Source organism: Pseudonocardia sp. P1 (assembly GCF_000178675.2).
Taxonomy (GTDB): Bacteria; Actinomycetota; Actinomycetes; order Mycobacteriales; family Pseudonocardiaceae; genus Pseudonocardia.
Map to the genome: position 1 here is coordinate 2465230 of NZ_ADUJ02000001.1, position 56091 is coordinate 2521320.

A 56091-nucleotide genomic window follows, 5' to 3' on the forward strand; every position below is an offset into this window, starting at 1 on the left:
TCGGCGCCGCCGCGTCGCTGTCGGGGGTGCTGGACATCGGCGCGCTGATCCAGGGCCCGCCGCGGGAGGAGGACCCGCGGATCTGGGACCGGATCTTCGGCGGGGACCCGGTGACGGGCACCGGCGACGACCTGTTCACGCTGGTCGACCGTCTGCCCGCGGCCGCTCCCCCGCTGTACGTCTGCGCGGGCACCGAGGACCCGCTGCACCCGCACGCGGAGCGGTTCACCCGGCACGCCCGCGCCGCCGGGATCGACGTGACCGGCCACGACGGGCCCGGCGGGCACGAGTGGTCCTACTGGGACGCCCGGATCCGGGACGTCCTGGACTGGCTGCCGCTCCCGCGGTGACCCGGGCCGCTCCCCGTCAGGGCAGGTCGCGGACCAGGCGGGCGGTGCCGTAGCCGCCGTGCAGGACGAGATCGGTGCCGTCGATCTCGGCGCGGTCGGCCTCGGCGATCCAGCGGGCGACCGGCACGTTCTCGCAGGCGATCATCGTGCTCATCCCGGAGGTGCCGGTGACGGCGCCGCCGGGGCCCACCGCCCAGGTGCCGCTCTGGCCGTTGCAGCCGTCGGACCCCGTCCAGGCGCCGCCGTCGGCGAACTCGGCGAACGCCCGGCCCTGCGCGGTGCCGTCGGCGGGGTACCAGCGGCCGAGCAGGTCGCCCGCGGCCGCGGGGCGGGGGCCGGGGGCGGCGCCGGACGGGCCGGCGGCGGCGTCGGCGCAGCCGGCGAGCACCAGCACGACCAGCAGCGCCGGTCCGAGCAGCATCCGTGCGGTCATGGTTCCTCTCCTCCGTCGGCTCCCACCTCTACCGCGGTTCACCGGCCGGGCGCACCCCCGCGGACCATGCGGGCGAGCTCGGTGCCCGCGCCGTCGCGCAGGACCAGGACGTCACGCTCCACGACGGCCGTCGCCGCGCACTCGAACCACCGCCCGATCGGGACGTTCTCGCAGGCCATCCGGGTGGTGGGCCCGCAGGTCCCGGCGAAGGCGCCGCCGGGACCGGCCGACCAGGTGCCGCGCAGCCGGTTGCAGCCGTCGGAGCCGGTCCAGCCGCCGCCGTCGGCGAGCTCGGCGAACGCCCGGCCCTGCGCGGTGCCGTCGGCCGGGACCCAGCGGCCGGTCAGGTCAGCCGGCGTCGTCGTCACGGTGCGCGGCACCGAGCTCGAAGGCGGGCAGGCAGACGGCGACGTACTCGGCGCCCTCCGGGCCGGGCGAGCTGTAGCGGACCCACTCGCCCGGGGTGGTGTGCACGGCCTGGCCGGCGGCCACGGTGAGCTCGCCGCCCGCGTGCTCGACGCGCAGCTCCCCGCGCAGGACGAGGGTGTACTCGTCGAACTCGGGGGTCTGGCCGGGCTCGGCCCAGCCGGACGGGCTGCGCATGTGCGCCAGCGAGACCCGGTCCGTGCCGGTGTTCACCCGGCCGACGTGCTCGTCGATGGTCTTCGGCGGGGTGCCGGCGGCGGTGACCCGGCTCGCGTTCTCGATCAGGTTCGGCATGGCCCCATCCTCGTCACGTGGTCCGGGTCAGCCGTCACGGGGCGGCCGCGGTGCGGGCAGCGCCGGCCCGGGACGCCGGTCCACCGGCTCCGCCGGGAACGGTCCGCCGTGGACGGACAGGTCGATCCGGACCATCCGCGCCCGCGGGAACACCAGCCCCGTCTGGTCCGGCTCGGGCCGCAGCGGGTGCCGGTAGTGCGTGCGGACCCAGCTGCGGTTCCGCCAGTGCCCCTCGACCCTGACCACGGCCCACCTCCCGGGTGTCACCCGTCAGGAAAGCACGGACCCCCGACGGTCGTCGTCGGTCAGGAGGCGGTGCATCCGGCGGAACAGGCCGTCGGCGGCGGCGAGCTCGGCGTGCGTGCCGGACTGCACCACCCGTCCGCGGTCGAGCACGTGGATGCGGTCCGCGGACTGCAGCGTCGACAGCCGGTGCGCGACGACGATCACGGTGCGACCGGCCGTCAGCCGTTCCAGACCGGCCATGACCAGGGACTCGGACACGGCGTCGAGCCCGGAGGTCGGCTCGTCGAGGATGACGACCGGCGCGTCGCGGGCCAGCGCGCGGGCGATCGCGACGCGCTGGCGCTGCCCGCCCGACAGCGTCGTCCCGCGCTCGGTGAGCACGGTGTCCCAGCCGTCCGGGAGGCGCTCGGCGAACTCGTCGACGTGCGCGGCGCGGCCGGCCTCGATCAGCTGCGCGCGGGTCGCGTACGGGGCGCCGAAGCGGATGTTGTCGAGGATCGTCCCGGAGAGCAGCACCGGGTCCTGCGGGACGACCGCGACCTGGTCCCGCAGGGAGCGGCCGGTGACGGTGCGGACGTCGTGCCCGTCGAGCAGCACGGCACCGGCGTCGACGTCGTGCAGCCGCAGGACCAGGCCGCCGACCGTGGACTTGCCCGCGCCGGTGGGCCCGGCCAGCGCGACGGTCTCGCCCGGCCGGGCGACGATCGACACGTCGTGCAGCACCGGGTGCGCCGGGTCGTAGCCGAACCGGACGCCGCGCAGCTCGACGTGTCCCCGCAGCCGGGGCAGCGGGCGGGCACCGGGTGCGTCGGCGACGTCCGGGACGGTGTCGAGGACCTCGCAGACCCGGTCCGCGGACGCCTGCCCCTTGCTGATCGTCGTCTGCAGCTTCGCGAGCTGCCGGACGGGCTGGTAGAGCCGCTCGTTGTAGGTGAGGAACACCAGCAGGACCCCGAGGTCCATCGACCCGTCGAGCACCCGCAGCGAGCCGGCCAGCAGCACCACCGCGCGTCCGGTGTGGACCAGCACGTCGACGACGGCGGGCAGCCGGGCGGCGTGGTCGACCCGGTGCAGACCGGCCGCCATCCGCTCGCGGCCGTGCCCGCGGAAGCGGGACTCCGAGCGGGCCTCGCCGGCGAACGTCTTCACCAGCCGGATCGCACCGAGCGACTCGACGGCGTGCGCGGCGACCCGGCCCTCCGCCGCGCGGGCGACCGACGCCCAGGACTTGATGATCACCCGGTAGTGCACGAGGACGGCGTAGAGCGCCGGCCCCACGGCCAGGGACAGCAGCGCGAACGCCGGGTCCACCACCAGGGTCACCGCGACGATCCCGACCAGCAGCGTCGCGTTCGGCAACAGCACCGACAGCACCGCCACCAGCAGCGACTGCACCGTCGAGGTGTCGGCGGTGAGCCGGTTGCCGAGGTCGCCGACGCGCTGACCGTCGTGGTAGCGCAGCGGCAGCGCCTGCAGGTGCACGAACAGCCGGTGCCGCAGGTCGGCCAGCAGCCGCTCCCCGACCCCGGCGAGCACGCGTTCCGCCCCGTAGGTCGCGGCGGCCCCCGCGGCCGCGGCCAGGCACAGCGCCAGCGCGCACGCCGCGGCCAGGCCGGCACCGGTCCCGGTCACGGCGGCGACGGGCTCCAGCAGGTCCGGCACCCCCGCCCCGCCGAGCACCGCGTCGACGACGACGGCCAGCGGCCACGGCAGCAGCAGCGCCAGCCCGGCGGCGACGACCGTCAGCACCCCGCCCGCGGCGAGCCGGCGGCGGTGCGGGACCAGCAGGTCCCGGAACCGCCACAGCACCGCGGTCACCGGGTCACCCGCCCCGGCGGGGCGTGCTCGGCCGCCACCCCCGCCACGACGACGCGGTCGCGCTCCCGGGTCAGCCGCCCGGCCGCGTCCCGCAGCGGCACCCAGGCCACGCCGTCGACCTCGGCCGGGTCCGGCCGGCCGGTCGCCCCGGTGAGCGGGGTCATCAGCCAGTACCGGACCTGTTTGGCGCGGCGGTTGCGGTCCCGGTAGCGGACGCCCGTCACCTCGGCTCCGGCCCGGCAGCGCAGGCCGGTCTCCTCCCGCACCTCGCGCAGCGCCGCGTCGACGTCGGCCTCGCCCGGCTCCACCGCCCCCTTCGGCAGCGACCAGTCACCGCGCCGGGTCCGGTGCACGAGCAGCACCTCGGGACCGTCCGGGCCGGACCGCAGGACGACACCGCCCGCGGCGCGCCGGGCCGGGCCGGTCGTGTCGACGGGCAGCAGGTCCCGCAGCGCGGCCAGGTCGGCGAGCGGTCCGGCGAGCCCGGGTGGGCCGGTGGCGAGCAGCGCGTCCCGGGCGGGCCCCGGTGGGAGGTCGGCGGCCGTCACGGCGGTGCCGGCGAACAGGGTCGCGGCGGTGCCGGCCAGCAGCGCCGTGGCGGCCCGGTCCTGCAGGTCGCCGGCGACCGCGGCGACGACGGCGGGCCCGGAGCGGTGCCGGGACCCCGGATCGCCGCCGAGCCCCGCGTCGGACGCCAGCGCGAGCACGATCCGCAGCTCGGCGGCGCGCCGGTGGACCGCGCCGGCGTCGCGGGGGTCGGTGTCGCGGGTGAGCTTGCGGAACCGCCGGTGCAGCAGCGGCGGGAGCAGCACGGTCGCGGGCAGGCCGGGGTCGCCGAGCGGGGCACCGTCGCGGAGCGGGATCCGGCCGGACGCGAGCTCGTCGAGGCACCCGTCGAGGCCGGCCCCGGTCACGACGAGCGGGGAGCGGCGGCGCAGGCGCAGGAGCGCGTCCCGGCGGGCCCGTGCCTCGCCGTCGCCGGCGACGGTGCCGAGCAGGTCGATCCGGACGTCCAGGTCGTGCCGCGCGGCGAGGGCACGGGCGGGTGCGTCGGTCGCGGCCCGGCACCGGACGGCGTGCTCCCGGTCGAGCAGCGGCCGCAGCGAGCGGAGCTCGGTGCGCAGGGTGCCGAGTGCGTCGAGCGCGGCGGCGACCGACGGCGGGTCGGGCTCACCGGAGCGGGCGACGGTCCGCAGCCAGGCGGCCGCCGTCGCCGCGCTGCCGGCGAGCCGGGCCCGGGCCAGCGGTCCGGTGGCGGGCGGGCCGGCGTGGAACGCCCGGACCGGTGGGGTTCCCGCCGGCTCCCCGAGGGCCGCGGAGCCGGGTCGCGCGGCGGGATGCACGGGGGCGGGGTGCGCGGGCGCGGCGGGCGCGGCGGCGGTGGAGGTCGACACGCGAGGAACGGTGCCCGGCGGCCGGGTAACGGCACGCTGTGTGCGGGTTAAGCGTCGCCCGGACGCCGTGGAACACCCCTGGGGGGTATCGGTGTTGCACGCGACCGGCGATCCGGGAGGGTGATGGCGATGACGAGCGGAACGGCGGCCGGCGACCAGCACGGCATCCACGAGGGTCACGGCGGCCACGGCGGTCACGGCGGTCACGGCGGTCACGGCGGCCACGGCGGCCACGCCGCGATGTTCCGGGACCGTTTCGCGCTCACCCTGGTCCTGGCCGTCCCCGTCGTCGCGTTCAGCGAGATGGTCGGGATGCTGTTCGGCTACACCCCGCCGGCATGGTCGGTGTGGGTCCCGCCGGTCCTCGGCTCGGTGATCTTCTTCTGGGGCGGACGGCCGTTCCTCACCGGCGCCGTCACCGAGATCCGGACGCGCCGGCCCGGCATGATGCTGCTGATCGGCCTGGCGATCACCGTCGCCTACGTGGCCAGCCTGCTCAGCTCGCTCGGCATCGGCGGCCTGGACTTCTGGTGGGAGCTGGCGCTCCTCGTCGTGATCATGCTCCTGGGCCACTGGCTGGAGATGCGGGCGCTCGGCCAGGCCACCGGAGCGCTCGACGCCCTCGCCGCGCTGCTCCCCGACACCGCCGAGCGGATCGGGCCCGCCGGCGGCACCGAGTCCGTCTCCCCCGCCGATCTCGCGGTCGGCGACACCGTGCTCGTCCGGGCGGGCGGACGGGTCCCCGCCGACGGCACCGTCGTCGACGGCTCCGCCGAGGTCGACGAGTCGATGATCACCGGCGAGTCCCGGCCGGTCCCGCGGGAACGGGATGACCGGGTCGTCGCCGGGACCGTCGCGACCGACTCGTCACTGCGCGTACGGGTCGACGCGGTCGGCGAGGACACCGCGCTGTCGGGCATCCGCCGGCTGGTCGAGCGGGCGGCGGGGTCCCGGTCCCGCGCGCAGGCGCTCGCCGACCGCGCGGCCGCGCTGCTGTTCTGGTTCGCCGCCGGCGCGGGTGTGCTGACGTTCGCGGTGTGGACGCTGGCCGGCGACCTGCCCGGGGCCGTGACCCGCACGGTGACGGTGCTGGTGATCGCCTGCCCGCACGCGCTCGGCCTGGCGATCCCGCTGGTCGTCGCGATCTCGACGGCCCGCGCCGCGCGCGCCGGGATCCTCGTCACCGACCGGCTCGCGCTGGAGCGCACCCGCACCGTCGACACCGTGCTGTTCGACAAGACCGGCACGCTGACCACCGGCGCCCCGCACGTCGTCGGCGTCGCGGGTGAGGACGGCACCCTCGCGCTGGCCGCGGCCGTCGAGGCCGACAGCGAGCACCCGCTGGCCCGTGCGGTCGTCTCCGCGGCCGGCGGGCTCGTCGTGCCGGAGGCGCACGGGTTCCGCGCGCACACCGGGCGCGGGGTCACCGCGACCGTCGACGGCACGGAGGTCTCCGTCGGCGGCCCGGCCCTGCTGCGCGAACGGGGGATCGAGGTCCCCGCCGGCGTCGCCGCCACGACGGCCCCGTGGAGCCGGGACGGCGCCACCGTGCTGTACGTGGTGCGCGGGGGCGGTGGGGTGACCGGCGCGATCGGGCTCGCCGACACGGTCCGCCCCGAGTCGCGCGCCGCCGTCGGTGCGCTGCACGACCGCGGCGTCCGCGTCGTCATGGTCACCGGGGACGCCCGGCCGGTCGCCGAGGCGGTCGGCGTCGACCTCGGCGTCGACGAGGTGTTCGCCGAGGTCCTCCCGGACGGCAAGGACGACCGGGTCGCCGAGCTCCAGGACCGCGGCGCGGTCGTCGCGATGGTCGGGGACGGCGTCAACGACGCCCCCGCACTGGCCCGGGCCGACGTGGGCATCGCGATCGGCGCGGGCACCGACGTCGCGATCTCCTCCGCCGGCGTCGTCCTGGCCTCGTCGGACCCGCGCGGTGTGCTGTCGGTGATCGAGCTGTCCCGGACCGGGTACCGGAAGATGCTGCAGAACCTGTGGTGGGCGGCCGGCTACAACCTGGTGTCGGTGCCGCTCGCCGCGGGCGTGCTGGCTCCGGTCGGGTTCGTGCTGCCGCCCGCGGTCGGCGCGGTGCTCATGAGCCTCTCGACGATCGTGGTGGCGCTCAACGCCCAGCTCCTCCGCCGGGTCGAGCTACGCCCCGAGCGGCTGGCCGGGTGAGGACCGCGGCGGCGCCGTCGTCCCGCGGACGACGAGCCGGGTGGGCAGCTCGACGCTCTCCGGCTCCGCGCCGCCGAGCGCGGTAAGCAGCGCCCGCGCGGCCAGCTCCCCCTGCCGCCGGACCGGCTGCCCGATGGTCGTCAGGTCGGCGACGGCGGCCATCTCGTGGTCGTCGAACCCGATCACCGAGATCTGGCCGGGCACGTCGACCCCGGCCCGGCGCAGCGTGCGGACCAGGCCGAGCGCCGCCTCGTCGGCCATCGCGAACACCGCCGTCGGCAGCCGGGGCAGCGAGAGCAGCGCCCCGGCCGCCGTGTCGCCGGCCTCGATGTCACCGCCCACCTCCAGCACCGGGCCGCGGGCGCGGCCGGACTCGGCGAGCGCGTCGGCCCAGCCGGCGTGGCGGGCCCGGGTGGTGACCCGGCCGCACGCCTCGTCCGGGTCGAACGAGACCAGCGCGACACCGTCGTGGCCGAGCCCGACCAGGTGCCGGACGGCCGCCCGGGCCCCGGCCCGGTCGTCGATCCCGATCCGCGGCCGGCCCGCCATCGTGTCGCCGACGGCGACGACCGGGACCCCGAGTTCGTCCAGCGCGGCCCGCTCCCCCTCGTCGACGGCGGACGCGACGACGATCAGGCCGTCGACCCGTCCGCGCACCGGGAGCGTCGCGAAGAAGTGCGCCCGCCCCGCGGGATCGCCGACGTTGTGCAGCTGCAGGGCGTGCCCCTCGGCGGACAGCACCGACTCGACCCCGGCGACGGCCTCGGCGAAGAACCAGCGGGTGGGGAACCGGGCGAGCACGGCCACGGTCAGACGGCGGGCCGGTGCCCGGTACCCGAGCGAGACCGCGGCCGACCGCACCCGCTGCCGGGTCTCGTCGGACACCGGGGTGCCCTCGCGCAGCGCGCGCGAGACCGTCGCCGGGGACACCCCGGCCAGCTGGGCCACCCGCCGGACACCCACCCGGCGGACGACCTCGTGCACCGGCTCGTCCGTCACGGGGGTCATCCTCCTCGGACCTCGACAGCGTTGCAACAGCGTGCAACAGTATGAAACATGACCGCCCACGCTCTCGACTGGTGGCGCAACGCCGTCGTCTACCAGGTCTACATCCGCAGCTTCGCCGACGGGAACGGCGACGGCACCGGCGACATCACCGGGCTCCGCGCGAAGCTCGACCATCTCGCGCGGCTCGACGTCGACGCGATCTGGATCAACCCCTGGTACCCGTCGCCGCTGGCCGACGGCGGCTACGACGTCGCGGACTACCGGGCGATCAACCCGATGTTCGGCGACACCGCGCAGGCCGAGGCGCTGATCGCCGAGGCGCACGGGCGCGGAATCCGGGTGCTGCTCGACATCGTCCCCAACCACCACTCCGACCAGCACGCGTGGTTCCGCGCCGCACTCGACGCCGCGCCGGGCTCCCCCGAGCGGGCCCGCTACGTGTTCCGCGACGGCCGCGGGCCCGGCGGCGACGAGCCGCCGAACAACTGGCGGTCGATGTTCGGCGGACCGGCGTGGGAGCGCGTCCCGGACGGGCAGTGGTACCTGCACCTGTTCGACGTCACGCAGCCCGACGTCGACTGGGAGAACCCGGAGGTCCGCGCGGACTTCGAGGAGACGCTGCGGTTCTGGTTCGACCGGGGCGTCGACGGCTTCCGGATCGACGTCGCCAACTCGATGGTCAAGGAGCCGGGCCTGCCGGACCTCGTGGCGGGCGTCAACGACGTCCAGGACGGCGGCCACCCCTACCTCGACCGCGAGGGCGTGCACGAGGTCTACCGGTCGTGGCGCGCGATCGCCGACTCCTACGACCCGCCGAAGGTCTTCGTCGCCGAGGCGTGGGTGCCCGACCCCGAGCGCCTGGCCCGTTACCTGCGCCCGGACGAGCTGCAGACCGCGTTCGGCTTCAACTTCCTGACCGCGGCCTGGCTGGCCGACGACCTGCGCCGCAACATCGACGACGCGATCGCCGAGAACACCGCGGTCGGCGCTCCGGCGACCTGGGTGCTGTCCAACCACGACGTCTGCCGGCACCCGAGCCGGCTGGCCCGCAAGCCCGAGGCGGGCCGGGGCTGGAACCTCGACGACGTGCTCGACCTCCCGGCCGACCCGGAGACCGGGCTGCGGCGGGCGCGGGCCGCGACCCTGCTGATGCTCGCCCTGCCCGGCACCGCGTACCTCTACCAGGGCGAGGAGTTCGGCCTGCCCGAGGTCGAGGACATCCCGGTCGAGAAGCTCGACGACCCCACCTGGGTGCTGTCCGGGCACACCAAGCGGGGTCGTGACGGGTGCCGCGTCCCGCTGCCCTGGGCCGCCGGCGAACCGTGGTTCGGCTTCGGGGGACCCGCCTGGCTCCCCCAGCCCGACGTCTTCGCCCGGCACGCGGCGGACGTCCAGGAGGCCGACCCGGATTCGGTGCTGCACCTGTACCGGGACGCCCTGGCGATCCGCAGGGCGCACCCGGCACTCGGCGGCGGGAGCCTGACCTGGCAGGACTCGCCGGAGGGCACCCTCGCGCTCAGCCGGACCTCCGACGAGGGCGATGGCGGGTTCACCGCACTGGTGAACGTGTCCTCCGCGCCGGTGTCACTGCCCGAGGACGCCGAGGTGATGCTGGCCAGCGGCCCGCTCACCCCGCGCGGCGAGGTCCCGGCCGACACCACCGTCTGGCTGCGCACCGCCTGACTCAGGCCACCACGGGCAGCCCGGAGAACCAGATCTCGCGCAGGGACCGCTCGGTCCAGCGCCAGACCCTGCGGGCGACGACCGGGTCGACGGCGTGGGCGGCCACCCCGCGCCCGGTCACCGGGTCCGCGGGACCGGCCTCGGCGAGGTCGGTGAAGTAGCGGCCGCTGATCCCGCCCACCAGCGGGGACGCGGCGAGCAGGGCGATCGTCGCGGCCCCGGCGTCCGGGTCGGCGCCGGGGTCCACGGCGTTGACCGAGATCCCGTCACCGGACCAGCGCCGGGCCGCCTCGACGGTGTGCAGCACCGCGGCGGTCCGCGACCGGGCGTGGGCCTCCTCCCGGTCGTACCGGGAGGACATGAACTGCGGGTCCTCGAGATCGAACTCCGCGAGCCGGTGCGCGGACGAGGTGACGTGCACGATCCGGGCACCGTCCACCGCGGTGAGGGCCCAGTGCAGGCCCGCGCTCAGCGAGGCGGGGCCGAGGTGGTTGACGGCGAGGTGCAGCTCCCACTCGTCGACGGTCCGGGTGAGCGGTGCACCCGCCACACCGGCGGCGTGCACGAGCATGTGGAGCGGGCCGTCCCAGAGCCGCACGAAGCGGGCGATCGAACGCTGGTCGGCGAGGTCGATCTCGCCGACGAGGACGTGCTCGTTGCCGGTCTCGGCGACGATCGCGGCGCGGGCGGCGGCACCGGCGTCGGCGTCGCGGACGGCCAGGGTGACCTCGGCGCCGGCGGCGGCCAGGGCGCGGGCGGCCGCCAGGCCGACGCCGGACGCGGCGCCGGTCACGACGGCGCGCCGCCCGGTCAGGTCGACGCCGTCGAGCACATCGGCGGCGGTGGGACCGGCGTGGACGACCTCGCCGGCGGTGGGCGGGACGGGGGCGATCGGGGATCGGGTGGTCGTGGACCGGAGGAACATGTGGGTGATCCCTTCTGTTCACCGGGGTACGCGGCGATCGGCGGCACTGCGCGGTGGCGTATCCGGGAGACGAAGAAACGGAGGACTCTCCGTATGACTCGGAACTCTATCCGGAGCGTCCTCCGCTTTGCAAGTCGTATCGTGGGGTCGATCGCGTTCGAGGAGGCACCTCATGGCCACCGGCACCGGCGGCACCGGCACCCGTCCCGCACTGCGGGCCGACGCCGCCCGCAACCGTGAACTGCTGCTCGCCGCAGCGGTCCGGGCGTTCACGGCGGAGAGCACCGGTGGCCCCGCACCCACGCTCGACGGCATCGCGAAGGACGCCGGCGTCGGCATCGGGACCCTCTACCGGCACTTCCCCAACCGGGACGCGCTGGTCGAGGCCGTCTACCGCAACGAGCTGGACCGGCTCTGCACGGCCGCGGGCGAGCTGCGCGCCGAACTGCCCGCCGACGAGGCGCTGCGGATGTGGATGGACCGCTTCGTCGACTACGTGATCACCAAGAAGCACCTGGCGGACTCGCTGCACGCGCTGGTCGCCTGCGGTCACAACCCGTTCGCGCAGAGCCGCGAGCGGATGATCGAGGCGGTGCGGTCGCTGCACGAGGCCGGCATCGCCGACGGCACGCTGCGGTCCGACGTGGACGCGGCGGACGTGCTGGTCGGGACCAGCGGGATCTGCATGGCGATCGCCGACCCGGAGGGCCGGAGCCAGGCCGGACGCCTGCTCGACCTGCTGGTCGACGGCCTCCGCACGCGCTGAGCCCACCACCGGGCGTGATCGTCCGGGCACGTAGGATCGGGACGGTTCCGGACACCGGGTCCGGATCGGCCTCGGAGGGACCATGGGCGAGCCGCTGCGGCGACGTCGCGAGCAGAGACCGGCCGTCACCGCGGCCCCGCCCGCGAGCCTCGTCGCCGCACCCGGGTACGGCGCCCGCCGGATGTACCAGGCGTATCTCGCCGCCTGGAACCGGCACGTCGACGCGGTGCTCACCGGGCCGCAGTTCGCCGTGCTGTCCGCGATCCGCGCGTACCCCGACTCCGACCAGAGCTCGCTCGCCGGCGCCGTCGCACTGGACACCTCCACGATGGCCGACGTCTGCCGCCGGATGGAGCGCCGCGGCCTGATCCTGCGCACCGAGTCGCCGCGCGACGCCCGCCGCAAGCTGCTCTCCCTCACCGACGACGGCGCCGCCGCACTCGGGGAGGCGACCCGCCGCACCCGCCGACTGGACCAGGAACTGCTCGCCGCCGTCCCGGAGGACCGTCGCGGCGAGATCGCCGGCCTGCTCAACACCCTCGGCGCGCACTGGGAGGCGGTCGCGGAACGCGACCCGCTCGACGACCCGGAGTGACCGCCGGACCGGCGTTCGTTAACAGGACGTCACCGCGCGTTGCGGTTCCGGTTCCACCTCGACCAAACTCTTGCGTATCCGGATAGTACGTGCTCGGATGACTTCTCGTGCGGGCTGCGCCACAGACGCCACGCGGCCCACCGGACGCGAGGAGGTACGTCGTGGCACCCAGCCAGTCCCTGGAGATCACGGTCGCCGGAGGCGGCCTGGGCGGGCTCACCGCCGCGCTGGCCCTGCGCCAGCAGGGCTTCCGGGTCACCGTGCTGGAGGCCGCTCCGCAGCTCGGGGAGGTGGGGGCCGGGATCCAGACCGCCCCGAACGCCAGCCGGGTGCTGATCGGTCTCGGCCTGCGGGCCGAGATGGAGCGGATCCACACCGCACCGCAGGACCAGGTCCGCCGGCGCTGGGCCGACGGCAGCGTCATCGCGCAGCTCCCGCTCGGGCGGTCGGTGGTCGACGCCTACGGCGCGCCCTACTGGCACTACCACCGGGCCGACCTGCACCGGATCCTGCTCGACGCCTGCCTCGACCCGGAGGGCCCGGGGCCGATCGTCGACGTGCACACCGACGCGAAGGTCGTCGAACTGGACCGCGGCGACGCCGCCAGGCCGGTCGCCGTCACCGCCCGCGGCGAGCGCTTCGCCGGTGACGTCGTGGTCGGCGCGGACGGCATCCGGTCGTCCGTCCGCGACCTCGCCGGGTTCGACGACTCCCTGGTCTTCTCGGGCGAGATGGCCTACCGGGCGCTGATCCCGGGCGACCTGATCGCCGCCGACCCGGCCACCCGCTTCCTCGTCGACCGCTACCACTCCACCATCTGGTACGGCCCCGACAAGCACCTCGTGCACTACGTGATCCGCCAGGGCGAGTACCTGAACATCGTCGCGATCGTGCCCTGCTCGCCCGAGGTCGAGCGGGACTGGACGGCGCCGGCGTCGGCCGAGGAGATGGTCGAGGCCTTCTCCGACTGGGACGACCGCGTCCCGGCGATGCTGGCCAAGGCCAAGGACGACGTCGCCGCCTTCGCCCTCTACCGCCGCCGCCGGGACCCGGTGTGGGTCGACGGCCGGGTCGCCCTGCTGGGTGACGCCTGCCACGCGATGCTCCCCTACCAGGCCCAGGGCGCCTCCCAGGCGATGGAGGACGCGGCGGTGCTCGCCGAGGAGCTGGGCGCCGCCGGACGGTCCGGTGTGGACGGCGCGCTCACCCGCTACGTGCACCGCCGGGCCAAGCACGCCGGGATGGTGCAGGACGCGTCCCTGCAGAACATGGCCTTCTACCACCTGCCCGACGGCCCCGAGCAGCGTGCGCGGGACGAGAAGCTCGCCCGCTTCGACGGTGAGTCCGACGTCTCCTACGACTGGCTCTGGCGCGGATCGCCGCTGCACGATCCCGACAACGAGGCCATCACCTACCAGTTCGCCCGCTGAGCTGCGTTCCCGCCACACACGACAGGAGTACCGACATGCGTACCGGAGACCAGGTCGTCCAGGACCTGCCCTGGCGGTGGAACGTCCAGGGGAAGATCTTCATCATCGGTGGCCTCGGCTACATGTTCGACGCGTGGGACGTCGCCCTCAACGGCTTCCTCACCCCGCTGCTCGGCACCGAGTTCGACCTCTCCACCGGGCAGCGCGGGCTGGTCGCCACGGCGAACCTGGTCGGCATGGCGGTCGGCGCCGTCGCGTTCGGCACGATCGCCGACCGGATGGGCCGCAAGCGCGCCTTCAGCATCACGCTGCTGATCTTCGCGTTGTTCTCGGTGCTCGGCGCGCTGTCGCCGAACTGGGAGATCTTCCTGGCACTGCGGTTCCTGGCCGGTGTCGGCCTCGGTGGCTGCATCCCGGTCGACTACGCGATCGTCAGCGAGTTCTCACCACGCAAGCAACGCGGCAGGGTGCTCGCCGCGATGGACGGCTGGTGGCCGATCGGCACCACGCTGGCCGGGCTCTCGGCGACCCTGCTGGTCCCGGTCGAGGGCAACTGGCGCTGGATGCTCGCCCTGATGGTGCTGCCCGCGATCCTGCTGTTCTGGATCCGCCGCGGTGTCCCGGAGTCCCCGCTGTACCTGGCCCGCACCGGCCGCGAGGCCGAGGCCCGCGTCGTCATCGACGACCTGGTCCGCCGCACCGGCGCCACCCCGGAGCCCTACGCGATCGCCGCCGTCGCCCCGGAGCCCGTCCGGTCCGGGCGGCGCGGCGTCGGTGCCGTCGCCGAGCAGCTGAAGCTGGTCTGGGCGTTCTCGCCGCGGATCACCGGCGTCGCGTGGTCGCTGTTCATCACGGTCATGGTCGTCTACTACGCCGCGCTGTCCTGGATGCCGTCGATCCTGCGCGCCCAGGGCATGGGCGAGGTCGCCGCGTTCGGCTCCACCACGGTGATGAACGCCGTCGGCATCCTCGGCGTGATCACCTCGGTGCTGCTGGTCGAGACGCTCGGCCGCAAGTGGGTCATCGGTATCGCGGCACCACTGGCCGCGCTGTCGCTGATCGTGTTCTCTCTGGTCATGGAGTCGTCGGCGGCGGCGATCGCGATGATCGCGGTGTTCGGGTTCTTCGCCCTCGTGGTCATCCCGGTCATGTACGCCTACGTCTCCGAGCTCTACCCGACCGAGCTGCGGGCGTCCGGGTTCGGCTGGGCGTCGTCGTCGAGCCGGGCGGTCACCGGGTTCGTCCCGCTGGTCTTCGGCAGCCTGCTGTGGCCGGTGCTGGGCCTCCCGCTGACCTTCACGCTGATGGGCCTGCTCGTCGTCGCCGCGGTGGTGTTCATGGCGCTCGGCGCGCCGGAGACCCGCGGCCGTGAGCTGGACCGGATCACCGGGACCGAGGAGCAGACCGACGCGCAGGTGGTGGAGAAGGCGTGAAACCCGCTCCCTTCACCTACCACCGGGCGTCGTCGGTCACCGGTGCGGTGGCCCTGCTCGGCGAGCTGGCCGAGGAGGAGCCGAAGATCCTGGCCGGCGGGCAGAGCCTGGTCGCGATGATGAACTACCGGATGGCCCGCCCCGGGCACCTGGTCGACATCACCCACGTGCCCGGCCTGGCCGGGATCCGCCGTGACGGCGGGGCCCTGCGGATCGGTGCGCTGACCACCCACCGCGACGTCGAGAAGGCCGATCTCGGGCCGGACTTCGCGGTGCTGTCCCGGACCATGCGGTGGGTCGGCCACCTGCCGATCCGCACCCGGGGCACGGTGGGCGGCAGCATCGCCCACGCCGACGCGACGGCCGAGTGGTGCCTACTCGCCGTCCTGCTGGACGCGGTGATCGTCGTCGAGGGCCCGGCCGGACGGCGCGACGTCGCCGCCGGCGGGTTCTTCCTCGGGCCCTTCACCACGGCACTGGAGCCGGACGAGGTGATCGTCGAGATCGTCTTCCCGCGCCCGGCACCGCGCGCCGCGCTGACCGAGTACGCCGACCGGCGGGGCGACTTCGCCGTCGTCGCGGCGGGGGTGGACCTGGACACGGAGTCGGTCGTGCTGGGCGGGGTCGGTTCCGTGCCGGTCGCCGTCCGCCCGGCCGGCTCCCCCGGCGAGGTCGCGGACGGTCTCGACCTGCGCGACGAGCCGGGCGTCCCGGCGTCGTACCGGCGCGGGCTGGTCCGGACGCTCGTCGCCCGCGCACGGGAGGAGGTGCCCGATGCGTGAGCCCGGGTTCCGGACCGACGGGACGTGGGTCGGCGCGGACGTGCCGCGCCGCGAGGACCCGCGACTGCTCGCCGGCCGCGGCCGGTTCGTCGACGACATCACGCTGCCGCGGATGCTGCACGCCGCGTTCGTCCGCAGCACCGAGGCGCACGCCCTGCTCACCTCGGTCGACCTCTCCGAGGTGCGCGGGGTGCCGGGCGTCGTCGCCGCGTTCGACGCCGCCGGCCTCGGTCTCGCCGACGTCACCGCACTGCTGGACCGGCCCGCCGAGGAGTTCACGCCGACGTCGATGCCGGTGCTGGCCCGCGACAAGGTGCGCTACGTCGGCGAGCCGGTCGCCGTCGTCCTCGCGACCGACCCGTACGCCGCCGAGGACGGCGTCGAGGCCGCCGTCGTCGACTACGAGCCGCTCGACCCGGTCGTGACCGAGACCGCCGCGCTCGCCGCGGCCGGTGCCCCGGTGCACGACGAGGCGCCGGGCAACGTGCTCGTCGACGTCTCGCTGTTCGCCACCGAGGGCATCGACGCCGTCTTCGACGCCGCCCACACGGTGGTGTCCGTCGAGGCCCGCACCGGGCGGCAGAACGCCCTGCCGCTGGAGACCCGCGGCGTCGTCGCCGACTGGGACGACCGCGACGAACAGCTGCTCGTGCGCACCTGCACCCAGGTCCCGCACCAGGTCCGGACCGTCCTCGCCCGCTGTGCCGGGCTCGACGAGAAGCAGGTCCGGGTCACCGTGCCGGACATGGGCGGCGGGTTCGGGCAGAAGTGCGTCGTCGGCCGCGAGGAGATCGCCGCCGCGGCCGCCGCCCGCCGGCTGCGCAGGCCGGTGAAGTGGATCGAGGACCGCCGGGAGGCGCTGACCGCGAGCTTCCTCGCCCGCGAGCAGCACTACACGGCCCGGGCCGCGTTCGACGCCGACGGCGCGATCCTGGCGCTGGAGGCCGACGTCGTCTGCGACATGGGCGCCTACTCGTGCTACCCGTTCACCGCCGGGATCGAGCCCCTGATGGCGTCGGCCGAGATGCCCGGCGTCTACCGGGTCCCGGCCTACCGGGTCCGGGGCCGCGCGGTCACGACCAACAAGGCGCCGACCGCGCCGTACCGCGGGGTGTCCCGCCCGCAGTACGTGATGGTGATGGAGCGCCTGATGGAGCGCGCCGCCCGGTCGCTCGGGCTCGACGCGCTCGACGTCCGCCGCCGCAACCTGATCACCGAGTTCCCCTACCGCGGGATCAACAACATCACCTACGACCCCGGGTCCTACCTCGAGTCCCTCGACCTGTGCGAGCGGGTGCTGCGCGACGAGGGCTGGCACCGCCACACCGAGCCCGGCCGCGTCGTCGGGATCGGGTACTCCTGCTTCTCCGAGCGCACCGGCTACGGCTCGGGCGCCTTCGCGCAGCGGAAGATGCAGGTCGTGCCCGGCTTCGACCTCTCCCAGATCACGATGGACCTCGACGGGACCGTGTCGGTCACCACCGGCACGCTGTCGCACGGCCAGAGCCACGAGACGACGTTCGCCCAGATCGTCGCCGACCGGCTCGGGGTGCCCTACGACAAGGTCAAGATCGTGCAGGGTGACACCGACCGGATCACCTACGGCTGGGGCTCGTTCGCGTCCCGCTCGGTCACCATCGGCGGCTCCGCGGCGTCGGCCGCCGCGGTGAAGCTCGGCGACCAGCTCCGCGCGCTGGCCGCGCACCTGGCCGGGGTCGACGTCGACACCTGCGAGCTCGACGGCCGCGGCGGCGTCCGCGCCGGTGACCGCACGCTGCCCTTCACCGAGCTCGCCGAGGTCGCCTACCTGCGGTCGCACCTGCTGCCCAAGGACGTCGGCCCCGGGCTGACGGCGACGGCGAGCTTCGACGTCGGCGGCGACGGCACGTTCTCCAACGCCACCCACGGCTGCGTGGTCGCGCTCGACCCCGGCACCGGCGGCGTCGAGATCCTCCGCTACGTGTGCGTGGAGGACTGCGGCGTCGCGATCCACCCGCGGGTCGTGGAGGGCCAGGCCCGCGGCGGCATCGCCCAGGGCATCGCCGGTGCGCTGTTCGAGGAGGTCCTCTACGACGAGGCCGGCCAGCCGCTGGCGCCGAGCTTCATGGAGTACAAGGTGCCGACCGCCGCCGAGATCCCGGACGTGCGGATCGAGCACCTCGAGACGCCGTGCGCGTTCACCGCGAACGGGGCGAAGGGCGCCGGCGAGGGTGGCACGATCGGCGCGCCGGCCGCCGTCCTCAACGCCGTCAACGACGCCCTGCGCGGCACCGGCGTCGAGCTGGACTCCACCCCGATCCCCCGGCACGCGATCTTCGCGGCCCTCGCGCCGCACGAGGAGGCGTCATGACCGACGTGCAGCTGGTCGAGCTGACCGTCAACTCCGAGCGCCACGAGCTGGCGATCCCGCCGCGCCGCACCCTCGCCGACGTGCTGCGCCACGACCTCGGCCTCACCGGCACGCACGTCGGCTGCGAGCACGGCATCTGCGGGGCGTGCACGGTGCTCGTCGACGGCCGCCCCGCGCGCGCCTGCCTGCTGTTCGCCGCGCAGGTCGAGAACGCGGAGATCCGCACCGTCGAGTCGCTGGCGGGCCCCGACGGCGAGCTGTCGGACCTGCAGCGCTGCTTCGGCGAGCACCACGGGCTGCAGTGCGGGTTCTGCACCCCCGGCTTCCTGATGCTCGCCGAGGGGTTCCTCGCCGAGGAGCCCGGCGCGACCCGCGAGGAGATCCGCGAGGTCGTCGCCTCGAACCTCTGCCGGTGCACCGGCTACCAGACCGTCGTGGACGCGGTCGACGACTGCGCGTCCCGCCGCCGTGCGAGCCTCCAGGCCGCACTCGACACCGCAGGGAGCACCCGTTGAGTCTGCACGGAGAGTCCACCGACGCCACCTACTCGCGCGCCGGGTTCGGGGCCGAGACCCGCCGGGGGCCGCGGCCCGCCGTCGTCGTCGTCGACCTGACGGCCGGGTTCACCGACCCGGCGTACCCGACCGGGGCGGACCTGACCGACGTCGTCGCGGCGACGTCGTCGCTGGTCGAGGCGGCCCGCGCGACCGGGGCCCCGGTCGTCTGGACGACGATCGCCTTCTCCCCCGCCGAGCTCGACACGCTGCCGTGGCTGGTGAAGGTGCCGGGCATGCGCGGGCTCGCCGAGGGCTCGCCGTCGGTCGCGCTCGACACCCGGCTGCCGGTCGGCGAGCGCGACCACGTGCTCACCAAGAAGGGCGCCTCGGCGTTCTTCGAGACCGGTCTCGCCGCGTTCCTCACCGCGGCCGGGGTGGACACCGTGCTGGTCTGCGGCGCCACCACCAGCGGCTGCGTGCGCGCCACCGCCGTCGACGCGGTGCAGTCCGGGTTCGGTGTGCTCGTCCCGCGCGAGTGCGTCGGCGACCGGGCCGACGGCCCGCACGAGGCCAACCTGTTCGACATCGGAGCGAAGTACGGCGACGTGATCACCCTCGGCGACGCGCTCGGGTACCTGAAGGAGATCGCATGACCCCGACGACGGCGACGCTCACCACCCGCCAGGTCCGCCAGGACGCGCTGGCCGACCTCGCCGACGTGCCCGCCGTGTCCCGCTGGGTGCGCAACGGCGACGTCCGCCTGCACCTGCTCGACTACGGCGGCCCCGGGGTCCCCGTGCTCGTCCTGCCCGGCATCACCAGCCCGGCGGTCACGATGGACTTCGTCGCGCGCGAGCTCACCGACGGCTTCCGCCCGGTGGTGCTCGACGTCCGCGGCCGTGGCCTGTCCGACACCGGCACCTCGTGGACGCTCGACGACTACGCGGGCGACGTGCTCGCCGTCCTGGAGGGGCTCGGCCTCGGGTCCGAGACGATCCTGTTCGGACACTCCATGGGCGCCCGGATCGCCGCCGTCGCCGCGACACGGCGCCCGGTCCGCGGCGCGGTGCTGGTCGACCCGCCGCTGTCCGGGCCCGGCCGCGACCCGTACCCGACGACCCTGGAGGCGTTCCTCGGGCAGCTGCACGAGGCGCAGCGCGGCACCGACGCCGACGAGGTCGCCCGCGCCTGGCCGCGCTGGCCGCGGGCGGAGCAGGAGCTGCGGGCACGGTGGCTCTCGTCCTGCGACGAGGCCGCGATCCGCGCGACCCACGCCGGGTTCGAGAGCGAGGACTTCTTCACCGCGTGGCCGGAGGTCCCCGGGCCGGTCACCGTCCTGTACGGCGACGGCTCCCCCGTGGTCCCCGCCGCCGGGGTCGCCGAGATCGGCGCGGCGAACCCGGCCGCCCGGCTCGCCGGCGTCCCGGACGCCGGCCACATGGTGTTCTGGGACAACCCGCCCGCGGCACTGACTCTGCTGCGCGAGGCGCTGGAGCACGCCGCCGGCTGAGCCGGTCCCCGCCGCACGGCACGCCGTGCACCCGTCACACCGACCGCCGGGTGCATGGCGTGCCGTTCGGGCGTCGGCTCGGTGTTCGGCGCGGTGCCCGGCGCGGTGCCCGGCGCGGTGCCCGGCCGTCGTGCCGGGCCGGGGACGGCGGGATTACCGTGGCCGGGTGCGTCCCCGAACCCGATCCGGCCGTCGCGTGTCCGTCCGGGCCGCCACCGTCGCGGTGGCGGCCCTCCTCGTGCTCGCCGGGTGCGGGACCGGCCCGGCGACCACCCGGACCACCACCGGCGAGGGCACGAGTGCCTCCGACCGCGTCGGCGCCCCCGGCCTCGACGCCCTGCGCACCAAGTTCCGGTTCTTCGCCGAGGACACCTGCTTCGACGGCGACCCGGCGCAGGTCTTCCCGCGCTGCGGGCGGTTCGTCACCGAGATCCGCAACGTCGTCGGGCAGGTCCGCCGGGACGCGCCCGCCGCGGCCCCGCAGGCCGACGCCACCGAGGCGGCCGTCGACCGGTTCACCGCGGGCTGCGCGACCGATCCGGGCACCGTCGGCGGCGGCGACCCGGCCACCTGCGGCCCCGCGTTCCGCGAGGTGCAGGAGGCCGTGCAGGGCATGGCGACCGCGGTCGGTGCCCCCGGCTGATCCGCCTCAGGCGGTGAGCAGCGCGTCCACCTCGGCCCGGGTCGGGGCCGTCGCCGGGCCGTGCCGGGTCACGGCGAGCGCCGCGGCGGCGTTCGCCCGGCGCGCGGCGACGGCCCACCCGGCGCCGCGCAGCAGCTCGGCGGCGAGAACCCCGCAGTGCGCGTCCCCGGCCCCGTTGGTGTCGACCGCCCGCACGGACGGCGCCGGGACCTGCTCGGCCCGCCCGTCCCGGACCAGCACGCAGCCCGCGGCGCCGTCGCGCACCACGACCACCGCACCGTCCGGGAGCCGCCGGGCGAGCTCGCGGCCCGCGGCGGTGGCATCCGGTTCACCGGACAGCAGCTTCGCCTCCCGGGCGTTGCAGCTGAGCACCCCGGTCGCCGCGAGCATCCGGGCCCACGTCCCGGCCGGGACGTCGCCGACCAGCGGTCCGGGATCGAGCAGCACGGTGCCGGCGGTGTCCGCCGCAGCCTCCACGACCTGGGCGGCCTTGTCCGGGACGAGCAGGCTGTAGCCGGACACGTAGAGCACGTCGTCCGGTCCGGTCGGCGGCAGCCCGCCCGCCAGGCCGGACTCCACGCCGCTGCCGGTCACGAACGTCCGCTCACCGGACGGCTCGACCAGCGTCACGCAGATCCCGGTGTCGCCACCGGCGCCGGGCGGTGCCGCGACCTGCACGCCCTCGGCGGCCAGCGCCGCCCGGACCAGCTCGCCGCGGGGCCCGGTGCCGTGGCCACCGGCGTAGAGCACCGGGGCACCGGCCCGGGCGGCCGCGGCGACGACGTTGAACCCGCCCCCGGGCAGCATCGCGGTGTCCGAGGCCATGACGTCCCCGCCCGGCGGCGGCAGCGCGGGCACCCGCATGACCAGGTCGACGAGCACCTGGCCGGTGTGCACCAGCCGGCCGCTCACCGCGGCTCCCGGGACCCGCCGAGCAGCGCGTACGCCCCGGCCGCCACGACGAAGGTGATCACCCATGCCAGCCCGTTCTCACCGAACCAGGTCCCGGCCAGCGGCCCGGTGAACCACGGCTCCGACGAGGGACCGACGGTCGCGAACAGGTACCCGGCGACGATCGCGAGCGCCCAGGCCGTGGTGGCCCGCGGCTCGATCCCGGCGCGGTACCAGTAGCGGCTGGTGCGCCCGGTGTCCATCAGCGCGTCCGGGTCGTAGTGGGTGCGCCGCAGCATGTCGACCGCGAACACCCCGACCCACGCGGTGATCGGCACGGCCAGCGCGCTGATGAAGGCGATGAAGGGCGTGTAGAAGCCGTCGGCGACGAGCATGAAGTAGATCGCCCCGGCGAACGTCACCAGCACGTCGACGACGACCGCGTACACCCGCGGGAGCCGCACGCCGAGGGTCAGGGTGGTGAGCCCGGCCGAGTACACCGAGAGGTGGTTGGAGAGCAGCAGGCCGCCGAACGCGGCGACCAGGTACGGGATCGCCATCCAGGCCGGGAGGAGGTCGCGGATCGCGGCGACCGGGTCACCGGCCTCGGCGAGCGCGGGATCACCGGCGGCGAGCAGGCTGCCCAGCGAGATCAGCAGCACCAGCGGGATCCCGGCACCGGCGGCCGCCGACAGCACGAGCGACCCGGCCCGCACCGACGGCGACTGGTAGCGGGACATGTCGGCCGAGGCGTTCGCCCAGCCGATGCCCGTCCCGGCGGCGATCACGCCGACCGCGGCCACCACCGCACCGGTGGGCGCGGGCGTCGCCGCGGCGACGGCCGTCCAGTCCACGGTGGCCACCAGGAAGCCGCCGACCAGGATGTTCAGCGCCCCGAACACCCAGGTCGCCCAGCGCTGGACGGCCACCAGCACGCCGTGCCCGAGCCCGGCGACCAGCACCGTGCAGAGCACGAACACCGCGATGCAGGCGATCGTGATCACCGGATGGTCCTTCGCCGCCGGGCTGGTACCCGCGACGATGGTGACCAGCGAGAGCAGGGCGAACGCGGCCGTCGTCGTGTTGACGGTCTCCCAGCCGAGCCGGGAGAGCAGCGACACCAGCGTCGGGCCGATGTTGCCCCGCACACCGAACACGGCCCGGGACAGCGTCAGTCCGGGGGCGCCGCCGCGGCGGCCCGCGATCGAGACCGCGCCGACGATGGCGAACGACCCGACCGCGCCCAGCACGGCGGCGATCACCGCCTGCCAGACCGTGAGCCCGGACGCGACCAGCGTCGCCCCCAGCGGGAGGCCGAGGATCGAGATGTTGGCGGCGAACCACACCCAGAAGAGCTCGCCCGGACGCCCGTGCCGCTCGGCGACGGGGACGGGCTCGATGCCGCGGGTCTCGAGCGCTCCGCCGGCGGTACCGGCGTCGGTCTCGGTGGTACCGGTGGCCATGGCGGCCTCCTATCGGGCGGTGGACCGGAGGTGGAGCAGCCCCGCGACCACGTCGTCGAGGGGGTCGAGCAGCGGTGCGTTGACCCGGCGCACGGTCGCGACGAGATCGGCGGGAAGGCCCGCGGCACCGTGCACCGCGCCGAGGACGGCGCCGCAGATCGCGGCGACCGTGTCGGTGTCCCCGCCCAGCGACGCGGCGGTGACCAGCGCGGCCCGCGGGTCGTCACCGAGCGCGGCGGCCAGGCCGATCGCGGCGACGACCGACTCGGTGGCCGTCACCGAGGTCCCGACGACACCGGCGACGGCGTCGGCGAGGGCGTCCGGGGCGAGCCCGGGCAGCAGCCGGCGGGCGACCACCAGCCGGTCGGCGACCGAGGCCCCGGCCGCCCACCCGCCGCGGCCGGCACCGGCCCGGGCCGCGTCCACCGCGGCGTCCAGTGCGGCGGGGAGCCCCGCACCGGACACCGCGGTGGAGACCGCGGCGGCGACCGCCGCGGCGGCGGCGATCCCGGGCGCGGTGTGGTGGGTGACGACCGCGGACTCCACGACGGCGTCGAGCAGCCGCGCCCCGGTGCAGGCGATGCCGACGGGGGCGACCCGCATCGCGGCGCCGTTGGTGACGCCGTCGCGGCCGGCCCGCTCGGGGGACTCGCCGTCGGCGAGCCGGGTCAGCGCGAGCTTCGTGGAGGGGCCGAGCAGGTCCCGTGACCCGCGCCGGATCATCTCCTGCTCCCAGTCCTCGAGCGCGGCCCCGAACATCCGCGGAGGCACCCGCCCGTCGTGGGCGACGAGGATCCGGGCGAGCAGCAGGGCCTGCTCGGTGTCGTCGGTGACGGTCCCGGCGGGGAGCTTCGGGGCGATCGGCTGGTCGTCGGCGCCGTCGAGGAGCCGGTCGACGACGCCGTAGCGCTCCGCGATCGCCTCCCGCGACATCGACTGGGTCGGCATGCCGAGCGCGTCGCCGACGGCGAGGCCGAGCAGCGCGCCGAGCGCGCGGTCGTGCTCGCCGCTCACCGGGCGTCCCCGGCCGTCGTGGTGCCGCCGAACGCGAGGTGGAACCGGAAGCGCTGCGGGTCGAGGAGGCTGACGACGTGCTCGGCGAGCGCGCCGTCGGCGGTGCGGGTGACCCGCACCGCCCGCAGGAACAGCTCGCCCGGCGTCCGTTCGAGGCGGACGGCGTCGGCGGCGTCGAGGGGTTCCGCCGAGATCCACTGCTCGCCGCCGGCGCCGTGCAGGCCGGCCGCGGCGAGGGTGGCGGTGATGGAGCCGTCGACGAGGCCGCGGTCCGGGAGCCCGGCGAGCGCGCCGCCCGCCGGGAGCGACGCGGTCTCCAGCGAGACGGGGCGGCCGTCGGCGCGCCGCAGCCGCCGGACGGTGACCAGCGGTCCCTCGCGCTCCGCGACGGCCGGGTCGCCGCCAGCGGTGATGCCGAGCAGCTCGGTGGTGACCTCGGCGCCCGCACCGGCGAGCGCGCGGGCCCAGCCGACCTGCTGGTCGAGCGGCGCCCCGTCGAAGGTGACGAACGAGCCGACCCCGGTCTCGGTGGCGATGAGGTCGCGGCGCTGGAGCTCGGCGAGCGCACTGCGCACGGTCCCGCGGGACACCTCGTAGGTCTGCGCGAGCTGGTTCTCCCCCGGCAGGCGCTCGCCGTGTACCAGCAGGCCGGAACGGATCCGGCCGGTCAGGTCCGCGACGAGCCGGGCCCGCTTGCCCCGGCCACCCTGTTCAGACATGTACAAACATGTACAGCACGATGCCGGGCCCTGTCCAGACCCCGTTCACCGGCCCCGACCTGCGCGGATCCGGGCACGCCGACGGGCCCGCACCCCGTGTCGGGGTGCGGGCCACGGGCGGCGGCGGTCAGCCGGCCAGCAGCGCCCCGGCGCCGGGGACCCGCGGGTCGAGACCCAGCTCGGTGAGGATCCGGTGGGTGGTCGCGGTGGCCGCGGACAGCACGGGGATGCCGATCTCGTCCTGCACCGGCTGGATCGAGGGCAACGACGGCATCTGCACGCAGGCACTGAGCACGAGCGCGTCGGCGCGGGTGAGGTCGAGCCTCCGGTGGTGCTCGCGCAGGTCGGCCGGGTCCAGCCGGGCGACGGCGAGGTTGTCCGGCACCTCCAGCGACAGCGCGTCCACGACCTCGACGCCGGCGTCCTCGATGTAGGTGACGACCGCCTTCGTCAGCGGCTCCATGTACGGCGTGATGATCGCGACCCGCCGCGCCCCGAGCGCGGCGATGCCCGACAGCAGCGCGCCGGCGCTGGACACGACCGGCGCCTCCGAGCCCTCGGCCCGCAGCGCCGCGGTGATGTCGTCCTCGGCGGTGCAGTGGTAGCCGGGCCCCTGGGCCATGATCGCGACGAGGCACGCGGTGGCGACGACGTCCGGACGGGCGTCGGCCAGCTCGGTGGCGGCCCGCTGGGCCTGGGCGTTCATCGCGCGCAGCTGCTCGGGGGTGACGTGCTGCATCCGGGCCCGGGCGGCGTGGAAGACGAAGCGGTCGCCGGGCAGCGCGTCCTCGCGGGCACGCAGCATCCGCGGCAGCTCGGTCTCCATCGTCAGGTTCGACGACGGGACGATCATCCCGATGTGGTGGTCGGTCATCGGCGGTTCACCGGCCGCATCTCGGGCACGGTGAGCGCACCGGCGTCGACGATCAGCTCGTCGTCGAGGTAGAGGGAGTTGCCGCGCATCGGGATGTCGAAGTGGCAGGCGGTGTCGTTCGGGCCGCCGAGCTCGTTGTTCGGGCCGATGGAGAACATGACGTTGCCGTAGAAGCTGCGCAGCTCCATCCCCATGCCGCCGCCGAACTGGGTGAGCCCGTGCCAGTGCGCGCGCTCGTCGAGACCCCAGCCGACGTGGCTCATGCCGTAGCCGCGCGGGTCGTCGAAGCTCTCGATGTAGGAGCGCAGGAGGTCCGCGTCGAGTCCCGAGGAGCCGGCGCCGCCGCGGATGTCGCGGATGAAGCCCTCCTCGATGGTGATCTCCACCGGGGTCTGCACGTAGGTGTTGAACGGCAGCAGCACGTCCCCGGGCGCGAGGACGATCTTCCCGTCGACGCCGGTGTCCGACCCGCCGGTGAACACGAACGCGGCCGGCCAGTGGTCCCAGCGGCCGGGGGTGTCGGTGTAGCCGTACTCGCTCATGGTCGGGTACATGCCGAGCTGATAGGTGACGTCGGTGCCGTGCGGGCTGGTGATCCGCATGGCCGACGCCTTGGCGAGGAGCTCGGCGCCGGTCTCGACGCGCTCGCGCAGCTCGGCGGTCGGCATCAGCCGGGCGAGCAGCTCGGGCGGCTCGACGGCGGTGAGGATCCGGGTGCCGGCGTCCTGGATCGCGAACTGCTCGGGCGAGAAGAGCAGGAACGTGCAGTCGACGACCATGTCGGCGGCCTTCAGCGCGTCGACGGCCAGCGGGATGTTCCCCAGGCCGGAGTCACCCACCGCCCAGGCGCCGTTCGCGCTCGACGGGGACGGCAGGCGCATGTGGTAGCCGGTCGCGCCGAGCTTCTGGATCGCCCAGAGGAAGGCGTCGGCGTACTCGGTCCGCTCGGCACCCCGGGTCAGCACCACGACGGTCTCGCCCTCGTGCACGCCGGACAGGGTCAGCTGCTGCAGACAGATGTCGTTGAACAGGTTCTGGTCCATCGCGACCACCTCCATGGCTCGTCCTGTTAATCCGAGCACGTACTATCCGGGTACGCAAGACCTGGGCGGGCCCGAAACAGGACCGTCACGCGCGGGCGGCTACTCCGGGGCGCCGTCGCAGACCGACATCAGGGCACGGCCGAGGGCGGCCCGGTGCACGTCGTCGAGCGTCGCCGACCGGGTGACCGCGGCCTGCGCGAGCGACGACGCGCAGTCCTCGTGTGCCCGGGCGGGTGTCGCCAGCTTCAGCGCGGCGACCAGCTCGTCGCCGATCCGGTCGAGCTCCGGGCGCACCTGCGCCAGGTCCACCGGGGCGGGGCGGGCGCCGGGCTGCTCGGTCCAGCGCCGGAGCAGGTCCTCCTGCACCTGGGTGCTCGCCGCGATCTGGTCGGCGAACACCCGGGCGGTCCACTCGGGATCGACGCCGTCGCGGGCCGCGTCGGCGCGGGCGTCGTCGACGACGACCTTCTCCCGGGCCGGGTCGGTGACCGGCTGCCCGGTACCGGCCTTGGCGGCGGCGACGCGGTCGGACAGCACCGCCCGCTCGGCCGCGAGATCGACGACCCGGGTCAGCCCGTCGGCGGGGGCCGCGCCCGCCGGGCCGTCCGTCAGCGGCTCGGGCGGGTCGCCGCACCCGGCCACCAGGGCGACGACCGCGACGGAGGCGGCGACGACAGCGGCACGACGGCGGATCCCGGTCACGCGCAGGACCCTACGACCCCCCACCGGACGGCCGCGCCGCGCCACCCGCCGGTCCGTCCGGGCACGTCCGGCCCGCACCGAGATGCAGGTCAGCGCGAGTCGTCGATCTCCCGGCGACGCCGAGCTGCATCTCGACGAGGCCGGGGCGGGATCGGGATGCTGACCGGCGTGGACTCGACGGTGATCCTCGAAGCGGCCCTGAACGGCACGACGACGCGGGAGCAGAACCCGCACGTCCCCCGCACCCCGGGGGAGGTCACCGAGCAGGCCCTGGAGGCACTCGACCTCGGTGCCGCGATCGTGCACAACCACAACGACGAGCCGATGTTCACCCGGGACGGGGTGCACGCCGTCGAGCCGTATGTGCAGGCGTGGGAACCGGTGCTCGCCCGCCACCCCGACGCCCTGCTCTACCCGACGATGGCGGCCGGCGCCCGGGACGTCCCGGTGCGGCGCCGCTGGGCGCACGTCGAGGAGCTCGCCCGGCGCCGGATGGGCGGGTTGACGCTCGTCGACCCGGGCTCGGTGAACGTCGGCCTGCTCGACGACGGGACCTGTCCCGCGGCGGCCGCGCCCGAGCCGTACCAGAACTCGTTCGCCGACACCGAGTACATGTTCGCCCGGACCGCCGAGCTCGGCGCCGCGCCCAGCATCTCGATCTTCGAGCCGGGCTTCCTGCGGACCACGCTGACCCTGCAGCGGCACGGCCGGGTGCCGCCGGGGGCGATCGTGAAGCTCTACTTCGCCGACCGGCTGCAGTTCGGGCTCCCGCCGACGCCCGCCGCGCTGGAGGCCTACCTGGAGCTGCTGGAGCCGTCCGGCCTGCCGTGGTCGGTGGCCGTCCTGGGTGGTGACGTCGTCGGGTCCGGCCTGGCGGAGCTCGCGGTGCGGCGCGGCGGGCACCTGCGGGTCGGACTGGAGGACTTCCACGACCGCGCGGGGTCGGCACCGTCCAACCGGGAGCTCGTCGAGGGGGCGCTGCGGGTGATCGAGTCGGCCGGCGCGACCCCGGCCTCCCCGGCCCGTGCCCGCGCAATCCTGGGCGTCCGGTGACATTCCCCGGAATTCATGATCGAGTACCCCGGGAATGACGTCGCGGTACCCCCGGGACGACCGGCGAAACATGAATTCCCGGGCCGATGCCGACCTGGAATGCGAGAGGGGCGTGACTCCGGGGGAATTCCCCGGGACCACGCCCCTCGACCCGTCGCGAGCCGACCGTCACCCGGACCTCACCGGGAAACGATCGGCCTGGTCAGAACCAGGTCTTCCGACCACCCACCGGCTTGCCGATCGCACCGAGGATCACCAGGATCACGCCGATCACGAGCAGGATGCCGCCGAGCGTGGTGAGCAGTCCGATGTTCAGGAAATACCCTACGACGAGCAAGATCAGTCCCAGAATGATCATTCGATCATCCTCCCTTCCGGAATGTGGGTGGAATGTACATCGACATCGCGGGCACTGCACCGCGTGGACCGATTCCGACACGCCGATCGTGATGTACGGGCGGCCGGCGTGACGGGAACCGACCGGCTGCCGCGGCCGGCACACCACACGGCGGTTCGACGAGCGGTGAGCGGGGGACCCTGCACCCGACGGACCGAGTGGAGGGAGCGTGCCGGTGAGCCGCACCGTGGCCGACCAGATGATCGAGCTGCTGCACCAGGCGGGCGTCGAACGGATCTACGGACTGGTCGGGGACAGCCTGAACCCGCTCGCCGACGCGATCCGCCGGGACGGCCGGATCCGCTGGGTGCACGTGCACAACGAGGAGGGCGCGGCGCTGGCCGCGGCCGCCGAGGCACAGCTGACCGGGCGGCTCGCCGTCTGCGCCGGCAGCTGCGGGCCCGGGAACACGCACCTCGTCCAGGGCCTCTACGACGCGCACCGCACCGGCGCGCCGGTGCTGGCGATCGCCTCGCACATCCCGTCGGTGCAGATCGGCACCGGCTACTTCCAGGAGACCCACCCGGAGCACCTGTTCGCCGAGTGCTCGGGCTACTGCGAGCTGATCTCCCGGCCGGAGCAGATGCCGCGGATGCAGCGGATGGCGATGCAGAGCGCGATCGCCCGCCGCGACGTGTCGGTGCTGGTGCTGCCCGGTGACGTCAGCGCCGAGCCGGCCGCGCACGACACCGGCCGCTCGGACCTGGTGACGCCGTCCGGCACCGTCGTCCCGGACCCGGCGAAGGTCGACGAGCTGGCCCGGCTGGTGGACGGGGCGTCGTCGGTGACGCTGTTCGTCGGTGCGGGGATCGCGGGCGCCCGTGACGAGGTGCTCGCACTGGCCGGGGCGGTGCAGGCCCCGATCGGGCACTCGCTCGGCGGCAAGGAGTGGATCCAGTACGACAACCCGTACGACGTCGGCATGAGCGGGCTGCTCGGCTACGGCGCCTGCTACGAGGCCACGCACGAGGCGGACCTGCTGATCCTGATCGGCACCGACTTCCCCTACGACGACTTCCTGCCGCAGGCCCGCACCGTCCAGATCGACGCCGAGGCCGCGCACCTGGGCCGGCGCACGGTGCTGGAACTCGGCGTGCACGGCGACGCCCGGTCCACGCTGGCCGCCCTGCTGCCGCGGATCACGGCGCGGACCGACCGGAGCTTCCTCGACCGGATGCTGCGCCGGCACGCCGAGGCGCTGGAGAAGGTCGTCGGCGCCTACACCCGGAAGGTCTCCGACCTGCGCCCGATCCACCCCGAGCACGTCGCCGACGTCCTCGACGACGAGATGGCCGACGACGCGATCGCCACCGTCGACACCGGCATGTGCAACGTCTGGGCCGCGCGCTACCTGACCCCCAACGGCCGGCGCCGGATCATCGGCTCCTACCGGCACGGGACGATGGCCAACGCGCTGCCGCACGCGATCGGCGCGGCGAGCGCGTTCCCCGGACGGCAGGTGGTCTCGCTGTCCGGCGACGGCGGGCTCACGATGCTGCTCGGCGAGCTGCTGACCGCCGTCGAGCACGGGCTGCCGCTCACCGTCGTCGCGTTCAACAACGGCTCGCTGGGCATGATCCGGCTGGAGATGATGGTGGCGGGCTACCCGTCGTTCCAGACCGACCACGGCCCGGCCGACCTGGCCGGGATCGCCCGTGCCGCGGGCGCGCACGCCGTCACCGTGGAGGACCCGGACCACGTCCGGCCGGCACTGCGCACGGCACTCGACCACGACGGCCCGTCCCTGGTGGACGTGCGCACCGACCCGAACGCGCTGTCCATCCCGCCGCACGTCACGGCGGCGCAGGTCCGCGGGTTCGCGCTCGCGGCGACCCGCACCGTGCTCGACGGCGGCGTCGGGAAGATGGTCGAGCTGGCGCGCAGCAACCTGCGGTCGATCCCGCGGCCGTGACCGCTCAGCCCGCCCGGGCCGCCAGCCCGGACGCCGAGGTGGCGTGGTCGAGGGCGATGGCCGCCGCCCCCCGCAGGACGCCGTCGGCACCGTGCGCGGCGTCGTGCACCGGGGGCGGCTCGGCCCGGCGGAACGCCATCAGCCCGGCGTCGTAGGCGACGGCGAACGACTCCGGGGCGGCGGCCCGGAGCGCGGGCGCGAGCCCGCCCAGCACGACGACCTCCGGGTCGTGCGCGTTGACCAGGCCGGCCGTGCCGCGGGCGAGCGACGCGGCCGCCGACGTCACCACCGACGTCGCGGCGGCGTCCCCGGCGGACGCCCGGTCGAGCACCCGGCCGGTGTAGGAGTACGGGTCGTCGGGCTCGGGTTCCCCGAGCATCCGGGCCAGCGCCCGGCCGTCGGTGCCGTTGTTCCAGCATCCCCGGGCACCGCACGCACACTCCAGCGACGGGTCCCCGAACGGCAGGTGCCCGAACTCCCCCGCCGCACCGCGCGCGCCGGTCTGCGGGCGCCCGCGCAGCAGCAGGGCGCCGCCGATGCCGACCTCGACCGTGAGGAACAGCGCCGTGCCCGCCCCGGCGGCGGCGCCGTCGCGCACCTCGGCGACACCGGCGAGGTTCGCGTCGTTCCCGACGAGCACCGGCAGGCCGTGCCCGGCGGCGATCCGGCGCACGTCGAGCGGGCTCCAGCCCTGGCCCGCGCCCTGGGCGAGGTGCTCGTCGACGATCGTGGCGGCGACCCCGATCCCGGTGGCGACGACCGGGCCGGGATGCTCCGCGACCAGCTCGCCGACGACCGCGGCCAGCCGGGAGACGACGGTCTCCGGGTCCCGCCGGGTGTGCCGCCCGGACCGCACGGCGACGGGCTCCCCGTCGAGACCGGCGAGCCCGGCCCGCCAGTCCTCGAACCGGACGTCGACCGCGACGACGGCGGGCCCGCCCGGCGCCGGGACGAGCCGGGTCGTGGGCCTGCCGCGGCCCCCGCACGGCGCGCGCTCCTCGGCCACCCAGCCCAGGTCGCGCAGCCGGCCCGCGATCTCGGTGGCCGACCCGCTGGCCAGCCGCAGCCGCCGGGCCAGCTCGACCCGGGTCAGCCCGGGCTCGCGCCGGACCTCCCGCAGGGCCTCCGCGGTGGCCCGCCAGCGGTCGGTCTCGGCCCGGCCGGGACGTGAACCGGCTGACACCGCCCCCATCTCGTTTGACACCTCCGGGCGCGCGGTCTTTATCCTCGTGACGCGATGAAAAACTACCCCGCGCGCTCCGGCCACTCTCCCACCCCCTCCTCCACCACCGGAAAGCCCGGCCCCGCGCTGTTCGCCATGGCGCTGGGCGGGCTCGCGATCGGCACCACCGAGTTCGCCTCGATGGGCCTGCTGCCGGCGTTCGCCGCCGATCTCGGCGCGACGGTGCCGCAGGCCGGCACCGCGATCAGCGCCTACGCGCTCGGGGTCGTCGTCGGCGCCCCGGTGCTCGCCGTGCTGGGAGCGCGGTGGCCGCGCAAGCGGCTGGTGCTGGTGCTGGCCGCCGCGCTGGCGGTCACCAACATCGCCTCGGCGTTCGCGCCGACGTTCGGCACCTTCGTCGGGACCCGGTTCCTGGCCGGGCTGCCGCACGGCGCCTACTTCGGGACGGCGTCGGTGCTGGCCGCGTCGCTCGTGCCGCGGGAGCGGCGGCCGCGCGCGATCGCGACCGTGATGAGCGGACTGATGATCGCGAACATCGTCGGCGTGCCCGGGGCCACCTGGCTCGGCCAGGCCGCGGGCTGGCCCGCCGCCTACCTGGCGACGGGTGCGATCGCCGTCGTCACGATGGCGGCGGTGTGGTGGCTGGTCCCCGACGTGCGCGAGGAGCGCCGCGGCTCGGTCGTCGCCGAGCTGTCGGCCCTGCGCCGCGGCCAGGTGTGGATCACGATGGCCGTCATCGCGACCGGGTTCGGCGGATCGTTCGCCGTCTACAGCTACGTGACCCCGATCCTCACCGAGGTCTCCGGTCTCGCCGAGGCCGCGGTGCCGCTCGCGCTCGCGGTGTACGGGCTGGGGATGACGCTGGGCAACCAGGCCGGGGGCCGGATGGCCGAGGCGGCGCCGGTCCGCACGATCGCGGCCGGGCTCGGCGCGGCGGCGCTGTCGATGGCGGTGTTCGCGGTGACGGCGTCGTCGGCGGTCATGGCGCTGGTGGCGTTGTTCGCACTGGCCTTCACGACGACGGCGACGACCCCGGCGCTGGCGACCCGCCTGATGGACGCCGGCCGGGAGGGCCCGACGCTGGGCGCCGCCCTGCACCACGCCGCGTTCAACGTGGCGAACGCGCTCGGCGCGGCGCTGGGCGGCGCGGTGCTGGCCGCCGGCTGGGGCTGGACGTCGCCCGCCGCGGCCGCCACCGTCCTGCCCCTGCTCGGCCTGGTGGCGCTGGGTGTCGCCGTCCGGATGGAGCGGGTCGAGCGGCGCCGGGACCTCGCGCTGGCCGCGTAGCCCCGGCGCCGCGGCGGTCACGCCTCCGGCGCGCTCGCGTCGGACAGCGCGGCCAGCTCGACCGGCTCCAGGGTCAGGGTCAGCGCCGGGAGGACGGCGTCGAGCTGCGCGGTCGTGCGCGCGCTGGCGATGGGCGCGGCGACCGTCGGCTGGGCGCCCAGCCAGGCCAGTGCCACGGCGGGGACCGCCACGCCGCGGGCACGGGCGATCTCGTCCAGGGTGACCAGCACCTTCTCCGCCCGCGGGTCGGCGAGGTAGGCCCGCGCCCCCTCGGCGCGGGCCCGCGCCATCGGCCCGCTGGTCACGCCGGAGTCGACCGCGGCGGTGTCACCGGCCCGGTACTTCCCGGTGAGGAAACCCTTCGCGAGACCGAAGTACGGGAAGCAGGCGAGCCCCTCGGCCTCGGCGACGAGTGCCTCCTCGGCCTCGTAGCCGCGCTCCATCAGGTTGTAGTGCGGCTGGGTCGCGGTGAACCGGGCCCCACCGGTGCCGCCGGCGACCGCGAGCGCGGACCGCAGCCGGTCCGCGGAGAAGTTCGACGCCCCGATCTCGCGGACCTTCCCGTCCCGGACCAGCCCGTCGAACGCGGCGAGGTAGTCCTCCTGCGGCACCGCCTCGTCGTCGACGTGGGCGTAGTAGAGGTCGATCCGGTCCGTGCGCAGCCGGCGCAGCGAGTCCTCCGCGGCCGCACGGACGTTCTCCGGGCCGAGCCCCTGGCGGCCGGGGAGCTGCCCGACCTTGGTCGCGAGCACGACCCGGTCCCGCATCCCGGGCCGGGCGGCGAGCCAGTTGCCGATCACCGTCTCGGACTCGCCGCCCGAGTTGCCCTCGGCGGCGGCCATGTAGGAGTCGGCGGTGTCCAGCATGGACCCGCCCGCGCCGACGAACGCGTCGAGCAGCGCGAACGACGTCTCCTCGTCCGCGGTCCAGCCGAACACGTTCGTCCCGAGGCAGAGCCCCGACACCTGGTTCCCGATCGTCGTCATGGCGGGCGGGTACCCCGCGGGCCCGGCGACGAAGCGAGAGGTGTCGATCGGCTCACCTTCCGGAAGCACGGGCCCGTGTCGATCGTTGCGTCTGGTAACGATCCCGTCGGACACGAACCACCTGGAGGAACCACCGATGCCGACCGGCGCGCACACCGACGTCGAGGAACTGCTGGACGCCCTGGAGACCGGACGCGACCGCGAGGCCCTCGTGCACGGCGACCGACGCCTGACGGCCGGTCACGTCGCCGACACCGTGCACCGGCTCGCGCACACCCTCGACGGCCGGGTCGGGCCCGGCCAGGTCGTCGCGCTGCTCGCCGGGAACTCGCCCGAGGCGCTGATCGCGCGCTACGCGGTGAACCTCCTCGGTGCCGGGGTCACCCAGCCGCACGAGGGACTGGCCGCCGCGGCGCAGGCCCGGATCGTCGACGACGTCGAGCCCGCACTCGTCCTCGTCGACGCGGCACAGGCGGAGCAGGCCGCCGCGGTCCTGGACCACGCGTCGCCGGCCGAGGTCCTGGCGCTGGGCACGGTCGCCGGGCGCGAGGACGTCCTGGCGGAGTCCGCCGCCGCGTCCACCGAGCCGGTCCGCGGGCGGGCCCGCCCGGAGGACGTCGAGCAGATCCGGCACACCGGCGGCACGACCGGCCACCCGAAGGGGATCACCTACACCTTCGACCACCACACCCGCGCGGCACGGCTGCGCGACGCGATGGAGCCGCTGACCCCGCAGGGCCCGGCCCGGATGCTGGTCGCCACGCCGGTCGCGCACGCCGGTGGCGGGGTGGCCGACCGGATGCTCACCGGCGGCGGGACGGTCGTCCTGCTCGACCGGTTCGACGCCGGCGACTTCCTCGCGGCCGTCGAGCGCGAGCGGATCACGCACTCGTTCCTGCTCCCGCCGCTGCTGTACCGGCTGCTCGACCACCCCGGCCTCGACGAGACCGACCTGTCGTCGCTGCGCTCGCTGCTCTACGGCGGGGCGCCCGCGAACCCCCGCCGGATCGCGGAGGCGCACGAGCGGATCGGGCCGGTCCTCACCCAGTTCTACGGCCAGACCGAGGCCGGCGGGATCAGCATCCTCACCCCCGCCGAGCACGAGAAGCCGGAGCTCCTCGGCACCGTCGGGCGGATCGTCCCGAGCACCGAGATCGCGATCACCGGCGACGACGGCGCCCGGGTCGCCGACGGCGAGCACGGCGAGCTGTGGGTGCACACCGGCACCGAGATGGACGGCTACTGGAAGCAGCCGGAGCTGACCGCCCGCACGATCTCCGACGGCTGGGTCCGGACCGGTGACGTCGCCCGGCTCGACGACGCCGGCTACCTGCACCTCGTGGACCGCGTGAAGGACATGGTGATCGTCGTCGGCGGGCACGTGTACACCTCGGAGCTCGAGGACACCCTCATGGAGCACCCGGGCGTCCGCCAGGCCGCGGTGTTCGGCGTCCCGGACGGCGACGGCACCGAGGTCGTGCACGCCGCCGTGGTCGCGGGCGACCCGGCGCCGTCCGCCGGGGACCTGACCGGCCTGGTCGCCGAGCGCGCCGGGGACATGTACGTCCCCCGGGTCAGCTTCGTCCCCGAGCTGCCCCTGACGGGGATCGGCAAGACCGACAAGAAGCGGCTGCGGGCCGAGCTCACCGGCGTGACGGCCTGAGCACCGGCGCCCGGTCCGCCGTCCGCGCGGCGGGCCGGGCCGGGCGCAGCGCCCGCACCGCCACCACCACCTGGGTCACGACGACCGCGATCCCCAGCGGGACGTGCAGCGTCAGGAGCCCCGCGTGCCCGATCGCGACCTGCGCGGTGTCGGCGACGACCAGCACCGCGCTCACCGCGAGCGGCCACACCGGCATCCCGCCCGGCCACACCGCCGGGACCGCGAGCACCGTCTGCACCATCGCGACGAGGATCAGCGAGCCCCCGATGCCGCCGTGCCAGGCCAGTGCCGGGCCGACGGCGTCGAGCAGCGCGCCGGCCGCCCCGACCTGGGCCAGCACGAGCAGCCCGTGGAACACCGCCCACACCCGGAACGGGACGGCGGCGAGCGGCCTAGCCATGGTGGCCGCCCACCCCGGCGGCGAGGGTCCGCGGCACGTCGGCGGTCCCGGGCGGCACCACGACGAACTGCCCCATCATTCCCTGGTCCTCGTGGTGGAGCAGGTGGCAGTGGTACATGTACGGCACCGCCGGGTCGGGGTGGCGGCCGAAGCGCAGGAGCACCCGCGTGGTCGTCCGCGGCGGGACGTACACCGTGTCCTTCCAGCACCGCTCCGCCGCGGGCACCGGCCGGCCCGCGGCGGACAGCACCTGGCCGCGCGCGTCGTGGACGTGCAGGTTGTGCGGGCGGGAGTGGACGTTCGCCAGCTCCCAGACCTCCTCCGCACCGGCGGGGACGACCTCGTCGATCCGGGTCATGTCCATCGACCTCCCGTCGATCGTGTCGTCGCCGAGCTCGAACCTCCGGACCCTCGTTCCCGGCGCGGGCTCCGGGCCGGGCTCGTGCGGCAGCCGGTCCGGCAGCGGCGGTGCGGGCGCGAGCACGGCGGCGGGCCGGATCTGCAGCACGTCGAGGGTGTCGCGGGCACCGATCGTGCGTTCGGTGCCGGACACCGCGCCGAGGTCGTGCGGGACCGAACGCAGGATCACGGGGCGTCCGGGCTCGAGATCGAGCAGCACCTCGGCGCGCTCACCGGGGGTGAGCAGCACGTCGGGGACCGGGCGCGGGGCCGGGAGCAGCCCCGAGTCGGTGCCGACGAGCACGAGCGGGCGCCCGTCGGAGCGGGCGAACCGGTAGCAGCGGGCCGGTGAGGCGTCGAGCAGCCGCAACCGGATCCGCGCTGTCGTCGCCACCAGGTACGGCGCGACGGTCCCGTTGACCAGCAGGGTGTCGCCGAGCAGGCCGTGGGCGTTGCGGTGCGCCTCGTCGAACGCGCCGTCGGCGGTGAACACCCGGTCGGTGACGACGACGGGCACGTCGTCCACGCCGTAGCGGTGCGGCAGCGGGATGCCGCCGTCTGCGCCGTCCGCGCTGTCGTCGATCACGAACAGCCCGGCCAGGCCGCGGTGCACGTGCCGCCCGGTGACGCCGTGCGGGTGCGGGTGGTACCAGAGCGTCGCCGCCGGCTGGTCGATCGTCCACTCCGGACTCCAGGTGGCGCCGGGCTCGATCGGGCTGTGCGGTCCGCCGTCGGCGGCGGCGGGCAGCACCATGCCGTGCCAGTGCGTCGAGGTCCGCTCGGGCAGCCGGTTGGTCACGTGCACGCGGACCCGCTCGCCGCGGGTCGCGCGCAGGGTCGGGCCGCCGAACGGGGCGTCGTACCCCCAGGTCGGGGTGTCCCGGCCGGCGAGGAAACCGCTCGTCCCGGGCGCCGCGGTCAGCCGGAAGGTGCGCACGCCGCCGTCCACCGTGGAGGGTGCGAGCGGCGGGACCGCGAGCGGGCGGGGCACCGGTGCGGGGCGCGGTGCCGAGACGGGGGCACGCGAGCACGACTGCAGCAGCATGCCGCCCGCGGCGGCGCCCGCTCCGGCCAGCGCGGAGGCGAGGAAGCCCCGGCGGGTGAACGCTCTGGTCATGGGACCGAGCCTCGCCGGGACACCGGTCCCGGCGCGTCGGCGCGACGACGTCACCCGCGGCTACGCGCCCGGGCGTACGACCCCGGGACCCGGGCCGGGGTCAGCGCCGCTGCCCCACCAGACCCGTCTCGTGGGCGATGACGACGAGCTGCACCCGGTCGCGGGCGCCGAGCTTGGTCAGCAGCCGCCCCACGTGGGTCCGGGCGGTGGCCGGGCTGATCACCAGCTGGGCGGCGATCTCGCCGTTGGTGTGCCCGCGCCCGACGAGGGCGAGTACCTCGCGTTCCCGTCCGGTGAGGACGGCGAGCCGGTCGGTGCCCGGCGGGGCGGCGGGCCCGTGCCGGGCGAACTCGGTGATGAGCCGCCGGGTCACCGACGGCGCCAGCAGCGCCTCCCCCGCGTGCACGAGGTCGATCGCGCGCAGCAGCGCCACCGGGTCGGTGTCCTTGAGCAGGAAGCCGCTCGCCCCGGAGCGCAACGCCCGGTAGACGTAGTCGTCCAGGTCGAACGTGGTCAGCACGATCACCCGGGTCCCGGCCAGCTCCGGGTCGCCGGTGATCGCGGAGAGGGCGTCGAGACCGTCGGTGCCGGGCATCCGGACGTCCATCAGCGCCACGTCGGGCCGGGTCTCGCGGGCCCGGCGGACGGCCTCCGCGCCGTCGGCGGCCTCGGCGGCGACCGCGTAGCCGTCCTCGGTCTCCAGCAGCACCCGCAGCCCGGCCCGGATCAGCGGCTGGTCGTCGGCGAGCAGCACCCGCACGTCAGACACCCGCCGCACCTCCCGCCGCCGGCGTGGTCCGGATCGCGACCGGCAGCTCCGCCGTCACCACGAACCCGTCCCCGTCCGGTGCCGCGGTGCACCGCCCGCCCAGCGCCGCGGCGCGTTCGGCGAGGCCGCGCAGGCCCTGGCCCTCCGGCCGTCCGCGCTCCCCCGCGGGGGCGGCCGGACCGCCGTCGTCGCTGATCCGCAGGTGCAGCAGGTCGCCGTCCCGGTCGAGCGTGACCCGCACCGCCGACGCGTCCGGCGCGTGCCGGACGGTGTTGGTGACGGCCTCCCGCACGGTGCCGAACGCGGCCCGGTCCACCTCCGGCGGGAGCGCACCGGCGTCCCCGGCCACGGTCACCGTGATCCCGGCGGCCCGCCCGGCGCGGACGACCTCGTCGAGCCGGTCGAGCCCGCCGGCGTGCCGGTCCGGGGCCGTTCCGTCACCATCGCCCGGGTCGGCACCGGGGTCGGCGGGATCACGCAGCAGCGCGAGGGTGCCGCGCAGCTCGCGCAGGGCGTCGGTGCCGGCGTCGCGGATGCGTTCCAGCGCCGCGACGGCCTCCTCGGGGCGGCGGGCCGCCACGTGCGCGCCCACCCCGGCCTGCACGACGATCATCGAGAGGCTGTGCGAGACGACGTCGTGGACGTCGCGGGCGATCCGCAGCCGTTCCTGCTCGACCCGGCGGACCAGCCGTTCCTCGGCCCGCCCCGCCGACGCCTCGGCGGCCCGGCGCACCGCTCCGACCGCGACACCGAGCGCGACGGTGACGACGATCCACGAGTAGTGGTCGAGGTGCAGCTCCGGCGGCGGGCCGACGATCAGCTGCTCGGTACCGGTCCACGCCAGCACGACGAGGACCCCGGTGAGCACCGCGTGCGGCCAGCTCACCCGGCTGGCGACGGTGTAGACGGCGACCGCGACGAGCAGCGAGGCCGGACCGTCGGGATGGTCGAGCCAGTAGTAGAGCGCCGTCGGCACCATCACCGCGACGAGCACGGGCACCGGGTGGCGGCTCCGCCAGCACAGCAGCAGCGTGGCGAGTGCGATCAGGACCGCGCCCCAGGGCAGCAGCGGGCGGCCGGACGGGTCGGCGAACAGCGCACCGGCGACCGCGGCGGCACCCACGACGAGCGCCACCAGCACGTCGCGCACGGTCGGCATGCCGCGAGGTTACGCAGAGCGCGGTCCGCGCCGCGTCAGCCTGCTGACGTACCCGAGCGCTGCCGGACCGCCTCGAACAGCACCACCGCGGCGGCGATCGAGGCGTTGAGCGAGTTGACGGTGCCGCGCATCGGGATGACGACGGTGGCGTCGGCACCCGCCAGCCACGGCCCGGTGACGCCGGTCGCCTCGGTCCCGATCACCAGCGCCGTCGGGCCGGTGAGGTCGGCCCGGCCCAGCTCGGTCGTCCCGGCCGGGGTGGTGACGACGCTGCGCACGCCGCGGCGCCGCAGCCACTCCTGGACCTCCGCGGTCGGCGCCGACGCCACCGGCACCGCGAACACCGTGCCCTTCGACGCCCGCACGACGTTCGGGTTGGCGAAGTCGGTCCCGGCCCGGTCCGGGGTCGCGATGACCACGGCGTCCACCCCGCACGCCTCCGCGGTGCGCAGCATCGCGCCGACGTTGCCGGGCTTCTCGATCCCCTCGGCGACGAGCACCAGCGCGTCCGGCCGGAGCTCCAGCTCGTCGAGCGGGCGGCCCGGCGCGGGGGCGACCGCGAGCCAGCCGTCCGGGGACTCGCGGTAGGCGATGCGGGCGAACACCTCGCGGGTCACCGACGTCGCGCGGGCGCCGGGCATCCGTTCCAGCAGCTCCTCCGACCGCACCAGGTCGGGGGCCCAGTAGACCTCGGTGGGCCGGACCCCGGCGTCGAGGGCGAGGGACAGCTCGTCGTGCCCCTCGACGAGGGTGACGCCCGCGGCGTCGCGGTGGCGGCGGGTGCGCAGCCGGACCAGGTTCTTGACGCGCGGGTTGGCGGTGCTGGTCAGGTCGGGCACCCGGCGAGCCTAGGACGGCCGGTCCGCGCCCGGACCGGCCGGGCGGCGGCCCGTCAGGAGGCGGTGTCCCCGGCGCGCGCGGCGAGCCAGGCCGCGGTCGCCACCGTCACCGCGACCAGCACGGCCAGCGGGACGGCGAGCGCCTGCACCGGTGCCGACGCCGTCACCAGGAACGGCGTCGCGAAGCCGAGGTAGGCGGCGGTGTAGAAGACGCCGTTCGCGGCGCCGCGGCCGGACGCCGGCGCGAGCCGCCCCACCAGGGTCAGTCCGGCGTTGAGGCAGAGCCCGCCCCCGGCACCGAGCAGGATCCCCGCCACCGCGACCGCGACGACCGAGCCGGTGAGGGCCGCGACGACGCCGGTGGCGAACCCGAGCGCGCCGAGCGCCGCGCCCAGGGCGCCGGCCCGCGCCCCGGGGCGGTGCGCGAACGGCTGCACCAGGGTCCCGGTGCCCAGGGTCAGCGCGGCGAGCAGCCCGGTGAAGGCGACCAGCCCGGACGCGCCGGGCAGCAGCAGCGGCAGCACCGTCACCGAGACCGACGGGAACGCGTACACGCACACCGCCGTCGGGACGACGACACGGACGAACGTCCGCCGGGCCGCGGGATCGAACCCGGGCCGCGGCAGCAGCCCGCGCGGGACCACCCCCACCGGCGGGCTCCCCGTCCCGACGGTGACCAGGACGGCCGCGACGGCCACGACCAGCAGCCCGACGTGGACGAGGTAGGGCAGGGTCAGCGGCAACGGCCCGTACGCGGCCAGCAGCCCGGAGGCGAGCGGACCCAGGCAGAACCCCGCGGTCTGGGCCACCGAGGCCGCCCGGGCGGCCCGGCCCGCACCGTCCGCACCGGCGCGGTCCTGCAGCCAGGCGCTGCCCACCGAGAACACGGCGCCCGAGGCGAGGCCCTGCACGAAGCGGGCCGCGAACAGCAGCCACAGCGCCGACGCCCCGCCGAGGAACAGCAGCGACGCCAGCACCACCCCCACCGAGGCGGGCAGCAGCACGCGGACCCGCCCGAACCGGTCCGACGCCGGCCCGCCGAGCAGCAGCGACGGCGCGAGCCCCAGCGCGTACACGCCGAAGATCGCCGCGAGCGTGCTCGGCGCGAGATCGAGCTCGGTGCGGTAGACGAGCAGCAGCGGCGTCGGCACGTTCGTGCCGAACGCCGTCGCGAACAGGAGCCCGCACGCCACCCACCACGTCCGGTCCCCCGCGCCCCGTTGCCGCACCGACGCATCCTGTCAGGCCGGGGTTACTCCGCGGTAGCCTCCGGGTCGGACCGGATCGGACACGAGGGAGTGCGCATGGGCGAGCCGACGGGCATCGCGGTCGAGGTGGCGGACGGGGTCGCGCGGTTGCGGCTGGACCGCGCGGAGGCGGCGAACGCGCTGAACGAGCCGATGTGGTTCGGGCTGCGCGACGCGCTCCGCGCGCTGGACGACGACCCGGCCGTCCGCGTCGTCGTGATCAGCGGCAACGGGCGGCACTTCTGCTCCGGCATCGACGTGGCGATGCTGGGCGGGCTGAAGGAGACCGCCGCCGACGACTCCCCGGGCCACGGCGCGGACCGGCTGCGGCGGGTCATCCTCGACCTGCAGGAGTGCCTGACGGCGGTCGAGCGCTGCCGCACGCCCGTGATCGCGGCGGTGCACGGCGTCTGCCTCGGCGCCGGTCTCGACCTCGCCGTGGCCTGCGACCTGCGGTACGCGACGGCCGACGCGTCCTTCGTGCTGAAGGAGGTCGACATGGGCCTCGCCGCCGACGTCGGCGTGCTGCAGCGGCTGCCGCGGATCGTCGGCGAGGGCGTCGCGCGGGAGATGGCCTACACCTGCCGCCCGGTCTCCGGGACCGAGGCGCGGGAGCTGCGGCTGGTCAACGGCGTCTACGACGACGCCGCCGCCCTCGAGGAGGGCGTCGCGGGCCTCGCGGCGGAGCTGGCCGCGAAGTCCCCGCTGGCGATGCGCGGCACCAAGTACGCGATCACCTACGCCCGCGACCACACGGTCGCCGACTCCCTCGACCAGATCGCGACCTGGAACGGCGGGCAGCTGGTCTCCGCCGACCTGCAGGAGGCGGTGTCGGCGTTCCTGGAGAAGCGCCCCGGCACCTACCGCGACTAGCACGGCGCAGCCGCACAGCGTCCGGGCCTCCCGCACGAGCCCGAACCTGTGCGGCAGCCGGCCGGCCTGTGCGGATGCCGATGGGCTGCGCGGCTGCCGTGGGGCTGCGCGAGGGCGGGCGGCTCCTGGCCGGGCCGGTCAGCGGGCGATCTCGCCCACGGCGGCGTACATGCCGACGACCCGGCCCGGCTCGTGGCCGGGCTCGGGGCGCCACCGGCTGACGTCGACGAGGCCCGGTTCCAGCAGGTCGACCCGGTGCAGCAGGCGGCGCAGGGTCGCGCGGTCCCGGGCGGCCGCGGGCTGGGCGCTCTCCTGGGTGAACCGCTCGATCGTCCGCATCTCCTCGGCGGCACGCTCGTCGTCGACGTCGGTGCTGCCGTGCGAGAGGACGAGCAGGCCGCCGGGCCCGAAGGCGTCGCAGTAGCGGTCGAGGAGCCGGGTGAGGACGGCGTCGTCGCGGACGAAGTGCAGCACCGACACGGCGAGCACGGCGGTGGGCACCGTGGGATCGAACAGGTCCGCGACGCCGGGGGCGGCGAGGACGGCGTCGGCGTCGGTCAGGTCGGCGGCCGAGATCGTCACCCCGTCGACGCCGTCGAGGATCTCCCGCGACATCGCGACCGCGACCGGCTCGCTGTCGACGTAGGCGACCCGGGCCGCGGGATCGGTCCGGCGGACGATCTCGTGCAGCGGCTCGGCCGTCGGGATGCCGGAGCCCAGGTCGAGGAACTGCCGGCAGCCCCGGTCCAGGCAGGCCCGCACCGCGCGGCCGAGGAAGGCCCGGTTGGCCACGGCGGCGTCGCGGGCACCGGGCAGCGCCTCCAGCAGGCGCTCGGCGAACGCGCGGTCGGCGGCGAAGTTGTGCGCGCCGCCGAGCATGTAGTCGTAGACGCGGGCGGGGTTGGGGAGGCTGAGATCGGGCCCGCCGGTCCGGTCCGGATCGATCATGGCGTCACCCTCTCGCTATTCCCTCTCGCAGCGCAAGGGCGGTCAGCACGTCGTGCAGCTCGGCCGCGGTGCGCGGGGCGGGCCCGGGGTGCCCGGCAGCGGCGAGCAGCCGGGCGACCGCGGGCGCCCAGGCGGGACCGAGCCGGGCCGCGGCGAGCAGCCCGGTGTCCCCCAGGATCTCGGCCGACGGCCCCCGGCGCACCCGCCCGTCGTGGACGACCGCGACGTCGTCGGCCCAGCGGTGCGCGAGGTCGACGTCGTGCGTGGACAGCACGACCGCGGTGCCCTCGTCGTGCAGCCGGCCCAGGACGGCGACGAGCTCCTCCACCCCGGCCGGGTCCAGCCCGGCCGTCGGCTCGTCGAGCACCAGGATGCGCGGCCGGACGGCGAGCGCGCCCGCGATCGCGACCCGCTTGCGCTGGCCGAACGAGAGCCGGTGGGTGGGCCGGTCGGCGAGCTCCGCCATCCCCACGGCCGCCAGCGCCTCGCCGACCCGGGCGTCGACCTCGGCGTCGGGCAGGCCCAGGTTGAGCGGGCCGAACGAGACGTCCTGCGCGACGTCGGCGGCGAACAGCTGGTCGTCGGGGTCCTGCAGGACGAGCTGGGCGGACTCGCGCAGCCGGGCGAGCCCGCGGCGGGACCGGTCGAGCGGGGCACCGTCGAGCAGGACCTCGCCCCGGGCCGGTTCGAGCAGCCCGAGGAGCAACCGGAACAGCGTCGTCTTGCCGCCGCCGTTCGGTCCGAGCACGGCCAGCCGCCGTCCGGTGCGGACGGCGAGGTCGGCGCCGTCGAGGACCGGCGGCCCGTCGCGGTAGGCGAAGGCGACGCCGCGCGCCTCCAGCACCGGGGCGGTCACGCGCGCACCGCCAGCGCCGTCGCACCGACCGCGACCAGCAGCGCCGCGCTCGCCGCGACGAACCGCGGCGACACCGGCCGGGAGGTCACCCGCACCCGCAGGCTGCCGTCGTACCCGCGCGACGCCAGGCCCGCCTCCAGCCGCCGGGCCCGGTCGAAGGCACGCACGAACACCGCGCTCCCCTGCCCGGCCAGCGACCGGAAGGTGGCACGGCGGGTCCGGAACCCCATCCGCAGCGACTGCGCCTCGCGCACCGCGTTCAGCGAGTCCAGCAGCCGGAACAGCATCCGGTAGATCAGCAACGTGATCTCCAGGACGGCAGGCGGCACGAACCGCAGCCGCGGCAGCGTGTCGGCGAGCGGGGTCGTCGCGGCGAACAGGATCAGGCAGCCCACGGCCGCCATGGAGCGGCCGACCAGCTCGGCGGCCCGCGCCGGGCCGCCCGGCGCGAGCGCGAGCCACGGGTCCCCGCCGAGTGTGACCAGCAGCGGCAACGCCCCCACCAGCACGAATCCGAGCGGGAGCCGCAGCAGCCGCAGCGCCGTCCCGGGCCGGACGCGGGCACCGGCGAGCAGCAGCGCCACCGCTGCGGTGCCGGTGAGCAGCGCGCCGGGCCACGGCGGGAGCGCGACGGCCAGCACCAGCAGGCCGAGCGCGAGGAACGCCTTCTCCCCCGGGTGCCTGCCCCGCCAGCGGTTGGCGTGCGCGATCTCGTCGATCAGCAGCATCAGGTCTCGGTCGGCGCGGAGTCCGCGCCCCGCTGCCTCGACCGCGTCCGGGCGACGCCGAGGCAGTACCCCAGGACACCGGCACCCGCCGCGGCCTGGAGCGCGAAGATGCCGGACTCGATCTCGCCCGACGGCGGCTCCCACACCGGGGAGAACCACGGCTCGTAGCCCGACGCCTCGATGGCCTCGCCGGCCTGGCCGTCGGCCCCGGAGTACTCGCCGGGGACGAACAGCACCGGGATCGCGAACAGCGCGACGACGGCGACGACGAGCAGGACGTTGACCAGGGTGGAACGGCTCACGCCGATGCCTCCTTCGACGCGGCGCCGTCACCGGCGGTGTCCTTCGGGCGCAGCACGCCGAGCCGGCGCAGCTCGTCCGGGGTGATCCTCACGAGGAGCCGGACGACCAGCACCGTCAGCAGCCCCTCGGCGACCGCCAGCGGGATCTGGGTGAGGGAGAAGATGGAGGCGAACGTGACGAAGGCGCCGCCGAACCCCGAGGTGGGGTCCGGGAAGGCCAGCGCCAGCTGCGCGCTGGTGATCGTGTAGGTGCCGAGGTCGCCGAGGAACGCGGCGGCGAACACGGCGGGCCCGAGCCCGCCGCCGAGCCGGCGCACCAGGACGTAGGCGCCGTAGGCGATCCAGGGCCCGGCGATCGCCATGGAGAAGGCGTTCGCGCCGAGTGTCGTCAGGCCGCCGTGGGCGAGCAGGACGGCCTGGAAGAACAGCACCACCGTCCCCAGCAACGCCATGACGGGTGGCCGGAACAGCACGGCACCGAGTCCGGTGCCGGTCGGGTGCGACGACGACCCGGTGACCGACGGGATCTTCAGCGCGGACAGCACGAAGGTGAAGGCCCCGGCCGCGGCGAGCAGCAGCTTGGTGTCCGGGTCCTCCCGGACCCGGACGACGACGGCCCGCGCGCCGTGCACCACGAACGGCGCGGCGACGACGGTCCAGGCCGCCGCGTGCAGCGGCGGCAGATAGCCCTCGGCGATGTGCACGGGTGTTCTCCTCGCAGGTCCAGCGGTTCGCCGGAACGCTACGGCTGCGCAGCGCAACCCTGCAAGACTGAACATCCACTCATGTGTGAGAACACGGACACGCCCGGACCCCCGTACGGAGGGCCCGGGCGTGCGGGACTACGACGAACGCGTCAGTTGCGGATCGCGTTCGTGTGATGCACCTCGGCCGGCTGGTCGCTGTCCACCTTGTGCTCGACGGCGGCGGCGATCCGGGCGGCCTCACGCTCGGCCTCGCGACGGCGGGCCTCCCGGTCGGCGGGCGCGGTCTCCGGCGCGCCGACGCCGGAGCCGGGCTTCTCGGCGACGACCTTCTCGGTCGCCGCACGACGGGCCTTCTTCTCCGCCTTGTCCGCCTTCTCGCGCTTCGCGACCTTCTCGAGCCGGGCGGCCTTGGCCTGCTTCGCGGCCTTCTTCTCGGCCTTGGCGGCGTCCTTCTGGGCCTTGCGCTGCTCGTCGGCCTCGGCCTTGGCCTTCTTCTCGGCCTTCGCCGCGGCGCGGACGGCCTGCTCGGCCTCCTTCTCCTCCGCGCGACGGGCCTTCTTGCCGTCCTTCTTGCCGGACTTCTTCCCGGCCTTCTCCGCCTTCTCGGACTTCCCGGACTTCTCGGACTTCCCGGCCTTCTCCGTGGTCGCGCCCGCCGACTCGCCGGACCCACCGGCCACGGAGTCGGCGGCCTCCGTGGCGATGCGAGCCGCACGCTGCACGCGGACGGCGGCCTGCTCGGCCCGCTCGGCCGCCCGCTCCATCCGGGTGGCGGAGGCGGTCAGGGTCTGCTCGGCGGCAGCGCCGGAACCCTTCTTGTCCTTCTTGTCCTTCTTGGCCATACCAGGTCCTCCCCTTGTCCCGGCCGGAGCGGGCGTGGCGACGTGCCGGCGGTGCGGCCCGGGTCGGGCCCCGGTGCACCCGGCCGGGTCGGCGGCGCGCCCGCGCCCCGTGCGGGACGACGACGGTGTCGCACGAGCACCGGCCCCGTGATCGGGAGGTGTCGTGCGCGAACACAGGAGGGTTCCCCGGTGACCGCCCGGCAAACACGCAATGTGACCGGCGACGCGGCCCCGACGCCCGCCGGGGCAGCGTTCACCCCGGCCCGCCGGGGCGGCGTTCACCCCGCGTCGGACATCGGGGACACGGAGTCCCCACCGGGCTCCTCGACGAGGTGCCGGCGCAGCGTGGCGAGGCTGCGGGCGAGCAGCCGCGAGACGTGCATCTGGGACAACCCGACCTCCTCGGCGATCTGGGTCTGCGTCCTGTTGCCGAAGAACCGCAGCAGCAGGATGGTCCGCTCGCGCTCGGGGAGCCGGCGCAACGCCGGGCGCAACGCCTCCCTGTCCTCGACGGTGCCGATGCCGGCGTCGGCCCCTCCGACGATCTCGCCGAGCGGGCTCTCGGTGTCACCGGCGAGCCGGTCGAGCGAGTCCGACCGGTAGGAGTCCTGCGCCTGCAGACCCTCGATGACCTCTTCCCGGCTGGTCCCGAGGTGCTCGGCCAGCTCGGACACCTTCGGTGCCCGGCCGTGGCGCACCGCCAGCTCCTCCTGGGCGCGGGTCATCCGGGTCTGGAAGTCCTTCAGCCGCCGGGGGACCCGCATCGACCAGGTCCGGTCCCGGAAGTGCCGCCGGATCTCCCCCGTGATCGTCGGGACCGCGTAGGCGAGGAACGGGGTCCCCTGCTCCGGGTCGAACCGGTCGAGGGCGTTCAGCAGGCCGATCGCGCCGACCTGCTCGAGGTCGTCGGCGGGCTCACCGCGGTGCCGGTAGCGCCCGGCGATGTGCCGGACGACCGGATGGAATCCCCGTGCGAGCTGCTCGCGCAGTGCGGCGCGCTCCGGGTCGTCGGCCGGTGCGGCCGCGAAGGCCCGCAGCGGCGCGTCGAGGTGCGCGTACTCGTCGTCGGTGTCGACGGTCGCGGTGTCCATCCGGGTGTCCGGCTCAGCCATCCCGCACCCACGGAAGGCGGTGGTCTGGTCTCATCACCAGCGACGATAGGGCGGCGTCGGGGGGCCCGCGCGTCGAACCGCACCGGATCGGCCGCGACGCCGCACCGGACGGGGGATGCGGTGCACGCGGTGTGGCCGGGGGCACGCATCAGGGTGCACCGGTCGGGGTACCCCAGCCCCCATGGGACCGCGTCTGCACGTCGAGTTGCCCGCCGATCCCGGCGCGGCGGGCCGGTCGCGCCGGGAGACCGGCCGCTGGCTGACGTCGCTGTGCGGCGCCGACCGGCCGTGCGAGATCGCGCAGGACCTGGTGCTGGCCGTGAACGAGGCCGTGTCGAACTGCGTCGAGCACGGCTACCGGGCGGCACCGTCCGGCACGGTCTCGCTGCGCGGGACGGCGGACGGCGCCCGGGTGCGGATGGAGATCTCCGACCGTGGTTCCTGGCGGGAACCGCCGGAGGACAACGGCTGCCGCGGTCGCGGGCTGGGCATGATCGAGGCGGTCACCGAGGACGTGCGCGTCGAGCGCGGCCCGGGCGGGACCACCGTCACCTTCCACGGCACGCTCGGGCGGTGCCCGGGCGTCTGCTCGGACTGACCCCGGCCGGGTCGGGTCGTGCGCCGGTCAGTCCCGGTGGATGCCGGCGTCGTCGGTGAGCCGGGTCGGTGCCCCGGTCCGGTCCGGGCTGTAGCGGCCGTCGAGGCGGGCCGCCTCGCTCGCCGGGTGCGGCCACCCGGCGTCCGCGTGCTGCGTGCTGCTCTCACTCATGACCCCAGCGTGCCCAGGCGATGTTCCGGCGAGGCGGAGCGCAGGAGTCGCGCGGGTAACAACCGGTCCCCGATCCGGTGACGTGCCCACCGGGCGTCCCCCGCGTCCATGTCCCGGACACATGGGATCACCCACCAACGGTCATTTCCCCCAGGGCCGCCGGGGGGCGGAGACTGATCCCGACCGGCCGGCGACCACGACGGGCGCCGGCCCCGCCCCGAGCCGTCGAACGAGGGAGTGACGTGCCCGAGACCGCCGCCACCGGAGTCCTGGCCGACCTGGTCCGTGACTGGGACCCGCCGCAGGTCACCGACAGCAGGCGGGTCGACCCGTGGCCCGCCGCCGCCTTCGCCGACCTGCTCGACGCCCCGGTGCCGGATCTCCGCGACGGCGCCGCGCTCCCCCCGATGTGGCACTGGCTGCTCCTGCTCCCGCACCCGCGCACCTCGGAGATCGGCGAGGACGGTCACCCCACCGACGGCCCGTTCCTCCCGCCGGTACCCGGCCGGCGCCGGATGTTCGCCGGGGGCCGCTTCCACGCCCACGGCACGATCCCGTTCGGCTCGGTGCTGGGGAGCCGGTCGTCCGTCACCACCGTCAAGCCGAAGTCCGGGCGGTCCGGCGAGATGCTGTTCGTGACGGTCCGCCACGAGCTGACCGTCGACGGGGGCGACGACGTCGTCGCGGTCGAGGAGCAGGACATCGTCTACCGCTCCGAGCCCGAGGGCACCGAGCGCCGCGTCGTCGAGCGTCCGGTCGCCGACCAGCCCGATCCCGGCGGCGCGTGGCGGCTGCGGCGTCCGACCGACTCCGTCCTGCTGTCCCGGTTCAGCGCGCTGACCTACAACGGGCACCGCATCCACCACGACCTCCCCTACGTCACCGGCGTCGAGGGCTACCCCGACCTGGTGATCCACGGCCCGCTGATGGCACTGCTGGCCCTGGAGCTCCCCCGGCAGAACGCACCGTCCGACCGGGTCACCGGGTTCGAGTACCGGCTCGCCCGCCCGGCGTTCGTGCCGTCGGCCCTCGTCGCGACCGGCGACCGGAGCGGGGCCGAGGCGACCGTCGCCGTCGCCGCCGAGGGCGTGCAGCCCTCGCTGACGGCCACCGTCCACCTCGGCTGAGACCGGGCCGACGACCCCCACCACGACCAGCAGGAGAACCGAGTCATGGGTGTGCTGAGCACCGAGGAACAGGCCGTCGTCGACGTCGTGCGCGACTTCGTCGACCGCGAGGTCAAGCCCTCGGTCAACGAGGTCGAGCACTCGGGCGAGTACCCCGAGAAGTGGATCGAGCAGATGAAGGAGCTCGGCATCTACGGGCTCGCGGTCCCCGAGCCCTGGGGCGAGGCCCCGGTCTCGATGCCCTGCTACGCCCTGGTCACCGCCGAGCTGGCCCGCGGCTGGATGAGCCTGGCCGGCGCGATGGGCGGGCACACCGTCGTCGCGAAGCTGCTCGTCGAGTTCGGCACCCAGGAGCAGAAGGACCGCTACCTGCCGCGGATGGCCACCGGCGAGCTGCGCGCCACGATGGCGCTCACCGAGCCCGGCGGTGGCTCCGACCTGCAGAACATGGCCACCCACGCCGCGTCCGACGGCGACGGCTACGTGATCAACGGGTCCAAGACCTGGATCTCGAACGCCCGCCGCTCCGGGCTGATCGCGCTGCTGTGCAAGACCGACCCGGCCGCCGAGCCCAAGCACCGGGGCATCTCGGTGCTGCTCGTCGAGCACGGCCCCGGCCTCACGGTGTCCAAGGATCTGCCCAAGCTCGGCTACAAGGGCGTCGAGTCCTGCGAGCTGGTCTTCGAGGGCATGCGGGTCCCCGCGGACGCCGTCCTCGGCGGCACCCCCGGCAGGGGCTTCGGCCAGATGATGAAGGGCCTCGAGACCGGCCGCATCCAGGTCGCCTCCCGCGCGCTCGGCGTCGCCGACGCCGCCCTGGAGGACTCCCTGCGCTACGCCCAGGACCGGGAGAGCTTCGGCAAGCCGATCTGGCAGCACCAGTCGGTCGGCAACCACCTCGCCGACATGGCCACGAAGATCACCGCCGCCCGGCAGCTGATCCTCTACGCCGCCCAGAAGTACGACCGCGGCGAGCGGTGCGACATGGAGGCCGGGATGGCGAAGCTGTTCACCTCCGAGATCGCGATGGAGGTCGCGCTGAACGCCGTCCGCATCCACGGCGGCTACGGCTACTCCACCGAGTTCGACGTCGAGCGGTACTTCCGCGACGCTCCGCTGATGATCGTCGGCGAGGGGACCAACGAGATCCAGCGGAACGTGATCGCCGCACAGCTGGTCAAGCGCGGCGGACTGGAGCGGGGATGACGGACACGACGACGGACACGGGCTACACGCTGCGCGGCCCGGCCCTGCTGTTCTGCCCGGGCGACCGACCCGAGCGGTACGCGAAGGCGGCGGCCGCGGCCGACACGGTGATCCTGGACCTGGAGGACGCGGTCGGCCCGGACGGCAAGGACGCGGCGCGCGCCGCCGTCGTCGCCGGGCTGGCGGAGCTCGACCCGGCCGCCGTGGTCGTCCGGGTCAACGCCCCGGGCACCGCGTGGCACGACGCCGACGTCGCCGCACTCGCCGGCCACCCGGACGTCGCGGTGATGCTGCCGATGGCCGCCCGCGCCGCCGACGTCGCCGCGCTGGCGCCGCGCCCGGTGATCGCGCTGTGCGAGACCGCGGCCGGCGTCCTCGCCGCACCGGAGATCGCCGCCGCACCGAACTGCACCGGGCTGATGTGGGGCAGCGAGGACCTGGTCGCCGACCTGGGCGGACGCCCCGGCCGCGCACCCGGCGGGGGCTACCGCCCGGCCGTCGAGGAGGCCCGCATCCGGATCCTCTACGCCGCGCGCGCCGCAGGGGTCACCCCGGTCGACACGGTGCTCGTCGCCATCGACGACCTCGACACGCTCCGCACCGACAGCGAGTCGGCCGTCGGCTCGGGGTACGCGGCGAAGGCCTGCATCCACCCGAAGCAGGTCACCGTGGTCCGCGAGGCGTTCCTGCCGACCGACGACGAGGTCGCCGAGGCCCGCGAGGTCCTCGACGCGGCACGGGAGCACACCGGCGGCGGAGTGTTCCGCCTGCACGGCCGGATGATCGACGCGCCGGTGCTCGCGCACGCCCGGGAGGTGCTCCGCCAGGCGGGTGCCCCCGTCTGACTGCCCGGCCCGCGTCATGTCCGTGGTGCATCGCGGGCGGTGACATGATGAGGCGGTGACGACGCTGGACGAGCTCGAGTGGTTCGTCGTGCTCGCCGAGACCGAGCACATGACCCGGGCCGCGGAGAAGCTCTCCGTCGCCCAGCCGACGCTGTCCCGCGCGCTGGGCCGGCTCGAGCGCCAGGTCGGCGCTCCGCTGTTCGACCGGGTCGCCCGCAGGCTCCGGTTGAACGCCTCCGGCGAGATCATGCTGGAACACGCCCGGCGCAGCCTCGCCGAGCTGGCCGCCGCCGGGGACCGGATCGCGACGCTGCGCGACCCGGACCACGGCACGGTCCGGCTGGCGTTCCTGCACTCGATCGCGGCCGGCCTCACCCCCGAGATGCTGCGGGCCTACCGCTCGCACGCCCCCGGGGTCGTCTTCGAGCTCACCCAGGCCGCCGGGCACGAGATCATCGAGCACGTCCGCGCCGGGCGCGCCGACCTCGGGCTGACCGCCCCGCGCCCGGACGACGACGAGCTGGCCTGGACCGGCCTGTACCGGCAGCAGCTGTGCCTCGCCGTCCCCGCCGACCACCGGCTCGCCGGCCGCCCGCGGGTCGCGCTGTCGGCGGCGGGGACGGACCCGTTCGTGGCGCTGCGCGCGCCGATCGGCCTGCGGCGGCTCACCGACGAGCTCTGCGCCCGGGCGGGGCTCAGCCCGCGGTTCGCGTTCGAGAGCACCGAGATCGGCACGCTGGAGGGGTTCGTCTCGGCCGGGCTGGGGGTCGCGATCGTGCCCGAGCCGCGGCCGGACCGGGCCGAGCCGGGCGTCTCCTACGTCCCGCTGACCGACGCGACGGCGCACCGGTCGATCGGGTTGACCTGGCTGCGGGAACGGCCCGCCCCGCCCGTCGTGGCCCGGTTCGCCGACTTCGTCGTCGAGCGGTACCGGGACCGCGCACCCGGCACACGGCCCTGACCGGGAGGGACACCGTGCCGGACGACCCGACGACGATCCCCCTGGGCCACGACGAGCTCCGGGCCGTCACCGCGTTCGCCGTGGCGTGCGCGCGGCCCGCCCTGGAGATCGTCGAGCACGCCCGCCCGGGCGACCCGCGCCCGCGCGACGCGGTGGACGCGGCACACGCGTTCGCCGGGGGCGCCGACCGCACCAGGGCGACGAGGGACGCCGCGTGGGCCGCGCACCGTGCGGCGCAGGAGACCCGCGACGCGGGCCTGGCCGCGGCGAGCGACGCCGCCCGCGCCGCGGGGCACGCGGCGGGGGCGGCGTTCCTGCACCCGCTGGCGACGGCGACCCAGGTGCGGCACGTCCTCGGGTCGGCCGCGCACGCCGCGCGGGCGTTCGAGCTCCTCGCCGGCGGCGACGCGGACGTCGGGGCCCGCCACCTCGCGCTGGCCCGGGAGCGGGCCTCGCCCGTGGTGGTGGACGTCCTGCGGCGCTACCCGCCCGCCCCGGCCGGGGGCGGACGGGTCGGCGAGCTGGTCCGGCGATTGGACGCGGCGCTCCGGTGACCCCTGTGGCGAGCGCCGTCCGTGGCGCGGACACCGGGGTTCATCGATCAGCGTCTCGGCAGGATCCGCCGCGCGATGTTGCGACGGAGGACCTCTGCGCTCCCGTCGGCGATGCGGACCAGCCGGGCCTGGTGCCAGCCGTCATAGAGCCGCATCTCGGTGGTCAGGCCCATCCCACCGTGCACCTGCATGCAACGCTCGTAGACCCGGGAACACATCTCCGTCGTGAAGACCTTGGTCATCGCGACCTCATGATGGGCTTCGAGGCCCGCCTGGACACGCCCTGCGGTCTCGCGCGCCATCGCGTCCGCGGCGTAGATCTCCACCGCGCAGTCCGCCAGCGGGAAGCTCACACCCTGGTAGTCGCCGATGGTCCTGCCGAATGCACGGCGTTCGGTGGCATAGGCCGCGGCCTTGTCGAGGGCCCATTGCGCCAGCCCCACACAACGCCCAGCGTTGTACAGACGTCCCGTCGACACTCCTTCGAGCGCCAGGCGGAACCCGTGATCGAGCTCCCCGACGAGCGCGTCCTCCGGCACCAGGACGTCGTCGAAGCTGATGATCCCCTCGTACCCCCCGGCGCTTCCGAACAGCGTGATGACGCTGTCCACCGCGAACCCGGGTGCCGATGTCGGAACCAGGAAGCAGCTGATGCCCCCCGCACGGTCGCGGTGACGGACAGGATCGGTGACGGCCCAGACGAAGACCCAGTCCGCCTCCGGCGAGTTCGTGATCCACTGCTTCGTCCCGGTGATGCGCCAGCCACCCTCGTCGCGGCGAGCGACCGTGCGCATCGCCATGGCGTCGGACCCCGCATCCGGCTCGGACATCCCGAAGCAGCTCGTCGTCGTCCCCGCCATGAACGCGGGGAGCATCCGGTCCGCAGCCGTCTCCGTCAGGTGCGTGCACAGCGTGGAGGGTGCATAGCTCCAGTGCGCGACCGACGCGTACGGAAGCAGACGACCCGGTCCGTACCGCGCGTGCAGATGCTTCCAGGCCTCGTACAGCGCGAGCGCGCCCAGACCACCGCCACCGATGGCCTCGGGAACGAACATCCCGTAGTAGCCCGCTGCCGCCGATCGCTCGCGCACCGTCCGCAGCAGTGCCCTGACCTCGGGCGCATGAGCACCATCGGGCGCATACCGGTGACGGACGTCGTCGAGCACGCCGGCGTTGCTCTCCTCCAGCGGAACGACGACTGCGTCCACGAAGTCGGACAAGCCGTCGAGAATGTCGTGGACGTCGGAGTCGGTCGTCACAGCGGTCCCTCCGGGGACGAACGGGGATGGTCCGCGCTCCACATCGCGCGGAACGGCCGAGAGGCGCGAAGCGATTCTATGACAGATTAAATACCGTGACGCGTCGGCATCCTGTCCGCCGAGGAGCACCTCGGCCTCGAGCCGGCTCGGCGGACGCGCCGGGTCCGACACGCGCCCTCGGAGTGAGGCGCGACACGACGCCGTGTCGGAGTTAATCTATACTAAATTCTCACTCTGGAGGTCGCGTCGATGCCGCTCGTCCCCGCTACCGATGCCATGTATCTCTGGGGGGAGTCGAGCGCGAGCCCCAACCACGTCGTCGCGTTGCAGATCTTCCGTCCGCCGGAGGGAGCACCCGCGGAGCTCGTGGACGAGCTGTACGCACGGATGACGGTCAGGTCGGAGATCAAGCCCGAGTTCCGCAGGCGTCCGTACCGCTCCCTGGGTACCGCAGGCCAGTTCGCCTGGGCCGAGGAGCCGGCACTCGACACCACCCTGCACGTCCGCCGAGCAGCGCTCCCGCGGCCGGGACGGATGCGCGAGCTGCTCGAGTACGTGGCCACGTTCCACGAGACCCCGCTCCCCCGGGACCGGCCGCTGTGGGAGGCACGCCTGGTCGAGGGCCTCGACGACGGCCGCTTCGCCCTGCTGACGAAGATGCACCACTCGCAGTTCGACGGCGTCAACATGGGCCGCCATCTGCTCGGAGGCCTGTCCACCGATCCGTCCGCGAGTGGCGGACGAGCCGCGTGGATGGGCCGCACCCGTACCGGCGCGCCCCCGGAGCCGCCCGGCCTGACGGACCGGCTGCTGAGCGCGCTCGGCGCCACCCGGGACGTCGCGCGATCCGCTCCCACGCTGCTGCAGGGAGCCGCGGACGTCCTCGGCCCGGACCGGGCGGCACCCGCGCCGTTCTCGGCCCCTCCGTCCATGTTCAACGGACCGGTGTCAGCCGCCCGCCGCTTCGCAGGGGACGCCTGGACGAAGGACAGACTGCGAGCCGTGGCGAAGCGGACGGGGACGACGACGAACGACATCACGCTCGCGATGTGCGCCGGGGCTCTCCGCAGCTACCTGCTGCGGGAGGATGCGCTCCCCGAGCAGTCGCTGGTCGCGATGGTCCCGAT

General features: G+C 75.2%; 58 protein-coding genes (2 of these 58 cut by a window edge). 25 read left to right on the forward strand and 33 right to left on the reverse strand.

Annotated elements, in window-relative coordinates; all coding sequences use genetic code 11:
* Positions 1-350, forward strand: the final stretch of a protein-coding gene (locus tag PP1_RS10855; protein ID WP_010225261.1) for an alpha/beta hydrolase. It extends 424 nt beyond the left edge of the window; the window shows 350 of its 774 coding nt (coding positions 425-774); the start codon falls outside the window, past its left edge; the stop codon is at positions 348-350.
* A 16-nt stretch (positions 351-366) separates the two neighbouring features.
* On the opposite strand, the gene PP1_RS10860 is transcribed toward PP1_RS10855, so the two are convergent.
* Genes PP1_RS10860 through PP1_RS10885 form a run of 6 tightly spaced genes read right to left on the reverse strand, consistent with a single transcriptional unit; the run spans position 367 to position 4961 of the window.
* A complete protein-coding gene (locus PP1_RS10860; RefSeq protein ID WP_060573707.1) occupies positions 367-783 on the reverse strand; it encodes an META domain-containing protein in 417 nt (138 codons plus the stop codon).
* A 38-nt stretch (positions 784-821) separates the two neighbouring features.
* Positions 822-1151, reverse strand: a complete 330-nt coding sequence (locus PP1_RS10865) for an META domain-containing protein (protein ID WP_075314005.1) — start codon at positions 1149-1151, stop codon at positions 822-824.
* Positions 1132-1503, reverse strand: a complete 372-nt coding sequence (locus PP1_RS10870; protein WP_010227440.1) for a cupin domain-containing protein — start codon at positions 1501-1503, stop codon at positions 1132-1134. The genes PP1_RS10865 and PP1_RS10870 overlap by 20 nt, the downstream gene beginning before the upstream one ends.
* Before the next feature lie 27 nt (positions 1504-1530).
* Positions 1531-1749, reverse strand: coding sequence for a hypothetical protein (locus PP1_RS10875; RefSeq protein ID WP_010227438.1), 219 nt, complete (start codon positions 1747-1749; stop codon positions 1531-1533).
* A 24-nt stretch (positions 1750-1773) separates the two neighbouring features.
* A complete protein-coding gene (locus PP1_RS10880) occupies positions 1774-3567 on the reverse strand; it encodes an ABC transporter ATP-binding protein (RefSeq protein ID WP_083697038.1) in 1794 nt (597 codons plus the stop codon).
* Complete coding sequence (locus tag PP1_RS10885) at positions 3564-4961, reverse strand: NUDIX hydrolase (protein WP_075314004.1); 1398 nt, start codon at positions 4959-4961, stop codon at positions 3564-3566. The genes PP1_RS10880 and PP1_RS10885 overlap by 4 nt, the downstream gene beginning before the upstream one ends.
* 129 nt (positions 4962-5090) lie before the next feature.
* Between PP1_RS10885 and PP1_RS10890 the strand changes: the two genes are divergently transcribed.
* Entirely contained in the window at positions 5091-7136 is a 2046-nt protein-coding gene (locus PP1_RS10890) for a copper-translocating P-type ATPase (RefSeq protein WP_033200382.1), read from the forward strand.
* On the opposite strand, the gene PP1_RS10895 is transcribed toward PP1_RS10890, so the two are convergent.
* Positions 7110-8144, reverse strand: coding sequence for a substrate-binding domain-containing protein (locus tag PP1_RS10895; RefSeq protein ID WP_075314003.1), 1035 nt, complete (start codon positions 8142-8144; stop codon positions 7110-7112). The two genes, PP1_RS10890 and PP1_RS10895, sit on opposite strands and share 27 nt — an antisense overlap.
* Before the next feature lie 48 nt (positions 8145-8192).
* Between PP1_RS10895 and PP1_RS10900 the strand changes: the two genes are divergently transcribed.
* Complete coding sequence (locus PP1_RS10900; protein ID WP_010240024.1) at positions 8193-9827, forward strand: glycoside hydrolase family 13 protein; 1635 nt, start codon at positions 8193-8195, stop codon at positions 9825-9827.
* Position 9828: 1 nt separating this feature from the next.
* Here PP1_RS10900 and PP1_RS10905 read toward each other — a convergent pair whose 3' ends face one another.
* Entirely contained in the window at positions 9829-10752 is a 924-nt protein-coding gene (locus PP1_RS10905) for an SDR family NAD(P)-dependent oxidoreductase (protein ID WP_083697037.1), read from the reverse strand.
* A gap of 172 nt (positions 10753-10924) precedes the next feature.
* On the opposite strand from PP1_RS10905, the gene PP1_RS10910 reads away from it, so the two are divergent.
* From PP1_RS10910 to PP1_RS10955, 10 genes are all read left to right on the forward strand, one after another.
* On the forward strand, positions 10925-11518 hold the full coding sequence (locus PP1_RS10910) for a TetR/AcrR family transcriptional regulator (protein ID WP_010223919.1): 594 nt from the start codon (positions 10925-10927) through the stop codon (positions 11516-11518).
* An 82-nt stretch (positions 11519-11600) separates the two neighbouring features.
* Complete coding sequence (locus PP1_RS10915) at positions 11601-12113, forward strand: MarR family winged helix-turn-helix transcriptional regulator (protein ID WP_010223920.1); 513 nt, start codon at positions 11601-11603, stop codon at positions 12111-12113.
* A gap of 161 nt (positions 12114-12274) precedes the next feature.
* Complete coding sequence (locus PP1_RS10920; protein WP_010223922.1) at positions 12275-13543, forward strand: FAD-dependent monooxygenase; 1269 nt, start codon at positions 12275-12277, stop codon at positions 13541-13543.
* A 35-nt stretch (positions 13544-13578) separates the two neighbouring features.
* Positions 13579-14976, forward strand: a complete 1398-nt coding sequence (locus PP1_RS10925; RefSeq protein ID WP_010223924.1) for an MFS transporter — start codon at positions 13579-13581, stop codon at positions 14974-14976.
* Positions 14973-15758 (forward strand): FAD binding domain-containing protein, encoded by a 786-nt coding sequence (locus tag PP1_RS10930; RefSeq protein ID WP_010223925.1) that lies wholly within the window; start codon positions 14973-14975, stop codon positions 15756-15758. The genes PP1_RS10925 and PP1_RS10930 overlap by 4 nt, the downstream gene beginning before the upstream one ends.
* The gene (locus tag PP1_RS10935; RefSeq protein ID WP_010223927.1) at positions 15751-18108 is read left to right on the forward strand and encodes a xanthine dehydrogenase family protein molybdopterin-binding subunit; all 2358 of its coding nucleotides are present in this window, start codon (positions 15751-15753) and stop codon (positions 18106-18108) included. The genes PP1_RS10930 and PP1_RS10935 overlap by 8 nt, the downstream gene beginning before the upstream one ends.
* Positions 18105-18623 (forward strand): (2Fe-2S)-binding protein, encoded by a 519-nt coding sequence (locus PP1_RS10940; RefSeq protein ID WP_010223929.1) that lies wholly within the window; start codon positions 18105-18107, stop codon positions 18621-18623. Before PP1_RS10935 ends, PP1_RS10940 begins: the two co-directional genes overlap by 4 nt.
* On the forward strand, positions 18620-19258 hold the full coding sequence (locus PP1_RS10945; protein WP_010223931.1) for an isochorismatase family protein: 639 nt from the start codon (positions 18620-18622) through the stop codon (positions 19256-19258). Before PP1_RS10940 ends, PP1_RS10945 begins: the two co-directional genes overlap by 4 nt.
* Positions 19255-20115, forward strand: coding sequence for an alpha/beta fold hydrolase (locus PP1_RS10950; RefSeq protein ID WP_010223933.1), 861 nt, complete (start codon positions 19255-19257; stop codon positions 20113-20115). The genes PP1_RS10945 and PP1_RS10950 overlap by 4 nt, the downstream gene beginning before the upstream one ends.
* Positions 20116-20281: 166 nt before the next feature.
* Positions 20282-20758, forward strand: a complete 477-nt coding sequence (locus PP1_RS10955) for a hypothetical protein (RefSeq protein ID WP_139317005.1) — start codon at positions 20282-20284, stop codon at positions 20756-20758.
* 6 nt (positions 20759-20764) lie between these two features.
* Here the strand turns inward: PP1_RS10955 and PP1_RS10960 are convergent, their stop codons facing one another.
* The 7 genes from PP1_RS10960 to aroQ form a co-directional block, all read right to left on the reverse strand.
* The gene (locus PP1_RS10960) at positions 20765-21670 is read right to left on the reverse strand and encodes a PfkB family carbohydrate kinase (protein WP_075314002.1); all 906 of its coding nucleotides are present in this window, start codon (positions 21668-21670) and stop codon (positions 20765-20767) included.
* Positions 21667-23112: a purine-cytosine permease family protein gene (locus PP1_RS10965; protein WP_010235389.1), complete on the reverse strand. Its 1446-nt coding sequence runs from the start codon at positions 23110-23112 to the stop codon at positions 21667-21669. The genes PP1_RS10960 and PP1_RS10965 overlap by 4 nt, the downstream gene beginning before the upstream one ends.
* A 9-nt stretch (positions 23113-23121) precedes the next feature.
* On the reverse strand, positions 23122-24126 hold the full coding sequence (locus PP1_RS10970) for an ADP-ribosylglycohydrolase family protein (RefSeq protein WP_075314001.1): 1005 nt from the start codon (positions 24124-24126) through the stop codon (positions 23122-23124).
* The gene (locus tag PP1_RS10975) at positions 24123-24845 is read right to left on the reverse strand and encodes a GntR family transcriptional regulator (RefSeq protein ID WP_060573738.1); all 723 of its coding nucleotides are present in this window, start codon (positions 24843-24845) and stop codon (positions 24123-24125) included. Before PP1_RS10975 ends, PP1_RS10970 begins: the two co-directional genes overlap by 4 nt.
* A 127-nt stretch (positions 24846-24972) precedes the next feature.
* A complete protein-coding gene (locus PP1_RS10980; protein WP_010226410.1) occupies positions 24973-25719 on the reverse strand; it encodes a maleate cis-trans isomerase family protein in 747 nt (248 codons plus the stop codon).
* On the reverse strand, positions 25716-26762 hold the full coding sequence (locus tag PP1_RS10985) for a leucyl aminopeptidase (RefSeq protein WP_029239305.1): 1047 nt from the start codon (positions 26760-26762) through the stop codon (positions 25716-25718). Before PP1_RS10985 ends, PP1_RS10980 begins: the two co-directional genes overlap by 4 nt.
* Before the next feature lie 99 nt (positions 26763-26861).
* Positions 26862-27464, reverse strand: coding sequence for a gamma subclass chorismate mutase AroQ (gene aroQ, locus PP1_RS10990; protein WP_010226406.1), 603 nt, complete (start codon positions 27462-27464; stop codon positions 26862-26864).
* A 168-nt stretch (positions 27465-27632) separates the two neighbouring features.
* On the opposite strand from aroQ, the gene PP1_RS10995 reads away from it, so the two are divergent.
* Positions 27633-28517 (forward strand): 3-keto-5-aminohexanoate cleavage protein, encoded by an 885-nt coding sequence (locus PP1_RS10995; RefSeq protein ID WP_249265940.1) that lies wholly within the window; start codon positions 27633-27635, stop codon positions 28515-28517.
* Positions 28518-28719: 202 nt separating this feature from the next.
* On the opposite strand, the gene PP1_RS11000 is transcribed toward PP1_RS10995, so the two are convergent.
* A complete protein-coding gene (locus PP1_RS11000) occupies positions 28720-28875 on the reverse strand; it encodes a hypothetical protein (RefSeq protein WP_010226402.1) in 156 nt (51 codons plus the stop codon).
* 214 nt (positions 28876-29089) lie between these two features.
* Here PP1_RS11000 and PP1_RS11005 point away from each other — a divergent pair, with 214 nt between their 5' ends.
* Positions 29090-30826, forward strand: a complete 1737-nt coding sequence (locus PP1_RS11005) for a pyruvate dehydrogenase (protein ID WP_075314966.1) — start codon at positions 29090-29092, stop codon at positions 30824-30826.
* A 4-nt stretch (positions 30827-30830) separates the two neighbouring features.
* On the opposite strand, the gene PP1_RS11010 is transcribed toward PP1_RS11005, so the two are convergent.
* Entirely contained in the window at positions 30831-32018 is a 1188-nt protein-coding gene (locus PP1_RS11010; RefSeq protein ID WP_083697036.1) for an ROK family transcriptional regulator, read from the reverse strand.
* A gap of 45 nt (positions 32019-32063) precedes the next feature.
* Between PP1_RS11010 and PP1_RS11015 the strand changes: the two genes are divergently transcribed.
* Positions 32064-33296: an MFS transporter gene (locus PP1_RS11015; RefSeq protein ID WP_083697035.1), complete on the forward strand. Its 1233-nt coding sequence runs from the start codon at positions 32064-32066 to the stop codon at positions 33294-33296.
* Positions 33297-33313: 17 nt separating this feature from the next.
* Here PP1_RS11015 and PP1_RS11020 read toward each other — a convergent pair whose 3' ends face one another.
* Positions 33314-34282, reverse strand: coding sequence for an aldo/keto reductase (locus PP1_RS11020; protein WP_075314960.1), 969 nt, complete (start codon positions 34280-34282; stop codon positions 33314-33316).
* A gap of 136 nt (positions 34283-34418) precedes the next feature.
* Between PP1_RS11020 and PP1_RS11025 the strand changes: the two genes are divergently transcribed.
* A complete protein-coding gene (locus PP1_RS11025) occupies positions 34419-35945 on the forward strand; it encodes an AMP-binding protein (protein WP_010241918.1) in 1527 nt (508 codons plus the stop codon).
* On the opposite strand, the gene PP1_RS11030 is transcribed toward PP1_RS11025, so the two are convergent.
* The 6 genes from PP1_RS11030 to PP1_RS11055 all read right to left on the reverse strand — a co-directional run bounded on the left by PP1_RS11030 (position 35926) and on the right by PP1_RS11055 (position 41857).
* Entirely contained in the window at positions 35926-36345 is a 420-nt protein-coding gene (locus tag PP1_RS11030) for a hypothetical protein (RefSeq protein WP_050802556.1), read from the reverse strand. The two genes, PP1_RS11025 and PP1_RS11030, sit on opposite strands and share 20 nt — an antisense overlap.
* Positions 36338-37861: a multicopper oxidase family protein gene (locus tag PP1_RS11035; RefSeq protein ID WP_010241920.1), complete on the reverse strand. Its 1524-nt coding sequence runs from the start codon at positions 37859-37861 to the stop codon at positions 36338-36340. The genes PP1_RS11030 and PP1_RS11035 overlap by 8 nt, the downstream gene beginning before the upstream one ends.
* Positions 37862-37961: 100 nt before the next feature.
* A complete protein-coding gene (locus PP1_RS11040) occupies positions 37962-38639 on the reverse strand; it encodes a response regulator transcription factor (RefSeq protein ID WP_010241922.1) in 678 nt (225 codons plus the stop codon).
* The gene (locus PP1_RS11045; RefSeq protein ID WP_075314000.1) at positions 38623-39789 is read right to left on the reverse strand and encodes a sensor histidine kinase; all 1167 of its coding nucleotides are present in this window, start codon (positions 39787-39789) and stop codon (positions 38623-38625) included. The genes PP1_RS11040 and PP1_RS11045 overlap by 17 nt, the downstream gene beginning before the upstream one ends.
* A gap of 35 nt (positions 39790-39824) precedes the next feature.
* A complete protein-coding gene (locus tag PP1_RS11050) occupies positions 39825-40628 on the reverse strand; it encodes a TrmH family RNA methyltransferase (RefSeq protein ID WP_010228973.1) in 804 nt (267 codons plus the stop codon).
* A gap of 53 nt (positions 40629-40681) precedes the next feature.
* On the reverse strand, positions 40682-41857 hold the full coding sequence (locus PP1_RS11055) for an MFS transporter (RefSeq protein ID WP_139323790.1): 1176 nt from the start codon (positions 41855-41857) through the stop codon (positions 40682-40684).
* A 75-nt stretch (positions 41858-41932) separates the two neighbouring features.
* Here PP1_RS11055 and PP1_RS11060 point away from each other — a divergent pair, with 75 nt between their 5' ends.
* Positions 41933-42748, forward strand: coding sequence for a crotonase/enoyl-CoA hydratase family protein (locus PP1_RS11060; protein WP_010232861.1), 816 nt, complete (start codon positions 41933-41935; stop codon positions 42746-42748).
* A gap of 138 nt (positions 42749-42886) precedes the next feature.
* Here PP1_RS11060 and PP1_RS11065 read toward each other — a convergent pair whose 3' ends face one another.
* From PP1_RS11065 to PP1_RS11095, 7 genes are all read right to left on the reverse strand, one after another.
* On the reverse strand, positions 42887-43696 hold the full coding sequence (locus tag PP1_RS11065; RefSeq protein WP_075313999.1) for an SAM-dependent methyltransferase: 810 nt from the start codon (positions 43694-43696) through the stop codon (positions 42887-42889).
* A 4-nt stretch (positions 43697-43700) separates the two neighbouring features.
* A complete protein-coding gene (locus tag PP1_RS11070) occupies positions 43701-44552 on the reverse strand; it encodes an energy-coupling factor ABC transporter ATP-binding protein (RefSeq protein WP_075313998.1) in 852 nt (283 codons plus the stop codon).
* Complete coding sequence (gene cbiQ / locus PP1_RS11075; protein WP_075313997.1) at positions 44549-45280, reverse strand: cobalt ECF transporter T component CbiQ; 732 nt, start codon at positions 45278-45280, stop codon at positions 44549-44551. Before cbiQ ends, PP1_RS11070 begins: the two co-directional genes overlap by 4 nt.
* Positions 45280-45582, reverse strand: coding sequence for an energy-coupling factor ABC transporter substrate-binding protein (locus tag PP1_RS11080; RefSeq protein ID WP_010224581.1), 303 nt, complete (start codon positions 45580-45582; stop codon positions 45280-45282). The genes cbiQ and PP1_RS11080 overlap by 1 nt, the downstream gene beginning before the upstream one ends.
* Entirely contained in the window at positions 45579-46286 is a 708-nt protein-coding gene (locus PP1_RS11085) for an energy-coupling factor ABC transporter permease (RefSeq protein ID WP_010224582.1), read from the reverse strand. The genes PP1_RS11080 and PP1_RS11085 overlap by 4 nt, the downstream gene beginning before the upstream one ends.
* Before the next feature lie 152 nt (positions 46287-46438).
* A complete protein-coding gene (locus tag PP1_RS11090) occupies positions 46439-47131 on the reverse strand; it encodes a hypothetical protein (RefSeq protein ID WP_010224583.1) in 693 nt (230 codons plus the stop codon).
* Positions 47132-47409: 278 nt separating this feature from the next.
* Positions 47410-48243 carry a SigB/SigF/SigG family RNA polymerase sigma factor gene (locus PP1_RS11095; RefSeq protein WP_010224584.1) on the reverse strand — a complete coding sequence of 278 codons (834 nt, stop codon included), beginning with the start codon at positions 48241-48243 and terminating at the stop codon, positions 47410-47412.
* A 181-nt stretch (positions 48244-48424) separates the two neighbouring features.
* On the opposite strand from PP1_RS11095, the gene PP1_RS11100 reads away from it, so the two are divergent.
* Positions 48425-48841: an ATP-binding protein gene (locus tag PP1_RS11100; protein ID WP_010224585.1), complete on the forward strand. Its 417-nt coding sequence runs from the start codon at positions 48425-48427 to the stop codon at positions 48839-48841.
* A gap of 27 nt (positions 48842-48868) precedes the next feature.
* Here PP1_RS11100 and PP1_RS11105 read toward each other — a convergent pair whose 3' ends face one another.
* Complete coding sequence (locus PP1_RS11105) at positions 48869-49012, reverse strand: hypothetical protein (RefSeq protein WP_010224586.1); 144 nt, start codon at positions 49010-49012, stop codon at positions 48869-48871.
* Positions 49013-49254: 242 nt separating this feature from the next.
* Here PP1_RS11105 and PP1_RS11110 point away from each other — a divergent pair, with 242 nt between their 5' ends.
* From PP1_RS11110 to PP1_RS11130, 5 genes are read left to right on the forward strand one after another with little or no spacing between them, the layout of a single operon-like run.
* Positions 49255-50139, forward strand: coding sequence for an FAS1-like dehydratase domain-containing protein (locus PP1_RS11110; RefSeq protein ID WP_010224587.1), 885 nt, complete (start codon positions 49255-49257; stop codon positions 50137-50139).
* 45 nt (positions 50140-50184) lie between these two features.
* Positions 50185-51345: an acyl-CoA dehydrogenase family protein gene (locus PP1_RS11115; protein WP_010224588.1), complete on the forward strand. Its 1161-nt coding sequence runs from the start codon at positions 50185-50187 to the stop codon at positions 51343-51345.
* Positions 51342-52190, forward strand: a complete 849-nt coding sequence (locus PP1_RS11120) for an HpcH/HpaI aldolase/citrate lyase family protein (protein WP_010224589.1) — start codon at positions 51342-51344, stop codon at positions 52188-52190. Before PP1_RS11115 ends, PP1_RS11120 begins: the two co-directional genes overlap by 4 nt.
* 55 nt (positions 52191-52245) lie before the next feature.
* Entirely contained in the window at positions 52246-53151 is a 906-nt protein-coding gene (locus tag PP1_RS11125; protein ID WP_010224590.1) for a LysR family transcriptional regulator, read from the forward strand.
* Between the two features lie 14 nt (positions 53152-53165).
* A complete protein-coding gene (locus PP1_RS11130; RefSeq protein ID WP_075313996.1) occupies positions 53166-53705 on the forward strand; it encodes a putative immunity protein in 540 nt (179 codons plus the stop codon).
* Between the two features lie 47 nt (positions 53706-53752).
* Here PP1_RS11130 and PP1_RS11135 read toward each other — a convergent pair whose 3' ends face one another.
* Positions 53753-54964, reverse strand: a complete 1212-nt coding sequence (locus PP1_RS11135) for an acyl-CoA dehydrogenase family protein (protein ID WP_010228983.1) — start codon at positions 54962-54964, stop codon at positions 53753-53755.
* A 249-nt stretch (positions 54965-55213) separates the two neighbouring features.
* Here PP1_RS11135 and PP1_RS11140 point away from each other — a divergent pair, with 249 nt between their 5' ends.
* Positions 55214-56091: the 5' portion of a wax ester/triacylglycerol synthase family O-acyltransferase gene (locus tag PP1_RS11140; protein ID WP_029239476.1), read on the forward strand. 514 nt of this gene lie beyond the right edge of the window; only the first 878 of its 1392 coding nucleotides appear in the window; it begins with the start codon at positions 55214-55216; its stop codon lies off the right edge, out of view.

Coding starts and splice junctions, on each gene's coding strand:
- PP1_RS10860 (WP_060573707.1), bottom strand. CDS start 783: ATGACCGCACGGATGCTGCTCGGACCGGCGCTGCTGGTCGTGCTGGTG.
- PP1_RS10870 (WP_010227440.1), bottom strand. CDS start 1,503: ATGCCGAACCTGATCGAGAACGCGAGCCGGGTCACCGCCGCCGGCACC.
- PP1_RS10890 (WP_033200382.1), top strand. CDS start 5,091: ATGACGAGCGGAACGGCGGCCGGCGACCAGCACGGCATCCACGAGGGT.
- PP1_RS10895 (WP_075314003.1), bottom strand. CDS start 8,144: ATGACCCCCGTGACGGACGAGCCGGTGCACGAGGTCGTCCGCCGGGTG.
- PP1_RS10900 (WP_010240024.1), top strand. CDS start 8,193: ATGACCGCCCACGCTCTCGACTGGTGGCGCAACGCCGTCGTCTACCAG.
- PP1_RS10905 (WP_083697037.1), bottom strand. CDS start 10,752: ATGTTCCTCCGGTCCACGACCACCCGATCCCCGATCGCCCCCGTCCCG.
- PP1_RS10910 (WP_010223919.1), top strand. CDS start 10,925: ATGGCCACCGGCACCGGCGGCACCGGCACCCGTCCCGCACTGCGGGCC.
- PP1_RS10915 (WP_010223920.1), top strand. CDS start 11,601: ATGGGCGAGCCGCTGCGGCGACGTCGCGAGCAGAGACCGGCCGTCACC.
- PP1_RS10925 (WP_010223924.1), top strand. CDS start 13,579: ATGCGTACCGGAGACCAGGTCGTCCAGGACCTGCCCTGGCGGTGGAAC.
- PP1_RS10935 (WP_010223927.1), top strand. CDS start 15,751: ATGCGTGAGCCCGGGTTCCGGACCGACGGGACGTGGGTCGGCGCGGAC.
- PP1_RS10940 (WP_010223929.1), top strand. CDS start 18,105: ATGACCGACGTGCAGCTGGTCGAGCTGACCGTCAACTCCGAGCGCCAC.
- PP1_RS10950 (WP_010223933.1), top strand. CDS start 19,255: ATGACCCCGACGACGGCGACGCTCACCACCCGCCAGGTCCGCCAGGAC.
- PP1_RS10965 (WP_010235389.1), bottom strand. CDS start 23,112: ATGGCCACCGGTACCACCGAGACCGACGCCGGTACCGCCGGCGGAGCG.
- PP1_RS10975 (WP_060573738.1), bottom strand. CDS start 24,845: ATGTCTGAACAGGGTGGCCGGGGCAAGCGGGCCCGGCTCGTCGCGGAC.
- PP1_RS10980 (WP_010226410.1), bottom strand. CDS start 25,719: ATGACCGACCACCACATCGGGATGATCGTCCCGTCGTCGAACCTGACG.
- PP1_RS10985 (WP_029239305.1), bottom strand. CDS start 26,762: ATGGACCAGAACCTGTTCAACGACATCTGTCTGCAGCAGCTGACCCTG.
- PP1_RS11000 (WP_010226402.1), bottom strand. CDS start 28,875: ATGATCATTCTGGGACTGATCTTGCTCGTCGTAGGGTATTTCCTGAAC.
- PP1_RS11010 (WP_083697036.1), bottom strand. CDS start 32,018: ATGGGGGCGGTGTCAGCCGGTTCACGTCCCGGCCGGGCCGAGACCGAC.
- PP1_RS11015 (WP_083697035.1), top strand. CDS start 32,064: ATGAAAAACTACCCCGCGCGCTCCGGCCACTCTCCCACCCCCTCCTCC.
- PP1_RS11020 (WP_075314960.1), bottom strand. CDS start 34,282: ATGACGACGATCGGGAACCAGGTGTCGGGGCTCTGCCTCGGGACGAAC.
- PP1_RS11025 (WP_010241918.1), top strand. CDS start 34,419: ATGCCGACCGGCGCGCACACCGACGTCGAGGAACTGCTGGACGCCCTG.
- PP1_RS11030 (WP_050802556.1), bottom strand. CDS start 36,345: ATGGCTAGGCCGCTCGCCGCCGTCCCGTTCCGGGTGTGGGCGGTGTTC.
- PP1_RS11035 (WP_010241920.1), bottom strand. CDS start 37,861: ATGACCAGAGCGTTCACCCGCCGGGGCTTCCTCGCCTCCGCGCTGGCC.
- PP1_RS11045 (WP_075314000.1), bottom strand. CDS start 39,789: ATGCCGACCGTGCGCGACGTGCTGGTGGCGCTCGTCGTGGGTGCCGCC.
- PP1_RS11060 (WP_010232861.1), top strand. CDS start 41,933: ATGGGCGAGCCGACGGGCATCGCGGTCGAGGTGGCGGACGGGGTCGCG.
- PP1_RS11065 (WP_075313999.1), bottom strand. CDS start 43,696: ATGATCGATCCGGACCGGACCGGCGGGCCCGATCTCAGCCTCCCCAAC.
- cbiQ (WP_075313997.1), bottom strand. CDS start 45,280: ATGCTGCTGATCGACGAGATCGCGCACGCCAACCGCTGGCGGGGCAGG.
- PP1_RS11090 (WP_010224583.1), bottom strand. CDS start 47,131: ATGGCCAAGAAGGACAAGAAGGACAAGAAGGGTTCCGGCGCTGCCGCC.
- PP1_RS11095 (WP_010224584.1), bottom strand. CDS start 48,243: ATGGCTGAGCCGGACACCCGGATGGACACCGCGACCGTCGACACCGAC.
- PP1_RS11100 (WP_010224585.1), top strand. CDS start 48,425: ATGGGACCGCGTCTGCACGTCGAGTTGCCCGCCGATCCCGGCGCGGCG.
- PP1_RS11105 (WP_010224586.1), bottom strand. CDS start 49,012: ATGAGTGAGAGCAGCACGCAGCACGCGGACGCCGGGTGGCCGCACCCG.
- PP1_RS11115 (WP_010224588.1), top strand. CDS start 50,185: ATGGGTGTGCTGAGCACCGAGGAACAGGCCGTCGTCGACGTCGTGCGC.
- PP1_RS11120 (WP_010224589.1), top strand. CDS start 51,342: ATGACGGACACGACGACGGACACGGGCTACACGCTGCGCGGCCCGGCC.